The sequence below is a fragment of the Nostoc sp. FACHB-110 genome (assembly GCF_014697425.1).
Lineage (GTDB): Bacteria > Cyanobacteriota > Cyanobacteriia > Cyanobacteriales > Nostocaceae > Nostoc_B.
Genome location: NZ_JACJRU010000009.1, coordinates 114,001 through 171,671 on the forward strand (window position 1 = coordinate 114,001; position 57,671 = coordinate 171,671).

The 57,671-nt window shown below is 39.6% G+C and carries 48 protein-coding genes, 3 pseudogenes and 1 riboswitch (2 of these 52 only partly in view); of the genes and pseudogenes, 25 read left to right on the forward strand and 26 right to left on the reverse strand.

The annotated features are described in order from the left end of the window. Positions 1 to 920, forward strand: partial view of a hybrid sensor histidine kinase/response regulator gene (locus H6G69_RS11510; protein ID WP_190686181.1) — the 3' end only. The gene continues 2,074 nt to the left of window position 1, outside the view; only the last 920 of its 2,994 coding nucleotides appear in the window; the start codon falls outside the window, past its left edge; the stop codon is at positions 918 to 920. Here H6G69_RS11510 and H6G69_RS11515 read toward each other — a convergent pair. Continuing rightward, the gene (locus H6G69_RS11515; RefSeq protein WP_190686184.1) at positions 917 to 1,078 is read right to left on the reverse strand and encodes a hypothetical protein; all 162 of its coding nucleotides are present in this window, start codon (positions 1,076 to 1,078) and stop codon (positions 917 to 919) included. The two genes, H6G69_RS11510 and H6G69_RS11515, sit on opposite strands and share 4 nt — an antisense overlap. A gap of 509 nt (positions 1,079 to 1,587) precedes the next feature. Between H6G69_RS11515 and H6G69_RS11520 the strand changes: the two genes are divergently transcribed. Further along, positions 1,588 to 1,878 carry a hypothetical protein gene (locus H6G69_RS11520; protein ID WP_190686187.1) on the forward strand — a complete coding sequence of 97 codons (291 nt, stop codon included), beginning with the start codon at positions 1,588 to 1,590 and terminating at the stop codon, positions 1,876 to 1,878. 146 nt (positions 1,879 to 2,024) lie between these two features. On the opposite strand, the gene H6G69_RS11525 is transcribed toward H6G69_RS11520, so the two are convergent. Further along, the gene (locus H6G69_RS11525; RefSeq protein ID WP_190686191.1) at positions 2,025 to 2,606 is read right to left on the reverse strand and encodes a thioredoxin family protein; all 582 of its coding nucleotides are present in this window, start codon (positions 2,604 to 2,606) and stop codon (positions 2,025 to 2,027) included. Positions 2,607 to 2,722: 116 nt separating this feature from the next. Next, positions 2,723 to 2,938 carry a chlorophyll a/b-binding protein gene (locus H6G69_RS11530; protein WP_190686194.1) on the reverse strand — a complete coding sequence of 72 codons (216 nt, stop codon included), beginning with the start codon at positions 2,936 to 2,938 and terminating at the stop codon, positions 2,723 to 2,725. Between the two features lie 160 nt (positions 2,939 to 3,098). On the opposite strand from H6G69_RS11530, the pseudogene H6G69_RS34650 reads away from it, so the two are divergent. The 3 pseudogenes from H6G69_RS34650 to thyX form a co-directional block, all read left to right on the forward strand. After that, positions 3,099 to 3,386: pseudogene (locus H6G69_RS34650) on the forward strand (FAD-dependent thymidylate synthase); the annotation flags it as partial. A gap of 30 nt (positions 3,387 to 3,416) precedes the next feature. Further along, positions 3,417 to 4,316: pseudogene (locus H6G69_RS34655) on the forward strand (thymidylate synthase (FAD), intein-containing); the annotation flags it as partial. A gap of 3 nt (positions 4,317 to 4,319) precedes the next feature. Further along, positions 4,320 to 4,754, forward strand: a pseudogene (gene thyX / locus H6G69_RS34660) (FAD-dependent thymidylate synthase); the annotation flags it as partial. 56 nt (positions 4,755 to 4,810) lie between these two features. On the opposite strand, the gene H6G69_RS11540 reads toward thyX, so the two are convergent. From H6G69_RS11540 to lepB, 7 genes are all read right to left on the reverse strand, one after another. Beyond that, on the reverse strand, positions 4,811 to 6,553 hold the full coding sequence (locus H6G69_RS11540; RefSeq protein WP_190686199.1) for a R3H domain-containing nucleic acid-binding protein: 1,743 nt from the start codon (positions 6,551 to 6,553) through the stop codon (positions 4,811 to 4,813). Between the two features lie 51 nt (positions 6,554 to 6,604). Further along, positions 6,605 to 7,723, reverse strand: coding sequence for a circadian clock protein LdpA (ldpA, locus tag H6G69_RS11545; protein WP_190686202.1), 1,119 nt, complete (start codon positions 7,721 to 7,723; stop codon positions 6,605 to 6,607). 211 nt (positions 7,724 to 7,934) lie between these two features. Next, entirely contained in the window at positions 7,935 to 9,245 is a 1,311-nt protein-coding gene (locus H6G69_RS11550) for a response regulator (RefSeq protein ID WP_190686205.1), read from the reverse strand. Positions 9,246 to 9,305: 60 nt separating this feature from the next. Next, positions 9,306 to 11,141 carry a GGDEF domain-containing response regulator gene (locus H6G69_RS11555; RefSeq protein ID WP_190686208.1) on the reverse strand — a complete coding sequence of 612 codons (1,836 nt, stop codon included), beginning with the start codon at positions 11,139 to 11,141 and terminating at the stop codon, positions 9,306 to 9,308. Next, complete coding sequence (locus H6G69_RS11560) at positions 11,138 to 14,284, reverse strand: ATP-binding protein (protein ID WP_190686212.1); 3,147 nt, start codon at positions 14,282 to 14,284, stop codon at positions 11,138 to 11,140. The genes H6G69_RS11555 and H6G69_RS11560 overlap by 4 nt, the downstream gene beginning before the upstream one ends. A gap of 579 nt (positions 14,285 to 14,863) precedes the next feature. Further along, on the reverse strand, positions 14,864 to 15,652 hold the full coding sequence (locus tag H6G69_RS11565) for an MOSC domain-containing protein (protein WP_190686215.1): 789 nt from the start codon (positions 15,650 to 15,652) through the stop codon (positions 14,864 to 14,866). Positions 15,653 to 15,861: 209 nt separating this feature from the next. Then, the gene (gene lepB, locus H6G69_RS11570; RefSeq protein ID WP_190686218.1) at positions 15,862 to 16,503 is read right to left on the reverse strand and encodes a signal peptidase I; all 642 of its coding nucleotides are present in this window, start codon (positions 16,501 to 16,503) and stop codon (positions 15,862 to 15,864) included. 246 nt (positions 16,504 to 16,749) lie between these two features. Here lepB and H6G69_RS11575 point away from each other — a divergent pair, with 246 nt between their 5' ends. From H6G69_RS11575 to H6G69_RS11585, 3 genes are all read left to right on the forward strand, one after another. After that, positions 16,750 to 18,069, forward strand: a complete 1,320-nt coding sequence (locus H6G69_RS11575; RefSeq protein WP_190686221.1) for a dihydroorotase — start codon at positions 16,750 to 16,752, stop codon at positions 18,067 to 18,069. A gap of 302 nt (positions 18,070 to 18,371) precedes the next feature. Beyond that, positions 18,372 to 19,091 carry a DUF4079 domain-containing protein gene (locus H6G69_RS11580; RefSeq protein ID WP_190686225.1) on the forward strand — a complete coding sequence of 240 codons (720 nt, stop codon included), beginning with the start codon at positions 18,372 to 18,374 and terminating at the stop codon, positions 19,089 to 19,091. Further along, positions 19,088 to 20,521 (forward strand): cell wall metabolism sensor histidine kinase WalK, encoded by a 1,434-nt coding sequence (locus H6G69_RS11585; RefSeq protein WP_190686227.1) that lies wholly within the window; start codon positions 19,088 to 19,090, stop codon positions 20,519 to 20,521. The genes H6G69_RS11580 and H6G69_RS11585 overlap by 4 nt, the downstream gene beginning before the upstream one ends. Before the next feature lie 14 nt (positions 20,522 to 20,535). Here H6G69_RS11585 and H6G69_RS11590 read toward each other — a convergent pair whose 3' ends face one another. The 3 genes from H6G69_RS11590 to H6G69_RS11600 form a co-directional block, all read right to left on the reverse strand. Further along, a complete protein-coding gene (locus H6G69_RS11590; protein ID WP_190686229.1) occupies positions 20,536 to 21,738 on the reverse strand; it encodes a HAMP domain-containing sensor histidine kinase in 1,203 nt (400 codons plus the stop codon). 87 nt (positions 21,739 to 21,825) lie between these two features. Continuing rightward, a complete protein-coding gene (locus H6G69_RS11595; RefSeq protein WP_190686233.1) occupies positions 21,826 to 22,290 on the reverse strand; it encodes a response regulator in 465 nt (154 codons plus the stop codon). Positions 22,291 to 22,317: 27 nt separating this feature from the next. Then, a complete protein-coding gene (locus tag H6G69_RS11600) occupies positions 22,318 to 24,552 on the reverse strand; it encodes a PAS domain S-box protein (protein WP_190686236.1) in 2,235 nt (744 codons plus the stop codon). 396 nt (positions 24,553 to 24,948) lie between these two features. Between H6G69_RS11600 and H6G69_RS11605 the strand changes: the two genes are divergently transcribed. After that, positions 24,949 to 25,422, forward strand: coding sequence for a GNAT family N-acetyltransferase (locus tag H6G69_RS11605; RefSeq protein WP_190686239.1), 474 nt, complete (start codon positions 24,949 to 24,951; stop codon positions 25,420 to 25,422). Positions 25,423 to 25,466: 44 nt separating this feature from the next. Here H6G69_RS11605 and H6G69_RS11610 read toward each other — a convergent pair whose 3' ends face one another. Next, positions 25,467 to 26,081 (reverse strand): class I SAM-dependent methyltransferase, encoded by a 615-nt coding sequence (locus H6G69_RS11610; RefSeq protein ID WP_190686242.1) that lies wholly within the window; start codon positions 26,079 to 26,081, stop codon positions 25,467 to 25,469. Between the two features lie 286 nt (positions 26,082 to 26,367). Between H6G69_RS11610 and H6G69_RS11615 the strand changes: the two genes are divergently transcribed. From H6G69_RS11615 to proB, 8 genes are all read left to right on the forward strand, one after another. Next, entirely contained in the window at positions 26,368 to 26,661 is a 294-nt protein-coding gene (locus tag H6G69_RS11615; RefSeq protein ID WP_190686245.1) for a Mo-dependent nitrogenase C-terminal domain-containing protein, read from the forward strand. Positions 26,662 to 26,818: 157 nt separating this feature from the next. Further along, positions 26,819 to 27,493 carry a response regulator transcription factor gene (locus tag H6G69_RS11620; protein ID WP_190686249.1) on the forward strand — a complete coding sequence of 225 codons (675 nt, stop codon included), beginning with the start codon at positions 26,819 to 26,821 and terminating at the stop codon, positions 27,491 to 27,493. A gap of 240 nt (positions 27,494 to 27,733) precedes the next feature. After that, positions 27,734 to 27,940 carry a hypothetical protein gene (locus H6G69_RS11625; protein WP_190686252.1) on the forward strand — a complete coding sequence of 69 codons (207 nt, stop codon included), beginning with the start codon at positions 27,734 to 27,736 and terminating at the stop codon, positions 27,938 to 27,940. A gap of 214 nt (positions 27,941 to 28,154) precedes the next feature. Next, positions 28,155 to 29,393 carry an N-acetyltransferase gene (locus tag H6G69_RS11630; RefSeq protein ID WP_190686255.1) on the forward strand — a complete coding sequence of 413 codons (1,239 nt, stop codon included), beginning with the start codon at positions 28,155 to 28,157 and terminating at the stop codon, positions 29,391 to 29,393. Between the two features lie 129 nt (positions 29,394 to 29,522). Next, entirely contained in the window at positions 29,523 to 29,987 is a 465-nt protein-coding gene (ruvX, locus tag H6G69_RS11635; protein WP_190686258.1) for a Holliday junction resolvase RuvX, read from the forward strand. Between the two features lie 141 nt (positions 29,988 to 30,128). Beyond that, entirely contained in the window at positions 30,129 to 30,701 is a 573-nt protein-coding gene (locus H6G69_RS11640) for a DUF3727 domain-containing protein (protein WP_190686260.1), read from the forward strand. Positions 30,702 to 30,920: 219 nt separating this feature from the next. Further along, on the forward strand, positions 30,921 to 31,460 hold the full coding sequence (locus H6G69_RS11645) for a YqeG family HAD IIIA-type phosphatase (RefSeq protein ID WP_190686263.1): 540 nt from the start codon (positions 30,921 to 30,923) through the stop codon (positions 31,458 to 31,460). A 214-nt stretch (positions 31,461 to 31,674) separates the two neighbouring features. Beyond that, entirely contained in the window at positions 31,675 to 32,784 is a 1,110-nt protein-coding gene (proB, locus tag H6G69_RS11650) for a glutamate 5-kinase (protein ID WP_190686266.1), read from the forward strand. Between the two features lie 355 nt (positions 32,785 to 33,139). Here proB and H6G69_RS11655 read toward each other — a convergent pair whose 3' ends face one another. From H6G69_RS11655 to H6G69_RS11670, 4 genes are all read right to left on the reverse strand, one after another. Continuing rightward, on the reverse strand, positions 33,140 to 34,795 hold the full coding sequence (locus tag H6G69_RS11655) for an ABC transporter ATP-binding protein (protein ID WP_190686269.1): 1,656 nt from the start codon (positions 34,793 to 34,795) through the stop codon (positions 33,140 to 33,142). 100 nt (positions 34,796 to 34,895) lie between these two features. Continuing rightward, positions 34,896 to 35,342 (reverse strand): PIN domain-containing protein, encoded by a 447-nt coding sequence (locus H6G69_RS11660; RefSeq protein WP_190686273.1) that lies wholly within the window; start codon positions 35,340 to 35,342, stop codon positions 34,896 to 34,898. After that, entirely contained in the window at positions 35,339 to 35,623 is a 285-nt protein-coding gene (locus H6G69_RS11665) for a hypothetical protein (RefSeq protein WP_190686276.1), read from the reverse strand. Before H6G69_RS11665 ends, H6G69_RS11660 begins: the two co-directional genes overlap by 4 nt. A gap of 81 nt (positions 35,624 to 35,704) precedes the next feature. Beyond that, a complete protein-coding gene (locus tag H6G69_RS11670; RefSeq protein WP_190686279.1) occupies positions 35,705 to 37,288 on the reverse strand; it encodes a DHA2 family efflux MFS transporter permease subunit in 1,584 nt (527 codons plus the stop codon). Positions 37,289 to 37,536: 248 nt separating this feature from the next. Between H6G69_RS11670 and H6G69_RS11675 the strand changes: the two genes are divergently transcribed. Continuing rightward, the gene (locus H6G69_RS11675; protein ID WP_190686281.1) at positions 37,537 to 38,106 is read left to right on the forward strand and encodes a TetR/AcrR family transcriptional regulator; all 570 of its coding nucleotides are present in this window, start codon (positions 37,537 to 37,539) and stop codon (positions 38,104 to 38,106) included. Positions 38,107 to 38,252: 146 nt separating this feature from the next. Here H6G69_RS11675 and patD read toward each other — a convergent pair whose 3' ends face one another. Continuing rightward, positions 38,253 to 38,612: a heterocyst frequency control protein PatD gene (patD, locus tag H6G69_RS11680; protein WP_190686284.1), complete on the reverse strand. Its 360-nt coding sequence runs from the start codon at positions 38,610 to 38,612 to the stop codon at positions 38,253 to 38,255. Between the two features lie 289 nt (positions 38,613 to 38,901). Here patD and H6G69_RS11685 point away from each other — a divergent pair, with 289 nt between their 5' ends. After that, positions 38,902 to 41,163, forward strand: a complete 2,262-nt coding sequence (locus tag H6G69_RS11685) for a bifunctional (p)ppGpp synthetase/guanosine-3',5'-bis(diphosphate) 3'-pyrophosphohydrolase (protein ID WP_190686287.1) — start codon at positions 38,902 to 38,904, stop codon at positions 41,161 to 41,163. A gap of 18 nt (positions 41,164 to 41,181) precedes the next feature. Here H6G69_RS11685 and H6G69_RS11690 read toward each other — a convergent pair whose 3' ends face one another. From H6G69_RS11690 to H6G69_RS11700, 3 genes are all read right to left on the reverse strand, one after another. Then, positions 41,182 to 43,326, reverse strand: a complete 2,145-nt coding sequence (locus H6G69_RS11690; RefSeq protein WP_242072040.1) for a glycosyl transferase family 1 — start codon at positions 43,324 to 43,326, stop codon at positions 41,182 to 41,184. 104 nt (positions 43,327 to 43,430) lie between these two features. After that, positions 43,431 to 46,118, reverse strand: a complete 2,688-nt coding sequence (locus H6G69_RS34665; protein ID WP_313950674.1) for a glycosyltransferase family 1 protein — start codon at positions 46,116 to 46,118, stop codon at positions 43,431 to 43,433. 80 nt (positions 46,119 to 46,198) lie between these two features. Next, entirely contained in the window at positions 46,199 to 46,600 is a 402-nt protein-coding gene (locus H6G69_RS11700; RefSeq protein WP_190686290.1) for a tetratricopeptide repeat protein, read from the reverse strand. Between the two features lie 649 nt (positions 46,601 to 47,249). Between H6G69_RS11700 and H6G69_RS11705 the strand changes: the two genes are divergently transcribed. Then, complete coding sequence (locus tag H6G69_RS11705; RefSeq protein WP_190686292.1) at positions 47,250 to 47,468, forward strand: DUF4327 family protein; 219 nt, start codon at positions 47,250 to 47,252, stop codon at positions 47,466 to 47,468. Between the two features lie 58 nt (positions 47,469 to 47,526). On the opposite strand, the gene H6G69_RS11710 is transcribed toward H6G69_RS11705, so the two are convergent. From H6G69_RS11710 to H6G69_RS11725, 4 genes are all read right to left on the reverse strand, one after another. After that, complete coding sequence (locus tag H6G69_RS11710) at positions 47,527 to 48,786, reverse strand: protein kinase domain-containing protein (protein WP_190686295.1); 1,260 nt, start codon at positions 48,784 to 48,786, stop codon at positions 47,527 to 47,529. A gap of 68 nt (positions 48,787 to 48,854) precedes the next feature. After that, a complete protein-coding gene (locus H6G69_RS11715; protein ID WP_190686298.1) occupies positions 48,855 to 50,864 on the reverse strand; it encodes a serine/threonine phosphatase in 2,010 nt (669 codons plus the stop codon). A gap of 488 nt (positions 50,865 to 51,352) precedes the next feature. Next, positions 51,353 to 52,717 carry a PAS domain-containing sensor histidine kinase gene (locus H6G69_RS11720; protein WP_190686301.1) on the reverse strand — a complete coding sequence of 455 codons (1,365 nt, stop codon included), beginning with the start codon at positions 52,715 to 52,717 and terminating at the stop codon, positions 51,353 to 51,355. 200 nt (positions 52,718 to 52,917) lie between these two features. Next, the gene (locus H6G69_RS11725; RefSeq protein ID WP_190686304.1) at positions 52,918 to 53,547 is read right to left on the reverse strand and encodes an rRNA large subunit pseudouridine synthase E; all 630 of its coding nucleotides are present in this window, start codon (positions 53,545 to 53,547) and stop codon (positions 52,918 to 52,920) included. A gap of 122 nt (positions 53,548 to 53,669) precedes the next feature. Between H6G69_RS11725 and H6G69_RS11730 the strand changes: the two genes are divergently transcribed. The 5 genes from H6G69_RS11730 to thiC all read left to right on the forward strand — a co-directional run. Then, complete coding sequence (locus H6G69_RS11730; RefSeq protein WP_190686306.1) at positions 53,670 to 54,542, forward strand: phosphodiester glycosidase family protein; 873 nt, start codon at positions 53,670 to 53,672, stop codon at positions 54,540 to 54,542. Positions 54,543 to 54,713: 171 nt separating this feature from the next. Beyond that, complete coding sequence (locus H6G69_RS11735) at positions 54,714 to 55,481, forward strand: Uma2 family endonuclease (protein ID WP_190686309.1); 768 nt, start codon at positions 54,714 to 54,716, stop codon at positions 55,479 to 55,481. A gap of 173 nt (positions 55,482 to 55,654) precedes the next feature. Continuing rightward, the gene (locus H6G69_RS11740) at positions 55,655 to 56,350 is read left to right on the forward strand and encodes a hypothetical protein (protein WP_190686312.1); all 696 of its coding nucleotides are present in this window, start codon (positions 55,655 to 55,657) and stop codon (positions 56,348 to 56,350) included. Positions 56,351 to 56,352: 2 nt separating this feature from the next. Continuing rightward, positions 56,353 to 56,814 carry a DUF2726 domain-containing protein gene (locus H6G69_RS11745; RefSeq protein ID WP_190686315.1) on the forward strand — a complete coding sequence of 154 codons (462 nt, stop codon included), beginning with the start codon at positions 56,353 to 56,355 and terminating at the stop codon, positions 56,812 to 56,814. A gap of 211 nt (positions 56,815 to 57,025) precedes the next feature. Then, a riboswitch (TPP riboswitch) is annotated at positions 57,026 to 57,123 on the forward strand. Positions 57,124 to 57,130: 7 nt separating this feature from the next. After that, positions 57,131 to 57,671 carry the 5' end (the start) of a phosphomethylpyrimidine synthase gene (thiC, locus tag H6G69_RS11750; RefSeq protein WP_190686318.1) on the forward strand. It continues 833 nt past the right edge of the window, so the window shows 541 of its 1,374 coding nt (coding positions 1–541); it begins with the start codon at positions 57,131 to 57,133; its stop codon lies off the right edge, out of view.

A 57,671-nucleotide genomic window follows, 5' to 3' on the forward strand; every position in this document is an offset into this window, starting at 1 on the left:
GGGTGCTGTTAGTCGAAACCAGTAAAATATTGCTGGCATTTCCTACAGATGTGGTCTCAGAAATATTTTTACTCCAGAGCGATCGCATTATCTCAATGGGAGGTGGCGAAGTTCTCAATTGGCAAGGTACAATGCTGCCATTGATTCGCCTGGGTCAATATCTGCAATTTAATTGTCCCCGCTATGACAGTCCCGAACTAGAAACTCCCGCCGCCATTAACGCTAGCAGCGTCTTAATAGTCAAAGGTAACAATCAAACCGTCGCTATCCAAGTAGACCGTTGCTGGGGTGAACAAGAAGTAGCCATCCGTCAAGTCGAAGGTAATATCCCCCTACCAGAAGGCTTTAGTAACTGTACAATTCTCGGTGATGGTCGAGTTGTTGCCTTAGTGAGTGCTAACGAATTACTCTATTGGATTGCTACCAATCAAAATACCCCGAAAAACAATCAATTACCCTCAGTTAGGTTAAAAACACCGTTCCTGTTTGTTGACAGCGAAAAATTAGCAGCCTTACCTCCCAAATCAAAAGGCAAGATTTTAATTATTGATGACTCAATAAATGTTCGCCGTTTTTTAGCACTCACCTTAGAAAAAGGTGGTTATCAAGTAGAACAAGCAAAAGACGGCCAAGATGCCTTAGAAAAATTAGAAACCGGCTTGCAAATCGCTGCCGTAATTTGCGATATTGAAATGCCTCGTCTTGATGGTTACGGATTTTTAGGAAAAGTCAAAAACAGCGTTGATTTAAAAAATATACCCGTAGCAATGTTAACATCGCGCAGTAGCGATAAACACCGACAGATGGCTATGCAGCTAGGCGCGGAAGCATATTTTTCTAAGCCTTACAACGAGCAAGAGTTACTCCACACTCTAGAAGAACTCATTGGTAATGTAGCAGAAACAGCCGCCTCTAATTAAATCGACAACCTACTGTCTTGCCATTTTCCGGCATTGCTGATTAGTGGGATGTTTTTTGTTTCGCGCAAAGGCAAGGCAGCGCGTTGGGCGGCTCTGCCGACTTGAAGCGACTGCCGCGCAAAGGCGCGAAGAATCAATATTTTATTTTTGTTAAACATCTCAATTCATCCCGCATTTATGCAACGCCCCATTTTCCCAGCGGATGGCTGGGAAAACTTATTTATATGAATATCGTTAAGATGCATAATACATTACTAGTAAGCTGTTAGATATACAGCAGAATTCAGGAGTCAGGAGTCAGAATTCCAGGGTAAATACTCTCTATACCTAGCTTGGAGGATTAAATTTTGTACTTCACTTAGTTGAAATATGCTGTGAGTAGAACAGTTTTCACCTATATTTCAACTACGATATTCGGGAAGACAGATCACCATAATTAAATCTCTAGCGTTGTTTTTACTAGAAAAAAGTTATGTTTGTTACATTTTTTGCAAGATAGTTAGTTTAAATTTAATACCAACTTTATTGGTATAATTTTTGCTGCATTCTTCCTTCGTTAACATGGTTTCGTAATCCATGTATCTGTGCTTACTTTGTCTTTAAAGTAGATGTGGTAAAGTGTCTAATCTACTAATTAGTGATAAACTTCTACAAATCTAATCTCAGTATGGCAGAGCAATCAGATTTTTTATCGAATTTATCCGATTTTCTGTATCCACGTAGTTGCTATTATGGTCAGTTTAGACCGGAATATTTAGTTTTTAATGCTAACTTACAAGAGTTCGCTCAACGAGTCAGCTACATCAGTAATCTACAAACAAATGGCAAGCTTTCCCCAGAAGAAGCTTATCAGCAAATTAAGGCTTTATGGAAACAGTTGAAACGTGCTAGAAAACAACTGGAAATTAATCCTTTATTGGATAGAAATAGTTCTGAAGAAATCGATATCAGAGACTAGGAACTAAAGGCTAGGGAATAGAGACGAATATTTCTTAATCTGCGTTTTTCTACTCAGTTATTCACCAGAAAATTTTCCAAATCAACATGAGAAAGTCTCTTCTCTAACCTCTAGTCAATAGTCTTTATTTCAACTCAAGGCTAATCTTATCCCAAATAACTAGGTTCTTTACCAGATGTCCATTTAATATTGCATCCAACACTCGGCTTTTGTTCGTTTGTAATCGATTTACCAGCTAATATCGCCTCAATAGCAGCGCGTAAATCTGCACCTGTTACTGGTTTACCATTACTGGGACGGCTATCATCAAGCTGTCCACGATACACAAGTTTAAGTTCTGCATCAAATAAGAAAAAATCAGGAGTACAAGCTGCTGTATAAGCTTTTGCTGTCTCTTGAGTTTCGTCATAACATAGAGGAAATTGAAAATCTAATTCTGTGGCCATGACTTTTAATGAGTCTGGTGCATCATCAGGATAATTTTTCGCATCGTTGGCACTGATAGCCACAATTCCTAAATTACTATTTGTATAATCTTTGCCTAATTGTGATAATTCTCGTTGGATATGTTTAACAAATGGACAATGCCGACAAATAAACATTACTAACAGTGCTTTTTTATCTGTAAAACTAGCAAGAGAAATTTCCTCACCAGATACTACTTCTGGTAGATGAAAATTTGGTGCTTGAGTGCCTAAAGACAACATTGTTGAAGTAGTTAAAGCCATAATTCACCTACAACTTTTAACCAGAAAAATACCATAAAATTCCTATAAATATAGAGGCAGGAAATTTCCCGCCTCTATGAATGTGTGAAAAAAATTGCGTTTTTAAAATTTAATTGTTACAGGCCGGTTAACAAACCAAAAATGCCATGTCCTGTTAATACTTCTAATACTATGAGCGAGATAAACCCAATCATTGCTAAACGACCATTGAGCAGTTCTGCATAGGCTGTGAATCCAGTGCGATCGCCTTGTTCATCTACATAAACTCTCGGCTCAACTGCAAAGTTATTCATTTTGCCCTGATCATCAACAATAGCACCATTACTACGCATGAAAATTTCCCCACTTGCTTTCGCCTGTTAAGAATTGTAACAGTAAAAATAAACTTTTGTAAAGTATATGAGTCTGCCGAAAGATATATCATGAGGGATTGAGTTTTGAGCCGTGTTCCACAAACAGGCTATAATCCTCATTCCCCATCAGAGAAAGACCATGCAGCGATTCCGAGTAGAGGTTATTGCCAAAACACCAAACCCGCAGCAAGTAATTTATGCTGCAATGCACCAGGACTATACCGACGCGTTTGTGGTTGATGAGCGAGACTCATGGCCCTCGGAATCACAATGCGGCGAAGTCATCGTCAAGCGACTATTAGCAGGCGAACGAGGTCACTACGGGCCGCTAGAACATCCGCAAATTGTGTTTAACTGCGGTTATTTTCCTCACAGCGTTATGCAACAAGCGCGTACACATAGAGTAGGTGTATCTTTTGATGTTCAGTGTTTGTCAGCTAATACTGAAATTACTTTCGTGAACTGTAAAGGCGAAGCTAACCAAAAATTGAAAAAAACTATCGGAGAGTTATACGATCTCTGGACTAACGGGGAAAAAGCAATTCGTCTAAGGTCAATTCGCGGTAGAAATGGAGAATTACCCGGAGAATATCGACGCGACTGTAAAAAACGTCTTCGTAGAATGCACTTACGAGTACTTAATGAAGAAACTGGCTTGTTTGAAGTTGGACATATTCAGGATGTGATGTGCAGTGGAATTCAGCCAGTCTATCGATTAACTTTAGAAGATGGAAAGACTCTAGATTGTACTGTTAATCATCGTTTATTTACCTCAGAAGGCTGGCAGACAATGGGCGATGCTGTTGGCTTAGTTACCAATGATGATGGCAGTGTAGTCAAAATGACTAAACAATGTAATTTGATGTGTAATGGTCTGACAGTTGTAGGTAAAGGGCTTTACACGAGTAGAGAATGGCTGGAAACTCAAATTTCAAAAGGATTATCAACATTAGAAATTGCACAATTATCAGAATGTTCTGTTAACACTGTTAGAAGTTGGGCTGCTAGATATGGATTATCTTTAAATCACAAAGATAGTCAATTTCCTAAAGAACACAAGCCTTGGAACTACAACCCTGATCAGTCACTGGCATACGACTTTAATAATCTAGTGACTGTATGTAAGAATTGCCATGAAGATATTCATCAAAATAATCAAGAAGCTGAATTTGCTCAATCTTATAACCCAGTCATAGACACTGAGAATTGGCAGGCTAAACCAAAATCAGTCGGCAAAAAGTTACGGGCGCATCCTGTTAAAGTTAAGGATTTAGAATACCTGGGACAACAAATGACCTACGACTTAGAAGTTGAAGGTGATTGGCATAATTTTGTCGCTAATGGTGTAGTTGTTCACAATTCATTTAGGTATACTGGCAATCAGTTTATACAAGTATTGGAAGGTAAGAAAGATATAGAAGATGTCTTTTACCTGCGGCCTGTCGGACATTACACAGATAGACAAGGCAAAAAATATTACTACTCTCCTGAGCAACGCGCGGCAGATTTAGAATGGTGTCGGGAAGCAGCGAAGCGATATGCAGATAAATTCCAATCTGGGATGTCTGAGGAACATGCTAGAGGGATAGTGCCGTTTGATTATCGCCAACACTTTGTAGTTAGCTTCAATGTGCGGTCATTTTTACATTTTTGCGACCTGAGAAATAAAAAAGATGCTCAATTAGAAATTCAAAAGCTGTGCGAATTAATGTGGCCACATTTTGCAGAGTGGGCGCCAGCCATCGCCATCTGGTATGAAAAGCAGCGTTTAGGCAAAGCTAGATTAGCACCTTAAAACTAGGGGTGTAGGGGTGTAAGGGGAAGAATTTTACTCCCTTACACCCATCTTAATTACGCCGGATAAATCCTTAAGCGACGATTAGGTTCTTCGCCGAAGCTATGGGATTTGAGGCGATAGTGTTCTACCAACTCATGCTGCATTTTGCGGACTTGGGGAGAACGGGGCAGTAACTCCACGGGCTGTCCTTTGGGAATGACAATTTGCTCGACAGCAAGTCTGGCTTCTTCTAGGGCATCAATTTCGTCATCACTACCACTGTGCAAGAAAAGTTGCAATTCGCGGTCATCAGCGATTTCTGGGTCGTCGATGTTAAGCAAGCGTCTCAAACCACGGGTAATTTGCGGAATGGTGCTAGCTTTAATCATGTGGATAGGTACATGACGGGCTTTGGCCATTTGCCTCAATTTAGCGTGGTTTTTGACGTGCGATCGCAACGCTAAAATTGCATCTGCACTATCAATGTCTTTTGTCAAGACTACAGGCAACGTCAACACATTAATTACCTGTTCTAGTTGGTGACGGCTGACTCCATAAGGGTAAACGTGCAACGGCAAATCTTCACCGTTTGGCCCAGCATTCTTGCTAGCAGCAAAATCAATGGTGTCTGAGTAGTTAAAAGATTCATCCAGCAAGCGTTCAAACTCGCTTTGTCCAACCTTTTCTCGCTCTAAAGTTAATGGTGGCAAAGCTACCATTTGTCCTGATGAGCGCCAACCGCCAGATGTGCGTCCCGAGGAGAAAGAATCTTCCCCACCGCTGGCTAATTGCTGTCCACCGCCACGGCCATTGACCACCGATAGCTGCCGAGTAATAGCGACTTTGCCGTTATCGTCCACAGTGCGCGTTTGTGGGCTTGGTTGTCTGCCGCGCAATAAAGTGTCTACCGTGTCAGCAACACTTTCATGGACTACCCAACGCTGTCGTTCTAACATTTCTACAGCAATCTCGAAGGTGGGAGGTGCTTTGCGTTCTAACACCGTCTTTTGCGAACCGCGCCTTCTTGCCTCATCGTCTCCCAAGGTCACAGCCTGAATCCCCCCAACCAAATCAGACAGGGTAGGGTTTTTAATCAGGTTTTCAATTTGGTTCCCGTGCGCCGTACCTACTAATTGCACACCGCGTTCGGCAATAGTACGAGCTGCTAAGGCTTCCAGTTCTGTGCCAATTTCATCAATAACAATGACTTCTGGCATATGGTTTTCCACTGCCTCAATCATGACTTGATGCTGAAGTTCTGGATGAGCTACTTGCATTCGTCTAGCGCGGCCAATGGCAGGGTGGGCAACATCACCATCCCCAGCGATTTCGTTGGATGTGTCAATAATGACCACTCGCTTATGCAGATCATCCGCTAACACACGGGCGATTTCCCGGAGGGCGGTAGTTTTACCTACACCTGGACGACCCAGCATGAGGATGGATTTACCAGTTTCTACCAAATCACGGATCATCCCAATAGTGCCGAATATGGCACGGCCGACACGACAGGTTAAGCCAATAATTTTGCCATTGCGGTTGCGGATAGCACTGATGCGATGCAAAGTTTGCTCAATTCCTGCTCGATTATCTCCGCCAAAGGTTCCGACTCGCTGAATACAATCATCAATTTGTGCTTGAGTTACGGGTGTTTCGCTCAGATACTCAGCTTGATTAGGAAAGCGAGCTTCTGGGCGACGACCCAAATCCAAGACCACTTCCACTAAACTATCTCGTTGAGGATGACTTTCTAGAACTTGTCGCAAGTCTTGGGGCAAGATGTCTAATAACTTTTGGAGATCGTCTTTAATCGTCATGCTTTCTAATGTGACGTTTTGAGAGATAACGAACGAGCGATTACGCTCCTGCTATGACTTGAGCTGGGAAACGAGAGAATGGGCAAGCTCTACAGCTTCCCAGAGTAAGTCTGGTTGTTCTTCCAGGCGGACAGTCGCTTTGACATTGGTGTTACTCACCTCCTTATTCTCTAACTGCTCGAGAATTGGCGACAGCAATACACGGGCGTAGCTTCCGTAGGCGATTCCAGCGATAGAGTGATGAGAATAAGACTCAGCACTCAGCACTTTCAACTCAGCACTTCTGAGGAGTCCCATTGCTTTTAACTTAGCAACGGTGTAGCTATTAGTGCCACCTGCTAACTGCACATATCCCGGTAACTTTGCTGACAAAACTTTCTGCCCTAATTTGACTGCGGCTAGAGTGGTGCCATCTCCAATATCACCACTCATAGGGCGACCGTCGGTCTGCCAAATTAAGGTATGAGGGCGTGGATTTATCAGTTCATAAATCGCTCGTAAATAGTCAATCAGGCCTTCACCATCAGGACAGCTGATAGCTAGTACCTTGAGTTGTTCAGCCCACGGTGCAATTACTTGCCATAATCTGTGAAATTCTGCCAACCGACCTACTTTTGTGTGAATTTCTACGGCATCGACTCCTGCTGACATCACCATTGGCGCGATCGCCTGTGGTGTTGACATATATGAGCTAGTATAAATTCTATCGTATGGACATAGTGGTATGCAACGACCACAACCGTAACATTTCTGAGATTCAACTCCCGAAAAATTATCTTGGCGGCGATGAAATACTATAGCCTGTGCCGGACAAACCTTTTCACAAGGTCTGGGACAATTTACAGGACACAGTGTCGGGTCAAACTCGGCTTTGCGAAAATGGGGATCTTCGCCATCATTCAAGCTGATCATGAGAAAGGGCAAATTACCTTTGTAGCTAAAGCCTCGTTGTTGAGCTTCCTTAGCTAGGGTTGGGGCTACTTGCAGTGCTGCTTGCGCGGCTGCAATCACAGCGGGATCTGCTGCCACATCTATGCAATCAGCACCAGCCAATGTATAGGCTAATGTTAAACTTCTGACGGCGGGCAGATGTTGGTAGCTGGCTCCACAGATGAGCTTGAACCAGCTAGCTTGTTTCAATGAGTGTAAGGGGACGAACAGATCAGTCACATCTCTATTATGCTTTTATGTAACTGAAAATAGTAGTCTTTAATGAATAAAAATTTTAGTTTCATGAATATTTGTCTTGAGTTCCCAGGCTTACACTTTTGAGAGTGGTTGTCAACCTGCTACTGCAAAAGATTCTCTAATTTCTGTAAAGCGATGGAAAAATTTAATAATCTTGATAATTTTTATTCCTCTGGATGGGTTGTCAAGATGGCTATTGAGTTAACTTGACAGGAATGATAATTGTAAACTCTGTACCTTGCCCTGGTGAAGAAGCACAGCTAATTTTACCTTGATGTTTGTGTACGATAATTTGGTAACTAATAGATAATCCTAGCCCACTACCTTGACCGACAGGTTTTGTGGTAAAAAATGGGTTAAATATCTGTGATTGCAAAGATTGGTCTATGCCAGGGCCGTTATCAGCGATCGCAATCTCAACATTATCAGGATCAATTAGTCTTGTGCGAATGTGAATTTTGGGGGCTGGGAGTGGATATTGTTGCGCTATTTTCCACTCGTGATCAACAACACCAGTATTGATAGCGTCAATGGCGTTATTTAAAAGATGCATCAAAACTTGGTTTAGTTCGCTGACATAACAAGTCACTAAAGGCAAGTCTGCATAATCTTTAATGATAGAAATTTCCGGACGATGATCTGTATATTTGAATCGGTGTTGTAACATGATCAAAGTACTGTCAATACCTTCGTGAATATTCACAGTCTTGATTTGTGCTTCCTCATGTCTGGAAAAATTTTGTAAAGCCACTACAATTTCTCGAATGCGATCTGCACCTCGATACATCGCACTCATCAAATCTTGTAAATCATTCATGACATAGTTTAAATCTACGTCTTTCACCATTTTTTGAATCTTCGCAGGCGGTTCTGGATATTCTTGCTGATAGGTTTCGATGATTTTCTTTAAGTAGTCTACATATTGACTAGCATAGAGAAGATTACCATAAATAAAACTAATGGGATTATTCACTTCATGGGCGATTCCGGCGACTAATTGTCCTAAAGCTAGCATTTTTTCATTTTGGATTTGCTGCATTTGTGCTGCTTTTAATTTATCCAAAGCTTCTTGTAACAACAAATTCTTTTCTTGCAGCGTCACTTGCAGTAAATGTAAATTAATTTGATTTTTAATTCGAGATATGACTTCCGAACCGTGAAACGGTTTTGTAATATAATCTACACCACCAACATCAAAAGCTTTAACTTTATCTAAAACATCATCTAAGGCACTAATAAAAATGACTGGGACTGAACAAGTGCGTTCGTTAGCTTTTAACTGCTGACAAACTTGGTAGCCATCCATATCTGGCATATTAATATCTAGCAAAATTAAATCTGGTAAAAGTGTTAAACAGGCAGTTAAAGCCATTTTGCCGTTTAACGCTTTCCGAACTTCAAAACCTTGCGATGTTAACATAGCCGATAATAACCGTAAGTTATCTGGCGTATCATCGACAACTAAGATATTGCCTTTGTATTTATCTTTTGTATATAAATTCATTGGAAAAATTAAAATAAGTTTTATAAATATAGTTTAAAATAAAAAGATGTTTTAAATTTGCTACCACTGCGGTGCTGTGGCTATTAATTTAAGCACAGCTTGTTGTTCTAAAGGTCTAGAAAAAAGATATCCTTGGGCAAAATTACAGTTGAGTTTTTTGAGTTTTGCTAATTGTTCTTGGGTTTCTACACCTTCAGCAATTACAGTGATATTCATAGATTCAGCAATGCTAATGATAGCTGGTACAAGTCCCATATTTTCTTGATTAAATTGCATTCTACTAATAAAAGATTTATCAATTTTGAGCGAATTTAAGGGGAAGCTATGAAGGTAACTTAAAGAAGAGTATCCAGTCCCGAAATCATCCATAACTAACTTGATTTTACGTTTTTTTATTTGTTCAATGATTGTTCTGACTAAGTGATTATTTTCCATAATGACGCTTTCAGTAATTTCTAATTCTAAGTTAGACGGGTTAACTTTAGTTTCATAAATAATTTGGTCGATTTGGGAAATTAAGTTAGGCTGATTAAACAGCTTGGCACTTAAATTAACGCTGATGGTTAAATCTTCTGGTACAAATGAGTGCGTCTGCCAAGTATTTAGTTGATGACAAGCTGACTGCAATACCCACATATCAATCGCATTAATTAAACCTGTTTCTTCTGCAACTGGCATAAATTCGCTAGGGAGTATTAAGCCCCGAACTGGATGTTGCCAACGCACAAGTGCTTCAAATCCAGAAATTTTTCCTGTACGGAGTGAAACAATTGGTTGATAATATATGATAAATTCTTGTCTTTCGATAGCCCGACGCAGGTCATTTTCTATTTCTAGAAGTTGAATTGCTTCGAGATGCATAATTGGGTCAAAAATGTTATATCGAGCTTTACCTAAAGCTTTAGCTCTATACATAGCTGTGTCAGCATCACGCAATAAATACTCTGGTTTTTCATAGTGTTTATTACCCCAATTAATGCCAATGCTAGCATTCATAAATACTTCGTATCGGGATAATTTAAATGTAATAGAAAATTGTTGCAGAATTTTTTCTGCAATTTGAATAGCTGAACTAATATCTGTGAGATTTTCTACAAGAATGCCAAATTCATCACCGCCTAATCTGGCTAAAGTATCACTGGAATTTAGGCAGGATTGCAGGCGGTGAGAGATGGCGATGAGTAATTCATCACCTACAAGATGTCCTAAAGAATCATTGACAACTTTGAAGCGATCGCAATCTAAATACAGCACAGCAAACTGATAATTAGCATTTTGTTTGGCGAGATTGAGAGCTTTGCCTAATCGTCGAATAAATAAAACTCGATTTGGTAATCCTGTCAAAGAATCATGTAAAACTATATCTAGTAATTTATCTTGCAATTGTTGACGGGAAGCGATTTCTCGTTGGAGTTTTTGCAGGGCGTTTTCTAACTCCCAAGTTCGATGCTTGACTCTTTGTTCTAGTTCACTATTAAGTCTAATTATTTCTAGCTTTGCTGTTCTTAGAGCCAGTTGATTTTGCACCCTAACCACAACTTCTTCAAACTCAAAAGGTTTAGTAATATAATCTACTGCTCCTAATCTAAACGCTTTGACTTTATCAAAAACATCATCTAAAGCACTAATAAAAATTACCGGAATATCTGCTGTTAAATCCCATGCTTTAAAACGTTGACAAACTTCATACCCATCGACTTCCGGCATCATAATATCAAGTAAAATCAGATCCGGTAGGACTGTTTGACAAGCCGTCAAAGCCATTTGCCAATTTAAAGCTTTGCGAACGTTATACCCTTCCCTAGTCAGCAGTGAAGATAAAACTCGCAAATTGTCTGGTCTATCATCAATGATTAAAATATCTTGTTTCTCAAGATTTAACTGCTGGTAGTTCATGATGCCTTCGTTCTAGTCAATTCCATAATTTTCTCAAACTGATAATTAGTTGCTAAATCCCTGAAAACCCAGAAAAGTTGACTTTTGTCTGATGGTAGTTCAGCAAGCAAATCTAAAATCAGATCGTCGCTACAACTGGCTGCGGCATGATAAACTCGCATTTGCCAGTCGTATGGCATCTGGGATATGCACCTCAAAATGTCGGAATTGCTGGCTAAAACTTCTAATTCTTGATTAGCATTTATATTATTGTTATTTGCTAGCTTGTTGATATATCTTATCCCCAAATGTTGACTGAGTTTTTCTAACAGCACTTCTGGAGTGAAAGGTTTACGAATAAAATCATCACAACCATTGGCTAAGATTTGTTGGCGTTCTTCGTCAAAGGCACTGGCGGTAAGTGCAATAATCACGGTATGAGCCACAAAAAAGCGATCGCTCACACTCTCCACAACAGGCTTAGTCATTGTTAACGCTTGAGGCAAAGATGTTACCGTTGGCTTGCTGCCACAGGGAAATAGCGGCACAGAACAAAAAGATTGGTGCTTTTGTAAAGTTACTGCTGCATTTACCTGATTGATAGGCAATACTTTTGTATCGTGAGATAAAACCTCAGTAGTTGCCGATTGTTGTTTACAAGCAGGGACTAAAGTTTCTGGAGATGTCTGTTTTAAATTAGTGACTGATGAAATTGGTTGTGTATTAACAAACACAGGCTTGACATGGAAATTTTTCTCTTTGCGATTCTGGGATCTGAATGCTGAGAGTTCGATTTCTTTGGCTTTGATGATTCTTGTAGCTTCGTAACCATCCATCACAGGCATTCGCATATCCATGAAAATTAAGTGTGGTTGCCATTGTTGCCATAATGCGATCGCCTCATGCCCATTTGTGGCTTCACACACCGCAAAACCCATAGATTTAAGTAATTTCATCAATAATAAACGACTTTCAAAGACATCATCCACCACCAAAATGCGATACTCAGCCTGTCCTGGTGCTAAACCAACAATTTGGCGGGGAATTTTGGGAATAGCAACTTCACTAGCTGAGACTAAAGCAACTTCAATATTGAAGGTAAATTTACTACCTACACCAACACCACTACTAACAGTAATATCGCCCCCCATCAGTTGCACATATTTACGGCTAATTACTAAACCTAGCCCTGTTCCCTGTTGCGATTTCCTACCGATTTCTGTTTGGCGAAAAGCTTGAAACAACAAGCCTAGTTCATGGGATTCAATACCCGCACCTGTATCTTGTACCTCAAAAATCAGGGAGTGAGAACAAGAAACAGGACAAGGGGCTGGGGAAAGAGGGGAAAAAACTTCTGTTTGTTCGCCAATGCTGACACGCAACTTTACACTGCCTGTATTCGTAAATTTAATTGCATTGCCGAGAAGATTAAGTAACACTTGACGGAGTTTACTTTCATCTGTTTGTACATATTGCGGTATGTCTGGTGCATATTCAAAGATTAGTTGTAAGCCTTTAGCGATCGCACGTAAGACTAACATCTCCTGAAGGCTGTCTAACATAGCTATTAAGTCAAAACTACTAACATTTAAAGTAGTTTTTTCTGCTTCGATTTTTGATATTTCTAAAACATCATTGATTAAGTTGAGTAGATGTTCACCAGCACGATTAATAATTGCTAAATTTTGCTGATTTTCGCCAGATAGACTATTGTCATAGTTCATCACTTGGATAAAGCCAAGAATGACATTGAGGGGTGTCCGCAATTCGTGGCTTAAGTTGGACAGAAATTCACTTTTGGCATAGTTAGCTTGTTCGGCTACTTGTTGCTTATTGGCTGATATTTCCTGAGATTGAATTAATGACTCCAAAGATGTTGCCGAGGCTTGCAATTGCTGGGACATGACTTGAAATGACTCGGCTAACTCTTGTAGTTCATCCGAGCTTTGAATTGCTGGAAGTGGCTCATATTCACCAGCAATAATTTTTTTGGCGGCTTGATTGAGTTGACCGATTGGTTGAATTAAGCAACAAGTTGTCACTAGGCTAATTAATGTCAGCAGTACAAAGGTAATTACATATAACAGAATATTTAGTTGAGAGTTGACAGAGGTTTTGATTGGTAAATCTGCTTCGGCAACTGCTGTGACAATTAATAAATCCAGCCCTTGATCATCTTGCCAAGTTCTCACCTGAACAAAATAACGCTCTCCGGCATGAGTAAAATTAAATTTTTGTTGAGATTTGAGTAAATCAAGGCTACCAAAGTGTTGAATTAAATGTTTAGCTGTCAGATGAATTAGTTGATCGCGACTATTTAATGCCAGTTGGCGATTAGCAGAAATATGATGAGTATTAAATACTTGCTGATGATGACAAGCAGCAACAATTAGCCCTGAACGTTCTAAAATAAATGTTCTACTAAATCTTCCTAAAGGCAATTTGCTTAAAAAATCGTTAATTGCTGCTAGAGGTAAGGTAATACTCATAACTCCAACTAATTGATTGTTGCTGCTATAAAGCGGATAGTTGGAAGATATGGATAATACTTCTGGTTTATCTTGCCATTGATAAATTTGACTCCAAAGAGGCTTACCTAATTTGATAGTGTCTGCGTACCATGCTTCTAAGTGAGGATAATAATTTTCAATTTGTGGGAGTTGAGTCCAAGTTTGTTGTTTATTGGCTGTATACACAGATACTTTGCCTAAGCCAGAATTTGTTACACCTTGTTTGAGCAAAAGTGAACCGTCTTCTAAACGTTCTACACCAATAAACTCACCGTTAGGACTGGCAAAATTAATTGAACCTAGAGGAAACATCTGCATTTGTTTCCCAAAGTAGTTGCCGGTAGTTTTTAAGTCAGAAGGATTGAGTAAACCTAGCTGAATCACATCTTGATTGCTTCGATAGATTTGCTGAGGGATTTGGAAGTAATTATTTAGGTATTGCTCTATGCGATCGCCGATTTCATTTTCTAATCTATGCGCCAGCTGTTTAACATCAATTGGTCGATTTTGCAGCGATAAATAACTCACTACCCCCATCGCTACACTCATTTGCAATACAGAATTTGCCACTAAAACTAATTTGAGGGGCAGCTTGCCATAAGTTTGTCTAATTGCATTGTTGAGAGATTTGCCCAGATGAAATGTGAATAACATTGTTGTTTAACTTGTCCCCAACACCAATTTTGAAAAACGTTAGATACTTTTAGATGCAGCTTGATTTTAGGTTTAGGAATACTTACAACATTGAATACAACGCCAAAAATATTGTCTTTGTATCAAAATTTGCTTTATTTCGGTTGCATATACACATATCGCTAGCAGATTTGTTTTCGGCTAAATCCTTCAGCTTTGTTATAACACCTTAATTTAATTCCTTTAATCTAGAAATGTATCAAAATATATTTCCAGCACTGGTTTCCCACAATACAAGAGATTGTGACAAATATCACTTAGCTGGAAATTCTAGCCGATGCCGATCGCTCTGCACCGCAATTGGCTATTGTCAGAAACAGGGAACAAGCTTAACAGCCTGTTAAAATCAATCTTTTAGGATGTTTATTACCTAATTTAATAGCCAGAGCCACAGTTCAATTGTGGAGTTTCTTAGTGAGAGAATTACGAATAGAGAATAAGAAACAAAGACTTCTAAATCGGTTTTTTCTTCCCTCAAAATACGTAAGTATTACTATTAACCCTTTAGGAAATTTTTAGTTTTTATTTAATTAAGTGTAATTATCCTATGTCCAAAATTTTAATTTCGTCACCTACTTTTAAAATTTTTTCAGATGCTGATGTAGCTAATCGAGTATTGACGCTTAAGCGATAGAAATGATTAAAGCGTGATAAATTCACCCATGCTGGCAACGAAGCTTGTCGCTGTTGGACAAATATTTTCTGAAAGTTGGGATCAGCAACGGCTGAGTCCGGATGACGGGTGGGGACAACGCATCGCTGACAGGGATTTACCCCAAAAAACAGCACATCTCCAACAGCAAAAGTAACTACCTGATTGGACTGGGCAAATAATTGATCTTCCCAAAAAGCAGGTACATCAGCAATTTCCAGATTGGCACGCATCCGGCGACGCATTTGTTTTACATCTACATCAACAAACCAAGCTGCTACTTCTATTAAACTTGCCGTACTAATCACCGTTGGCCCAGGGGAGTTGGTATCATCAGGAAACCCCATCTGCCGATTCTGCACTAGTTGGACAGGAAACTCAAAAAAATCACTCAAAGTTACGGCAAGTGCTTGTTGTTCATGATCTAGATGAAAAACTTGCGGTACATCTTGATGAGGAATTTGTAGCGATATAGTTCTGTTGCGCAGGTTGAATTGCGATCGCAATACATGAATTTTGGGATGACGTTTGCCATTGACAAACTTGCCTTGTGCGTCAACAATGGCAAACTCGCGATCGCATTCTAATGCACCACTAGATAAAACTCTAGCTTGCGGAACTTCCACACCATCTAATGACTTAATCGGATAAATGACGATTTTAGCTAGGTGTGGCATGGCGCTATTTCAGTAGATCACAAAGTTATCGGTTAAGGCAGGGTGTAGGGTGTGGGGTGTGGGGTGTAGGGGAATAAAAGTTAATTAGCGTGAGTTCTCATCCTCAAAAAGCTATGATTGACCTAATTAGCCTTTAATCACACCAAAAAACGCGTATTTGTCACCTACACCCTGTTTTCACGAAAAAGTTTTCGGTCTACTGCATTTACTTAAGGATATAAAGGCGATTTATCAATGCCACCAATATGATTTAGCGGCCAAAAACGCATTACAGCCCGACCAATAATATTTTCTTTAGGTACTACACCCCAACAACGGCTATCATAGCTACTGTTGCGGTTATCCCCTAATACCAAGTAAGAATTTGGGGGTATGGTTTGCGGTTTGGATAAAAAAGCTGGCTGCTGCCCAGAAGTACAAACATCAACTACTGTACGTTGGTTGGCACTGAGATAATTTTCTTCTTCGAGAGGTTTGTTATTAATAAAAACTTTGCCATCCCTGAGTTCGACAGTTTCGCCAGGTAAACCAATTACACGTTTAATAAAGGCATCATGATATTGTTCTTTTTGCAGTTCATCGGTAGGTGAAAAGACGACAATATCTCCCCGTTGCGGGTTAGCAAACTTATACTTCAATTTATCAACAATAATCTTGTCTGCCTCCCATTGGTTCTGGGTTCCATGTAGAGTCGGTTCCATAGAGCCAGAAGGAATCCAACGCGCTTCGGCCACAAAAGTACGAATGCCTAAAGCTAGAACGATACTTAATACAACTGTTCTACCTAGCTCGGCGATCCAGGAATTATCGGGTTTTGGACTAGAGTTATTATCAGACACTTGATTTTGCATGAAATTACTGAAGTAAGGAAAAGTGTAATTAATTAACTGGCTCAGGGAAATTCTCTTTCCTAATCTTAACGATAAAATTAGATTTTCCTGATGGATGTCGGCATCTTCTCAGGCAGATTCATAAGTTAAAAATAAACTTTTTTTTAGTAAGCTGCAAAAATTTATCCCAGAGAACGCAACCAAGTTTAACCTAATAATCAGAGTTGTGAGTAATATACAACTCCTTGTTAGAAATTTTTTAACTTCATGTCATCTTCACAAAGTTTATTAATTCGCCAAGCTCACATTGTTTTACCCAATGGGGAGTTGATGGTAGGGGACGTACTTACACGCGATCGCGTCATTGTAGAAATTGCACCGGAGATTGCCTCAGCTACCCCAACCACAGAAATTGACGCACAGGGGTTAACTTTGTTGCCAGGAGTCATCGATCCCCAGGTACATTTTCGAGAACCAGGTCTAGAACACAAAGAAGACTTATTTACAGCGAGTTGTGCTTGTGCCAAAGGCGGAGTCACTTCCTTTTTGGAAATGCCCAATACCCGCCCTTTGACTACTACTCAGGCCGCTTTAGACGACAAATTGCAGCGTGCTGCCAACAAGTGTGTGGTCAATTACGGCTTTTTTATTGGCGCAACAGCAGAGGTATTGCCAGATTTACTTACTGCCCAACCGACCTCAGGCATTAAAATTTTTATGGGGTCGATGCACGGTCAATTACTGGTTGACCAAGATGCTGTATTAGAAGCAATTTTCGCCCAGGGAAATCGCTTAATTGCCGTTCATGCAGAAGACCAAGAGCGCATTAATCAGCGGCGACAAGAATTTGCCGGGATTCACGACCCAGCAATTCACTCGCAAATTCAAGACAATCAAGCCGCTTTATTAGCAACGCAAAAAGCCTTAAAACTTTCGCAAAAATACCAACGTCGGCTACATATTCTGCATATGTCCACTGCCGAAGAAGCAGATTTATTACGTCAACATAAGCCGAGTTGGGTAACGGCCGAAGTTACACCCCAACATTTGTTATTAAATACCAGTGCTTATGCGCAGATTGGCACGTTAGCACAAATGAATCCTCCTTTGCGATCGCCCCACGATAATGAAGTTCTCTGGCAGGCTTTACGCGATGGGGTAATTGACTTTATCGCCACCGACCATGCGCCCCACACCTTAGCCGAAAAAGCCCAAGAATATCCGAATACACCCTCAGGAATGCCAGGGGTAGAAACTTCTTTACCCGTAATGTTAACGGCGGCAAAGCAAGGCAAATGCACTGTGGCACAAGTCGCTAACTGGATGTCTCAGGCTGTCGCTAAGGCTTATGGTATTCCGAATAAAGGAGCGATCGCACCTGGTTACGATGCCGATTTAGTGTTGGTTGATTTGAATAATTACCATCTTGTCAAGCGCGAAGAATTGTTGACCAAATGCGGTTGGAGTCCCTTTGAAGGCTGGAACCTCACAGGCTGGCCTGTAACAACTATTGTTGGTGGACAAATTGTTTATGCTCAAGGAAAAGTCAACACAGATGTGCGCGGTCAAGCCTTAACTTTTGTGTAGGCAACACAAAATCTTCAACCAAGCTAAGTATGGGTCTTTCGTGAATGTCTTAGATGCTCGACTTATTCAATAAGTTGGGCATCTAACATTCAATAATGTTGATATTTAAATATCATCTAATAAATTTAAGTTAAAACTTTTAAACTAATTCTCAGCTTAGATTAATCTGCCTTGGAGCAGACAGCTTTAAATTATTATTATATCAAGAATTTGCTCAGTCTACTAAATTTCCTAATTTAAGTCTGACTTTCATTCTTGCTATTTGACATTTTCCCAATTGCCAATATTAGTGATATTTTCCTATGGAAATAGCAGATTTTTTCGGGCTGATTCATCCAGCGATCGCAGTAATTTTTCTCTTTCCTTTGATTGGCAATACAATCAACTTTGCTTGGCAAACACGTCAACGCCGCTTGCAAAGTGCCACCGAAGGTAAGAGTAAAATTCCGCCGATTGTGGGCAAAGAACATAAACAATTTGGTGATTGGCTAGCCAGTACCGTTGTTGGATTAACTTTAGTAGGTTTAGCTTACCCGATTGGCAAAAATATTATCAAAAAGCACCTATGGAATACAGCTAGTTTTCAGGTAGTTTTTATTGTGTTAATATTTGTGGCTACTGTAGTCACTTTAGTTTTACTGTATCAGGCCAGACAAAAGTTGTGGCGCGGTGTTTTTGCGACGCTAACAGGCACAGGATTAATCATTCTCGGCTGTCAAGATGGTGTATATAGGCGAACTAATGAGTGGTTTTGGTCACATTACTACATCGGTATCACCGCAGCTTTACTGATGATTTTTTCCTTGGCAATTGTCCAAGATATTTATCAAGATAGAACACACAAGTGGCGGCTCATTCACACAGTTTTAAATTGTGTAGCTTTGCTATTATTTATTGGTCAAGGTTTGACAGGAACACGCGATTTATTAGAAATTCCTTTAAGTTGGCAGGAACCATACATTTATCAGTGTGATTATGTTAATAAGACTTGTCCAATGCCTAACACCCAAGCACCGAAGTGAATCAGATTAAACAACTATTGCCAAAAATTGATCCTTTTTCATTACGAGTCCGCTTGACATTAGGAGTGGCTGCAGTTTCCGCTTTCGGTTTAGGCAGCCTCTCTATCTATACAAGCTGGAAAATGCAGCAACTATTAATTAATAGCCATAAAAATAATATTCGCCAAATTGCCACACGTTTACCCCAGGATATAGAACTTTATAACGAACTGATGCCATCAAGCAATGGGGTACAAAAAGTCATAGATAGTTTAACTAACGAGAATATTTTTTTATGGATTAAAGGTTTAGATAATAAAATTGCTGCCAACTCTAGTAACTTAAATAAGTTATCGCCAACCACAGCATCTGAGTTAATTTATTCAACTGAGATGTCCATGAAACCCCAAGTTCAAAAAGTCGGTGAACGTTACTTTGTGTTATGTGGTGGTGCTTTACCGTTAAAAGGTAAAGTTGTTGGCAAATTATTTGTCGTACAGGATGTTACCCGCGAACAAACAATGTTTTTGGTAATTGTGCAGAGTTTAGGAATTGGGAGTATTTTGACAATTATTCTCATTTCTCTAGCGATCGCTATTTATATTAAACGTTCTTTGCAACCGCTACGCCAGTTAAGCCAAATGACAGAAGTGATTTCGATTGCAGACTTAGGGCAAGCCCAACTATATTTAGAAAATGCACCTAGCGAAGTGAGAGAATTAGCTCAAACGTTTAACATGATGTTATCGCGCCTGTCCCAATCTTGGGAACAAGAGCGACAATTTGTTAGTAATGTTTCCCATGAATTACGCACACCCCTGACGATTGTACATGGCTACCTACAAAGTGTTTTACGCAGGCAGAACAATTTAACCGAAATTCAACGAGAAGCCTTAACCACAGCCGCCGCCGAAGCAGAACGCACCATCCGCCTTTTGCAAGACTTACTTGATTTAGCCAGGGCAGATAGTGGTTATTTGCATTTTCGCTTAGAACCTTGTGTAATAAATGACTTAGTGACAGAAATTGTGGCTATGGCCAAAAGTTATAGCGATCGCTCCATTACAATTGATTCAGGAAGTCAACCCATCGAAGTCAAAGCAGATTACAATCGGCTGAAACAAGTTTTGCTCAATTTAATTGATAACGCCGTTAAATATTCTGAACCTCATACTTGTGTGACTGTGAAGCTATATCAACAAGCAGACGCAGCGATTATTCAAGTCAGCGATCAAGGTTATGGTATACCGTTACAACATCAAGCTAGAATTTTTGAGCGGTTTTACCGAGTAGATGAAGCACGTACTAGTTCTACTGGTGGCTGCGGTTTAGGGTTATCCATAGTTAAAACCTTGGTTGAAGGGATGGCTGGAAATGTTACAGTGCGATCGCGTTTAGGTGAAGGAAGTACATTTACAATTACTTTACCTGCTTTAACAACTACCAAATAATTAATTTCCCAAAATTAACTATTATTTTCATTCCCGACGCGATAATTTAATGGCAGTATTACCGTTACAGTAGTACCAACATTTTGCTGACTTTCAAGATAAATTTGACCCCCGTGTAAATCTACACACTTCTGCACCATCGCTAGTCCTAAACCAGTACCTTGAATTCGCCGCACATTGCTAGCTCGATAAAAAGTTTGAAATAAATTATTTTGGTCTTTTTCCGGTATACCTATTCCTTCATCTCGTACTTTAAAAGTTGCCATATTATCTCGACAACTGACATTTAACCAAATATTTTTTAAGGGCGGCGAATATTTAATTGCATTCGACATTAAATTACCTAAAATTCGATGTAATAGTTCTTCATCTAGGTAAGCTGATGTACATTCTCCTGCAAAATTCAAGATAATATTATATTGGTCTCCTACTTGCATTTGAAAACTCTCGGTAATTTCTTCGCAAAAGTTCACTAAATCCAAAAGAGCAGGTTTATATTCTAATTTAGCGGCTTCGCTTCTGCTTAAAAATAAAATTTCATCTAATAGTTGCAGCATATGATTAATCGAATCTTGTACCCGATCAAAATAAAAACTTTTTCTATCTTCCGTTAAACCCGCATTATTTTGTAAAATATCCATTGCTGTACGCACAATCGTCATTGGATTACGAAATTCATGGGAAACCATTGCCACAAAATTTGATTTTAATTCGTTCAGTTGCTGTTCTTTTGCTAGTGCTTTACGGCTTAATTCTTCACTTTCGCGCAGCTTGTTTAAAATTTCTTCTCTTTCAATGGCATAGCGAATTGCACGGACTAAACGTTGCACAGTAATTTGGTCTTTAACTAGATAATCTTGCGCTCCTTCGGCTAATGCTTGCATGGCTAATTCTTCATCATCCATTCCTGTTAACACCACTACAGGAATGTCTGTCACTGCGGCGCGATATTCTTTTAAAGTCTCTAATCCGAGAGAATCAGGTAAACCAAGGTCTAATAATACCAAATCAAATTTTACTAGTGGAGAAGAGTTATCAAAATTATCATTTTCTGTTAGTTGATAGCCTGTTAAACTAGCATTGATCGCTTGTGATAAGCGTTCAACATGCTGCATCTTTAGCTCATATTTATCTGCATGGAGAAATATCTGATGCAAAAGTTTGGCATCGCTAGGGCTATCTTCTACTAAGAGAATATAAATCGTGTTTTTTTGCATAAAAGATATTGAGATAAATTTGGCTGGTAATTATCTACATTTATCCTTAGAGAACCGCACACAACATTAATTTAAAAATCATCAAATCTAAGAATATGGGGGCAACTTGACTGCTAATAACCAAAAATCTTTAATTAACTGGATCACCTGAATAAATTGATAAACATCTAAGGGTTTAGTCACATAGCAGTTAGCATTTAAGTTATAAGAGCGTAAGATATCTTGTTCATCTGTAGAGGTAGTAAGTATCACAACAGGAATTAATTTCAGGCTTGAATCTGATTTAATTTCTGTCAAAACTTCCCGCCCATCCATACCTGGTAAATTGAGGTCAAGTAATACTAAATCAGGGCGAGGTGCATTCACAAATTCTCCTTCCTGATATAAATATTTCATGGCTGTTTCTCCATCTTCCACCCAGTGTAAATTGTTAGCAATTTTGGTATTTACAAAACCTTTGATAGTCAAATTGGCATCACTGGGAGAGTCTTCAACTAGCAAAATTTCAATCCGCTGAAATTCTTGAACGTTATTTGCGTAGCTATTAACCATATATTACGCGTCTATTTCTCTAATTTATCAAGAAATGGAATTTTCATGAAGAGTAAAGTAGAACGTTGTTCCAACTCCTACCTGAGATTCAGCCCAGATGTGACCATTGTGACGTTCTACAATTTTTTTACAGATGGCTAACCCAATACCTGTACCCGGAAATTCTCGACGGGTATGCAAACGACGAAAAACTTCAAAAATTCGCTCAAAATACTGAGTTTTAATGCCAATACCGTTATCTTTGACAGAGAACAGCCAAACAGTTTGGGGAGTAGGAAATTGTGAATAATGGGGGAAATCTTCTGGTATAGTTCGTTGTGCTTCTACTTTTCCTGCTTCGCTGAACCTCACTGCACTAATATGAACTTGTGGCGGTACATCTGGGCGATGAAACTTGATAGCATTGCCGATCAGATTTTGAAATAATTGCACAAGTTGGGTTTTGTCGCCTGCTACGATGGGTAAGGAATCATTGGTAATGCTAGCTTGACTTTGAGCGATCGCTACATATAAATTACTCAAAGCTTCTCTCAAAACCATATTACAATCAGTTAAACTAAATTCTCTTCCACGAGTTCCGACACGCGAATAAGTAAGCAAATCTTGAATTAACTGCTGCATCCGCTTCGCGCCATCGATAATGTAATGTATATATTCCTGCGCAGACTCATCTAGCAGTTGTTGATATTCCTCAACTAATAATTGGCTATAGCCAGTCACAGCCCTCAATGGTTCTTGCAAATCATGAGAAGCTATATAAGCAAACTGCGCTAATTCTTGATTAGAACACTTGAGTTCCTCATTGAGTTTTTGTAATTCGGCGGTGCGTTCTTGAACCTTAATTTCTAATTCGGCTTTCGCCTGATGTAACGCTTCTTCCGCTAATTTACGCTCTGTAATATCAGTATGAGTGCCTATCCATTCCTGAACTTCGTTTTGACTATTTAATATCGGCACTGCACGCACAGCAAAAAATCGATAACTTCCATCAGCTACTTTTACACGATGCTCAAGCTTATAAGGACTCTTCCAGGCTGATGCTTGATTCCATAAAAATTGTGACAACGCCCTGTCATCAGGATGAACCGCATTCAACCATCCCCAACCTTCAACTTCTGCTGGACTTTGCCCTGTTAAAGCACTCCACAATGACACCTCTTTCGGCAACCCATTAGCATCAGCTATCCAAACAGCCTGAGATGTAGCAACTACTAATGAACGATAGCGGGTTTCACTTTGTTCTAAGGCCATTTCCGCCGTTTTGCGGCGAGTAATATCTTGAAAGAAAATTGATAAACCTTCTTGAGTAGGATAAATGCGATTTTCAAACCAGCGATCCCACGGTGGATAATATTCCTCCATCTCAATTACTTGCTGTTCTGCCACAGCTTGATAATAGGCATGATAAAACTTTTGCCCTACACCTTCAGGAAATTCTTCCCAGATATTTTTACCAATCAAATCTTCAGGACGACGATTAAAAAGTTGCCCTGCTCTTTGATTAACGTAGGTGTAACACCAGTTATTATCTAAAGCGACAAAAGCATCTGTCACTGTCTCTAAAATACTTGCCAACTTTGCCTTTGCAGTTTGCTGTTCTAAATTGATCGCTTCTGCTGCTAAAACTTTATTAATGCGGATTTGCTCTTGCAATAATAAATAAACTACTACTATCAAGAAAACACTGAAAATATATCCCAATGACACTACAAAAATCATATTTATAAAACTGTCTTCTGTTGCTAACATCCTTTTTTTTAATAGATTTTTTTCCTCATTTTCCATTGTTTGAAAAATATGATTAAGTTGTTGACTAACTGCTATCAACCTATCATCATTAGGAATTTGAGCAGACTTGTCTACATTTTGCTTTTCGGATATCACTATAGATTGTTGCAATAAGTCAAACTTTTCTTTAACTAAAAGTTCTAACTGGTTAAGTTGACTTTGCTGATAAGAATTATCATTAGTTAAGACTCTGATCGTTTGAATTTGCTGATTAAATTTCTGCCTTTCTTGCCGATACACTTCTTGATAAACTGCTTTACCAGTGAGAAGATAATTACTACTTGCGTTTTTGGCATTAGCGAGAATAAGACGTGCTTTATCTAATGCTTCTCTCACTTGATGAGTATGAATTAACCATTGATCTTCTGCTGTTAATTTCTTGAAATTGAAAAAAGAAATTATCCCAACACCACCAAGTAGTACTAATGCCAATGTAAAACTAGATACAACAAATCTCTCTGAAAGTTTATTCATAGATGCTTCGCAAGAATGCAGCTAATAGTTCAAGCAGATTTAATCTTTATAGCCAGCAAATAACACTTTGAATCAAATGATACATTTATAATGCCTAATTTTCATCAAACTTATGTTTATATTTACATTTATTACTGAATTGCTATTTACATTAAATAGCTTCTACTAGTTAAGGGAAATTAGAATAAAAAAATACTAAAAAAATCTATCTAATGATAGAAGACAAATTAAATTAAAGCTGAGGCATTAAATTAAGCAACAGTGAAGGGAGAATATGAGTAATAGATACTTTGAGGTATTAAATACCTGATCTTGAGCAAGTAGAGATGTTGTATACAAAGTCTCTTCAACATTTATAGAATGCAGATACTTATAAAATTGGTAAAAGTATGCTTTATGAAGCAGCAAGACTTATTATTACCATCTGGATGTATCCTCCGTCCGGCGACCTCTGCTGATCAGTGGTCGATTATATTATTGGTACTGTCAGCTAAACTCGACCCAACCCAATTACGCTGGCAGCAATTCTGGATAATTGAATCTGATAGTAAGTTAATAGCTTGTGGACAACTGCGGAGTTTTTTTGGTGTGCAAGAACTTGGTAGTTTGGTAGTTGCACCCGCTTGGAGAAGCCGTGGTTTAGGCAGCTTGCTCACTCAATATCTCATCAATCAAGCTAAAGAGCCATTGTATCTAGAATGTCTGGGGGAGAAACTAGCTAAATTTTACAGTCGCTTTGGGTTTGTACCAGTTGCTTTTGAAGATTTACCCCAGTCTCTCAAACAAAAATTTAGAGTTTCACACTTGGCTAAAAGACTAGTGAAAGTGCCTGTAGTGTTTATGCAATACAGAAAAAAGTATGAAGTATGAAGTATGAAGTATGAAGTATGAAGTATGAAGTATGAAGTATGTGACTATTGACCTTTCTCAAAAATAGTCAGCAAAACAGGCCCTAATAAATAATGATGATTCACACACAACATTCCGGCAGCAGAACCTAAAGCTTCCCGTTGTTGAGGGCTGTAAAAGCGAACTCCTAAAGGAGAAATTGGTATTTTGGGCAAGTTTATTTCTTTTATAAGAGTAAAATCTACTAAATAAAAGCGTCCACCAGGGGTTAGCACTCGTGATACTTCACGCATCACCTGTTGTGGCTCTAAATAATGCAAGAAGCTGATGGTGTTAAACACAGCATCAAACTGACCTTCTCCAAACGGAAGTGACTCGGCTTTGCCTTCGATATAAATTAAGCGTGGATGGTGACGGTTGCTGAGTCTAGCCATACGCAACATGTTGGGCGATAGGTCTAAACCTGTACCACGCAAGTCAGGAAATTTGATTGCCAAGCGGTCTAACAAGCGGCCAGTACCACAACCTAAATCAAGGATGTTAGCTGGCTGTGGTACATCAACATATTCTAATAATCGCTGATGAATGGCGCGATAAAATACCGAAGGCAAAATCCAGTCGTAGCTGCCTGCCCAGATATCAAATAGTAGTTTTTTGTTATTGAGAAAGTTATTGGTCATTGGTCAATTGTCAATTGTGAAAGGGCAGGAAGCATCAACCAGAATTTAATTTTACAGCCCATACTTCAGCCCGTTTGTCTAGTGTGCAGCCAAAAAATTTTGGGAACTAAGTTACTGATTCTGAAATCACAGAAATATATGTTGTAGTTTAATCTGTGACCACACAGAGAAGCTCACTTCTCAATGTAGCAGCCCCAAGCGATCGCTGCATAAGACCAAACAAGCCCGACGTATATATGAATAGAGGTTATCACCTCATTAAACTAATATTATTAAGGTAAAAATTATGTCATCTACATCTATTACGCTGAAACTTCTCCCCAAAGACCTTTTACACCCAGTGCGTGAATGGTTAGAAAGCATAGAAATTCACAACACAAAATTAGCTCATTTCTTGTGTAGAGCTATACCTGCTCAATGCCCCTTTGAACGAGATGTATTTTTATTCAATCGTAAATTGTTTCACATTCCCCCAATGTGTAAGCTTAATCCTCTATACGAGCAATTCGTAAGTCTGCGTTTTAAATCTCTGTGCTATCTTGCTGATGAATGCGGTGAAGATGTGACTGTTTATTGTTAAATAGGAATGCTACTATAAACAGCAGCGATCGGTAATTACAGACATACGCTTGTGATTTGGATTAGCCTGTACTAAGCTATTTAAAACTCTATTTCGATATACATTTAATGAGTTTTAAGTTGCCTATCAATTACTGCCCCTCTCTGCTGAAATCAATATGACGCACATCTTACTGGTAGAAGATGAGGTCAAACTGGCGCGATTTATCGAATTAGAACTAAATTACGAAGGTTATCAAGTCAGTGTCGCCTACGATGGATTAACAGCACTTACAGCTGCAAGAGAGTTAAATCTTGATTTAATTATTTTAGATTGGATGCTACCTGGGTTATCGGGTTTAGAAATTTGCCGTCGCCTGCGTAGCACTGGTGATAAAGTCCCAGTCATATTATTAACCGCTAAAGATGAAGTGAGCGATCGCGTTGCCGGGTTAGATGCAGGTGCTGATGATTATGTAGTTAAACCTTTTAGTGTCGAAGAATTATTAGCCAGAGTCCGCGCCCACCTTCGCCGCAATCAAGAAGCAGACACAGCAGACATCTTAGAATTTGAAGACCTCAGATTAAATCGACGCACGCGAGAAGTTTATCGGGGTAGTAGATTAATAGAATTAACTGCCAAAGAATTTGATTTACTCGATTATTTACTCGCCCATCCCAGACAAGTTATTACCCGCGATCGCATTTTAGAAGAAGTTTGGGGTTACGACTTCATGGGCGACTCCAACATCATCGAAGTTTACGTCCGCTACTTGCGCCTCAAACTCGAAACCAACAACGAAAAGCGTCTCATTCAAACCGTGCGCGGCGTTGGTTACGTGCTGCGAGAATGAAGTGTGAAGTATGAAGTGTGAAGTATGAAGTGTGAAGTGTGAAGTGTGAAATTTTATGTGGTAGGCAATCACATAAGGTATACTCTCACTTCTGACTTGTAACCTCTTAACCAATCACCTCATTGCAAACAACCGTTAAACTTCATTGCAAAATAAAAAGCTTTTCCAACCAACATGATAAGTTTTGATGATGTGAAGCAACGGCACTCATAGAATAGTAAAGGAGAACACACAGTGGCAATGGAGTCAAATTTACTAACGGGCAAAGCAGTACAAAACGAAGACTTTAGCGAATACGTTGCCCATTTACAGCTACACATGACTCTGCAAGCTCGCAATCTGGTTCCAACTTTGAAGCATACTGTGGAAGATAGTCGGCAGGAATTACTTCATCAAACTCAAGCCAACTTTGAAAAGTTAATTTCCCGGCAAGGGTCACAAATCTAGAAAATTTAACTAAAAGTCAAATAAAATAAAAGCAGGCCTTTTGAAGTTAACGCTCTTAGCACCCTCATCAGACCTGCTTTTTTTAATTTTTTCAAAATATAATCAACAAAATCAATCTTTTGGAGCAAGAGCAAGCAACGGAAAGCCGTTAAAATTATTGCAGCAGTTCCTACCCAGAGCAGTTAGTTAAAGCAACATGGCGGCTTGAATTAAAATGACTTCATTACTTCCTCGAAATCTCAGCGTTGTCATTCGACCAGTCCATTATCGGGACTTGGATAGCATTGAGCGATTAACTCAAGAGTCATTCATGGCAACGACTCCCACAGGAGTTAGTCATGCTAACCGTCAGATGCAATGGCTACGTCGCTGGTACGGATTACTAAAATTCTTGAGTTGGTTCCCAAATCCGCTACAATACCGTTTTTGTGCCTACGTAGCCGAACAGGGGCGGATGCTCTTAGGAATGATTCAAGTGTCACCATTCAACCGCACTCGTAGTACTTGGCGAATTGATCGGGTGATGCTAGAAAGGGCTGCGGATAAACTAGGAATCGGCTCACAATTGTTGCGCTATTGCTTTGAATCAATTTTAGAAGCTAGAACTTGGGTATTAGAAGTCAATATCAATGATGTCGAGGCACTAGCACTTTATCGGCAAAACGGATTTCAACGTTTAGCTGAAATTACCCACTGGGAAATTGAACCTGCACTAGTGGCTGAATTGGCACAATCAGAGCCAGACTTACCCAATTTGTTGCCAGTCAGTAACGCCGATGCTCAATTACTCTATCAATTAGATACAGCATCAATGCCGCCTTTGGTGCGTCAGGTATTTGACCGCAACCTCCGCGATTTTAAAACTAGCTTGTTTGGTGCTTTAACCGATGCCGTAAAGCAGTGGTTAACCAAAACCGAAGTCGTCAGTGGTTATGTGTTTGAACCACAACGCAAAGCCGCAATTGGCTATTTTCAAGTACAGCTAGAACGTCAAGGGGAATCTCCCCATGTTGCTACGCTGACAGTCCACCCTGCCTATACTTGGCTATATCCAGAGTTGCTTTCGCAATTAGCACGAATTGCTCAAGACTTCCCCCAACAAGGTCTGCGACTGGCTTCTTTAGATTACCAGCCAGAACGTGAAGAATATTTAGAAAGAATTGGGGCCAAACGAATTGAGCATACACTGATTATGTCTCGTTCAGTCTGGCATAAACTCCGAGAATCAAAATTTGTTTCCCTAGAAGGCATTCAGTGGACTGATGTACTGCAAGGTTTACAGCCAGCCCGTAAACCAATTCCTGGCGGGATGTCATGGGCAAAAACTGTACAGCAACCCATATCTGATATTCCAGCACCAACTAAATCAGAACCTGTTAACTTTAAGTGCAGTAACTGTAACATGGAAGCATCTTGCTTAAATGAGTCAGTAGATACACAGCAAGAAAAGTAGAGAAAAGAACACAGTCCCGATGAAACAAGTTTCATAGCTAAGTTATGAAAGTGGGACTGGCATTCTTACTCAGCCCTCAGCACTCAAGACTCAGCACTGATCATAGGAGGTATAGAGCAGAAAGCCATAATGACAACAAAGCAGTATATTTCAGCACTCGGATTAGATGTCGGTCGTAAGCGAATTGGTGTAGCGGGATGCGATCGCACTGGCTTAATTGCCACTGGGATAACAACCATTGAACGCTCATCTTTTAACTACGATGTTGAGCAATTTCAAAATATAGTCAATGAGCGTCAGGTGGAAATCTTAGTAATTGGCTTGCCATATTCAATGGATGGCTCCTTGGGTTTTCAGGCGCGTCAGGTGCAGAAATATGCTACCAGACTGGCTCAGGCTCTCAATTTACCCATAGAATACGTAGATGAGCGATTAACATCTTTTCAAGCTGAACAGATGCTGATTGCCGAAAATCGTTCACCATCACGTAACAAAGGTTTAATTGACCGCAAAGCAGCATCTCTAATTTTGCAACAATGGCTAGATGCTAGAAGAGTTAGCACTCACAGTCAGGCTGCGGCTGTAGAGTATTGATAGCTTTTGACATGATATTCTTAAAAGCAATTACTTAGCAATTGTGGTTTAGTCTAAAACTATTTGTTTGATGTTAAATATCATTCAACAGTCTGACCAATGTCACAGTTGTAAGTATAGATAAAGTTTAAATAACTGGCTATGTTTTCCTCACCATTTTCTGAAGACAACGATCGCGATCGTACAGTTTCTATCACCTTGACTGATGACACAGGGCGAACTCTCGACTGTTATATAGAACATTCGCTCTCTGTAGACGGACAAGATTACGTCTTACTTCTGCCTGTGGACTCACCCATAGAAGTTTTTGCTTGGGAAGGTGAAGATGAGGATGAAGAAGCCGTTTTAGTAGAAGATGATGAAACTCTTGACGAAATTTTTGGTACAGCCCAAGCTGTCTTGGCTGAACAAAATTTAGTTCTCAAAAATACAGCCTACGCTTTGACAGTTGCAGGTGATTTACCAGCTGTAGAAGAGTCGGAACTTTTCACTTTAGAAATCGAAGACGACGAAACAGATTTAGAACCAGAGCAATTACAGCTACTTGCTAGCTTCTATCACCAAGAGCAAGAGTACTCAATTTATACACCCCTTGACCCCTTGCTATTTTTTGCTAGAATTACCAAAAACGGTCAGCCAGAATTGCTCTCCCCTGAAGAATTTCGCAAAGTCCAACCACTTTTAGAAGAGCAACTTTTTAACGAAGTGGAATAAAATGAGAAATTCAAAATTGAAAATCAAAATCTGTCATTGTGAGATTTTCAATGCCGAATTTTTGCATTAGCAAGATTGAGAATTTTTGGTAATTCTTGTGCAATTGCCAATCCAGAATCCAAAATCCACGCATTAGTTGATTCTAGGATTTTGATTCGTAATTTTTAAAAAACGCTCTGCATAAAGGGCGTTTTTATTTGTAGTCCTGAATGATGATCTATGACCTGGAACAATCTCTTACAGCCTGACTTGATTTTAGAAGGTTCAGTTTTGCAATTAACAACAGACATTATTCAACAATATGGGCTGAAGGGTCTGGTATTAGATGTCGATGAAACTTTAGTTCCGTTTACAGTGGGTACTGCTTCTTTAGAACTCCAGCAATGGGTAGACCAAATCCGCACCGATGTTGATTTGTGGTTAGTGAGTAATAACTTAAGTGAAGTTCGTATCGGTAGCATTGCTCGTTCTTTAAACTTGCCTTATTACTTGGGTGCAGCCAAGCCCTCACGCCGCAAAATTAGAGCCGCACTCCAAGCAATGGATTTACCAGCCGCTCAAGTGGGTATGGTAGGCGATCGCTTGTTTACCGATGTTTTGGCAGGTAATCGTCTAGGAATGTTTACAATTCTTGTAGAACCAATTGTCCATCCTGATGCTGCTTTGCGTTCTCATCCCATCAGGAACTTTGAAGTGTGGTTTTCGGAAATCTTAGGAGCCTCCATTACACCTAAAAAATCCAAAATTCACAAAACTTAAAAAATCGTCAGGAAAGTAAATCTAAAGAAATAATTAAAAATTTTTGGTATACAAAAAAAACCTGTGATTATAAGTATTAATAACATGGGGTCAGCTAAAAAGACCCTAGTAGATAGTAAATAAATATAAGCTGGTAGAGCGTCATCCTTCACCATATAGAAGGAGTGGCGCTTTGCTTTTTCGTCCTTTGTCATTTGTGAATGACCACTGACCAATGACCAAAACGATTGTCGTCAAAATCGGTACTTCTAGCCTCACCCAACCAGAAACAGGGCAATTAGCACTTTCTACCATTGCAACCTTAGCGGAAACCCTTTGCGATTTAAGGCGACAAGGCAATCGCGTCATCTTAGTTTCCTCCGGTGCGGTGGGAGTAGGTTGTGCCAGATTAGGGTTAAGCGAACGTCCCAAAGCGATCGCACTTAAACAAGCAGTAGCCGCAGTTGGTCAAGGAAGGTTAATGCGCGTATATGACGATTTATTTACGACCTTGCAACAACCAATAGCCCAAGTTTTGCTAACGCGTAGCGACTTGGTACAGCGTAGCCGTTACCTCAACGTTTACAACACCTTTAAAGAACTGCTGGGACTAGGGGTAATTCCAGTAGTTAATGAAAATGATACCGTCGCCATTGATGAACTAAAATTTGGCGACAATGACACGCTTTCGGCATTAGTAGCGAGTTTAGTAGAAGCAGACTGGCTATTTTTACTTACTGATGTAGACAGACTTTATTCTGCCGATCCCCGTTCTGTTCCCGATGCTAAACCGATTTCCTTGGTAAGTAACATCAAAGAATTAGCTCAGTTACAGGTGCAAACAGGTACTCAAGGTTCTCAGTGGGGTACAGGGGGAATGGTGACGAAAATATCGGCGGCGAGAATTGCCATTGCTGCGGGTGTGCGCACTGTGATTACCCAAGGGCGATTTCCCCGCAATCTAGAAAAAATTTTGCAAGGCGAACTTTTGGGAACGCATTTTGAGCCACAACCAGAACCGACATCAGCTAGAAAACGTTGGATAGCTTATGGGCTTGTCCCATCGGGAAAATTGTATTTAGATCAAGGTGCGATCGCAGCGATATCCCAAGCCGGAAAATCATTATTAGCAGCAGGTATCAAAACAGTCGAAGGCGAATTTGACACGCAAGATGCTGTGCAATTGTGCGATACCAATGGTAATGAAATTGCTAGAGGGCTGGTAAACTATACCAGTTTTGAACTACAAAAAATTTGCGGTCGCCACTCTCGGGAAATTCCTGAGATATTGGGTTATGTCGGTGTAGATACCGTAGTACATCGAGATAACTTAGTTTTGACTTAGGGATTTTCAAGAAATAAGTTATTCATCTTGTGGGTGGGCCGGACAGCCTGCCCTCAGGACTGGACGGGTGAGGACACCCATCCCACAATAAAATTTTGGATATTTTTTTTACGTGGAAGTCCCTTAAAGAAAAAAACCCCTTCAAAGTATAAATAGGGGTTAATATCTACTACATTAGCCGCACTATTTTTTATCGGGCAGTTGTACCACTAATTAAGCTAGGTGTACTTGTAGAATAGGAAAAAAGAGAAAAAGCCTATTCTGAAACTATAATTAGCCCTAATTAACGATTTCACAATATTGTGGCGAAGATATGACACTCAAATGACATTGATGTGAATTTATCTTGGAGCTTTTAAGCTCTTGCTAACAAAGGTGCGGCAGCTAATAAAGTTTTAGTATATGGATGTTGGGGATTGGCAAAAATTTGTTTTGTCGGGCCGAGTTCAACAATTTTACCGCCATTCATGACGGCAATGCGATCGCACAAAAATCGCGCTAACCACAAATCATGCGTGATAAACAAATAAGTTAGCTCAAATTCGTCTTTTAATTGCAACATCAAATCCAAAACCTGCGATTGTACACTAGCATCTAACATACTTACAGGTTCGTCGCAAATTAAGAGTTTGGGACGCGTAATCAAAGCACGGGCGATGGCTACTCTTTGCTGTTGTCCTCCAGATAAATCTGAGGGGTAACGTTGATAATAAATTTCTGGCGGTGTTAACCCGACTTTTTGCAGCATCCATATAACTTCCTCTTTGGCTTTAGCTGCGTCAGCCAAATTGTGGATTAATAAAGGATCACCGATACTTTGCCCTACCGTCATCGCCGGATTTAAACAAGCATGGGGGTCTTGAAACACCATTTGCATTTGTCGCCGGGAAGAGCGAATTTCTTGACGCGATAGTTTAGTTAAATCTTTGCCTAAAAATTCTACCTTGCCATCAGTTGGGCGAATTAATTGCAAAATAGTCCGTGATAGTGTGCTTTTACCGCAGCCTGACTCACCAACTAAGCCTAAAATTTCCCCTTGATAAAGTTCGAGGTTAATGCCATCAACCGCTTTAATTGTCTGACTTTGGGCTTTAAATAACCTTTCAATAAAGTTAGGTTCTATGGTGTAGTGTTGCTTAAGTTCTGTGACACGCAAAATAGGCAATTCGGAAATGTGTTCTTCATTACCTAGTCCCCAATCTTCAGTTACTTCATCCACAGTTTGAATGTGCAAAGCAGCTTGTAAAAGCGATCGGGTATATTCATGTTGAGGGTTGCCAAACACAGATGAAGTCGGCCCCATTTCTACCATTTTGCCGTTGTACATCACGCCAATGCGATCGCAATATTCTGCCACCATTGCTAAATCGTGAGAAATCAACAGCAAAGCCATGTTTTCTTCAGCACACAGACGCGTTAATTCTTGTAAAATCTGCGCTGAGACAGTCACATCTAAACTAGTGGTGGGTTCATCGGCGACAATTAACTTGGGGTTGAGAAGTAAAGCGAGTGCGATCGCTACCCTTTGGCGCATTCCACCGCTAAACTCATGAGGGTACTGATTCCAACGACTCGCAGGAATTTTCACTTTTTCTAAAGTCGCCAGTGCTTTTTCTTTCGCTTCCTTAGCTGATAACTGGGGTGAATGTGCTTGCAGAGTTTCTATACAATGCTTCCCAATCGTCATCAAAGGATCAAGGCGCGTCATCGGGTCTTGGAAAATTAATGCTACAGCTTCACCCCGAAATTTTCGCAATTGAGGTATTGTTAAATCAAATACTGATTGCCCCTGAAAAGTCACTCGTCCGTCAACCCGACTAGAAGGAGGTAACAACCGCATCGCCGCCCTTCCCAAGGTAGATTTTCCACAACCAGATTCCCCTACCAAACCCATACGTTCGCCTGGTTGGAGAGTAAAAGATACATCATCAACTGCCCATTTAAGTTCTTCGTTACCCCGTTGAGGATAGGCTACGCGTAAATTTTCTATACAAAATAAGGCATTGCTCATACTTAGCGATCGGCCCTGAGCTATCAGCTTCTATAAATTTCAAATTTAAGATAGTCTATCAGATCCGCCAAAGTAGCTGTTTCAAAATACTAAATTAAATTTAGGCGATATTTTGCCACAACTCAGCAGGAGCAAATCTAGATAAATGACCAATATTGGTTGTAGCAATGACAAAATTGGGAACACCCAGAGTTACCGCTTGGGCTACTAAAATCATGTCAGCGTCAATAGTTTTATCATTTGCTGTCGGTTGCCCTTGTTGACGAGCTTGCGCCCAAAATCTTGCAGCTTGGCGCATGGCATCTGTTGTAATAGGTAGATATTCTAATAATTGAACTAACTCATCTAAACGAGTAATTCCCTTTGTTTTATTTGCTCGTAAAAGTTCTCGACGTACTTCATAATCAGCAATTTCAGGAATGATAATTCGACTCTGTGATGCAATCAGCATTTGTAACCATTGAGTACACGCAAGGCTTATTGAAGAGTGCTTTGGATTAGTGACTAAACCAATAGGCCCTGCATCTAAAAGAATCACTCGACTCACCAAGTTACACCCTTTAATTCGACAGGAAATAACTGACGATTAGATAATCTATCTTCATCTAAAGCTTGAATTAAATACTCTCCTGTATTTTGTTGTTCTTCTGCTTCACCCTCATCAATCCAAGATTGAAGCACATTTAATGTTTGAGATTGTTTTTCTTTTAGCAGAATATGTTCACTTAAAATCTGTAAAGTATATGCCTCAATTGAAATTCCTTGCTGTCTGGCGGCCTCTGTAAGATACTGTTCTAATTTTGGTGATAAGTTTAGGTTTAACGTCATAAGTCTGTTTTAATTAACTCCATATAATATTAAACCTACCAAACTGGAAAGATTTTCAAACTGAGAGCATCAATCATCAAACTAATGCCCGACTGGGGCTTTTGCCGCTGCACCGCCTTTACCTAAGAATAACAACAGGGGTAATGAGCAAAGAAAAGCTACTCCCACAACTCGAAATATATCTGCAAAAGATAAAACCGCCGCTTGGGTATTCACGGTTTGCTGCAGTAATGCTAGGGCTTGTTGCTGGGCGGTGGTTGCATCCATTCCTTGGCTTTGCATTGCGCCAGTCAGCATATCGAGGCGTTGATTAGTTTCAAAGTCATAAACACTGAGGTTGGTTGATAAAATTGCGCGGTGAAAAGCTTCACGTTTATCTAATAAAGTAGTGAGGAAAGCAATACCAACGCTACCACCTAGTTGTCGGGTGAGGTTGTAAAAGCCGGAACCAGCAGAAACATCTTGTTTGGGTAAGGGGCCTAAAGTTGCCAAACTCAAGGGTAGAAACATTAATACCGTAAAAGCTCCCCGCCATACTAAAGGCCAAAATAAATCATCAGTGCCAGTTTGCACAGTCAATTTTGACAAGTCAAACATAACCAAGGCTGTACCAACCCCACCGATCGCAATTAATAATCGGGCATCGATTTTAGTGGATAATTTACCCAGCATAATCATCACAATTGCCGAGGCTAAAGCACCAGGAGCCAGTAATAATCCTGTTTGTGTGGCGGTAAAGTGTAGAATACTTTGAGCGAAAATCGGCACAGCAAACAGCGCACCGTACAATCCCATCCCTACAATTGCTGATAAAAAACTCCCCGCCGCTAAAGAACGGTGGCGCAAAACTCTCAATGCAACGGCGGGATGGGGAGTTTTCAGTTCCCACCAAATAAATAACACCAATCCCAATACACTAGCTACAGCCAAACTGGTGATAAAGCCAGAGGAAAACCAGTCTTCTTTTTCGCCTTCCTCTAATACCGTTTGCATACAGCCAATAGCCACAACTAAAAGCCCAATTCCTAACCAGTCAACGCCTTGATTTTTCGCTTTGTTTTTGTTGTCTTTGGGCAGAAACATCCCAGACATGACTACTGCTAAAATCCCGAAGGGAATGTTAATAAAGAAAATCCACCGCCAGCCTAAAGCATCAGTGAGATAACCGCCCAATGTCGGGCCAATGGCTGGGCCAGAAATCACTCCTACGCCAAACACTGCTTGCGCCAAACCTTGCTCGGCGGGTGGAAAGGTTTCAAATAAAATAGCTTGGGCTTTGGCTAATAATCCCCCACCGAATAAACCTTGGGCGATGCGGGAAGCAATCAACATGGGTAAATTGATTGATAACCCACACACAACTGAGGCAATGGTGAAGCCAATTAAGGAAAATATAAAGTATGTTTTTTTACCAAAATAATCTCCCAGCCAAGCAGATAAAGGAATTAACACGACGTTAGCGATCGCATATCCTGTTACTACCCAGCCAATTTCGCTCACGGTTGCTCCTAAACTTGCCTGCATGGATGTCAGAGCAACGTTGACAATACTAGTATCAATTACTTCGAGAATAGCACCTAGCGAGGCAGAAAAAGCGATCGCCCACTTCAACGGCCCCTGCACATAGCCAGCTTGATTCAAACTGGAACTATTACTAATAGCCATTTTTTTAAACAGAATTATATTTAAAGTGACAAATTGTCGGAGAATGCCCTAAAAGCTTAGGGCATGATCATACTTACCAATCCATTACGCTACGGTAGCGTATCATATTAAGAAAGGTCAAGGGGGAATTTGCTAACACTGCGAAAATACTTTCTGAGGACTTACGCATAAAGATTGTCGGTTAAGCGTGGTTGTAAAGATTTGTACACCCCTACACCCCTACACCCTTCCCCTACTCCCCACTCCCTATGAACAGACCACGTAGCACCCACGTAGACCAAGCAATTATTGAAGCGACTCTAGACTTACTAGCAGAAATTGGCTACCAAAGTATGAGCATAGAAGCGATCGCCTCCCGTGCTGGTGTAGGTAAAACGACAATTTATCGGCGTTATACTTCTAAAGAAGAATTAGTCGCAGATGCGATTGAAAGTCTGCGAGAAGATGTCTCGATACCCGATAGTGGCAGTTTTTGGGGAGATATGGATATCGTCATTGAGAATGCAGCAAAAATAATCCAGAGTCCCCTAGGCAGACAAACACTGGCTTTAATTATCAGTACAGCATCAAGTAATCCGCAGTTTGCCCAAGTCTATTGGAAAAAATATACCCAACCGCGACGTGATGCTTTTGCCAAAGTCATGGAACGTGCCAAAGCTAGAGGCGAAATTCAAGCGGATGCTGATATTGACTTAATTATTGACCTAGTGAGTGGGTCGCTTTATTATGCACTCGTCTTTAAACCGTCACCACAACCATTAACAATCTATATGCGACAGACTCTAGAACTGATAATTAAAGGTGTGGGTACTGATTAACTATACTGATATTTCAGGCTCTACTTACGTATTGATGCAAATCTGCAAGCGACTTAGTATTAAATCTTTATAATTTTAAAGGAACTATGTTGATAGCAAGATTGCTTTGATCCTGATGAATTTAGCGACAAAACTGCAACAACGCACTAATCTTTAATTTCTCCTGGTGTCTCTTGTTGCAGTATGGCATGGCAATATTGAAGTAATGTAGTGAGGCGATCGCCAATGTTCTTCAGTCTCACTTGTGCCGTAGCAGCTTGCCGCGACCCCTGAAAAAACATAACATCAATTTCTAACAAACGCAGCTGTTTGCTAATTTCTGTCCGGTAAGATTGCTCTTTTGAGTCTTGGACTGCTAAAGGCACAATATCTCTTTGAAACAACGGCTGCAATTGGGCAACACGCTGCTTCAACAAGGCTGTGTCAGTTTCAGTCGCAGTCACATCAGAACGTAACTGTACTAGTAAATCTACTAGTGCTTGATATTTCTCAGAATTTAAAGACATCGAGTGCCATTTAAGATAGTATTAATGACAAGAAATTTTTCTTCTACAATATATCTTCTTAAACTATTATCACTTCGCAAGCTTCAAAGCAGGATTTGAGGCTTAGTTTTTCATCTTTTGATTTTCCAGTTTATTATCCGAGAAAATCAAAGACGAAGAAATAACTTAGGCAATTTAACAATTATCCTGACATTGCATTTAACGCCCCATCAGGGCCACAGCATCATTCCCAGGAAATGCTGTAAATTTTGTCCATAGTTTACTTACCTACTTAGCGACCATCTCTTGTATGAGCGGCACAGCGACTAGTACTACAATTGACGTTACACTCCCAGAATGGCTCAACAAATGTTTAAGAGAGTCATCACCTAGGAGTGAAACAGAAGATGACCGAAGGCAAAATGATGCCTCGTTAATCTGTCGAGCATTTGAATTTGCCTATCAACTGCATCAGGGACAATCTCGCAAATCGGGAGAACCGTATATTTGTCATCCCGTAGCTGTAGCTGGTTTGCTACGCGACTTAGGGGGTAGTCCTGCTATGATAGCAGCTGGATTTCTTCATGATGTAGTTGAAGATACAGATGTCACAATTGAAGAAATCGAAGAGCGATTTGGTGCAGAAGTACGCTGTTTAGTTGAAGGTGTCACAAAACTTTCTAAATTTAATTTTAAAAGCAAAACCGAAAGCCAAGCTGAAAATTTCCGGCGAATGTTTTTGGCAATGGCGCAAGATATCAGGGTAATTGTGGTGAAATTAGCAGACCGCTTACATAATATGCGAACCCTGCAATATATGTCAGAAGACAGCCGTCGCCGCAGCGCCCAAGAAACACGCGATATTTTTGCACCTTTAGCTAATCGTTTAGGAATTTGGCGAATTAAGTGGGAATTAGAAGATTTAGCGTTTAAGTATTTAGAACCTGACGCTTTCCGCGAAATGCAGCAGCACGTTTCGGAAAAACGCACGGCGCGAGAAGAGAAATTAGCTAAAGCTACAGAGATTTTAAGAGAACGGTTACAACAAACAGGAATTCAGTGCTTAGAAATTAGTGGTCGCCCTAAGCATCTTTATAGTATTTATCAGAAAATGCAGCGACAGCAAAAAGAATTCCATGAAATTTATGATTTGGCAGCGTTGCGAATTATTGTCCAGACTAATGAGGAATGTTATCGTGCCTTAGCTGTCGTACATGATGCTTTTCGCCCAATTCCCGGGAGATTCAAAGATTATATCGGACTACCTAAACCTAACCGCTACCAATCTTTGCATACTGGGGTGATTGGTTTAACTGGTCGTCCTTTAGAAATCCAAATTCGTACTCTAGAAATGCATCATATCGCTGAGTATGGAATTGCTGCCCATTGGAAGTATAAAGAAACAGGTGGTTCTAATACTCCTTTGACTGCTACTGATGAAAAGTTTACTTGGTTACGCCAGTTGTTGGAATGGCAAAGTGACCTGAAAGACGCGCAAGAATATTTAGATAGCGTCAAAGATAATTTATTTGAAGATGATGTTTATGTCTTTACGCCCAAGGGTGATGTAGTTTCGCTCAATCCTGGCTCTACTAGTATAGATTTTGCCTATCGCATTCATACAGAAGTTGGCAACCATTGTGCCGGGACGAAGGTAAATGGACGGATGGTTCCTTTATCTACAAGACTGCAAAATGGCGATATTGTCGAAATTCTGACCCAAAAGAATAGCCATCCGAGTTTAGATTGGTTGAACTTTGTCAGGACTTCGACGGCAAAATATCGGATTAAACAATGGTACAAGCGATCGCGCCGCGAAGAAAATGTCACCCGTGGGCGAGAATTGTTAGAGAAAGAATTGGGTAAAACTGGTTTTGAGAACTTGCTCAAGTCAGATGCAATGCACACTGTGGCAGAAAAATGCAATTATCACAGTGTGGAAGACTTGCTAGCAGGTTTGGGTTACGGTGAAGTCACTCTCAACTTAGTACTTAATCGTTGGCGTGAAGTAGTTAAGTCCCAGCAACCTGTAACTGTTACACCACCAGTATTACCAAAAGAATCAGCGACAACCAAATCCTTACGAGATTTACCCTCCAGTTCCCGCGCCAGTGATTCTCCAATTGTGGGGGTAGAAGGGTTAGTTTATCATCTAGCCGGGTGTTGTACGCCCATTCCCGGAGAATCAATTATTGGGGTAGTGACACGCGGTAGAGGAATTTCAATTCATCGCCAAGGATGCCACAATTTGGATAATGTCGAAGGCGAGCGCCTAGTCCCTGTCAAATGGAACTCAGCCGCAGAACATAGCAACCGTCCCCACACTTACCCAGTAAATATTCAAATTGAAGCCCTTGATCGCGTAGGTGTGCTAAAAGATATTTTATCGCGTCTAAGCGACCAAGGCATCAATGTCCGTCATGCCCAAGTGAAAACTGCTAGCGGACAACCAGCATTGATGGACTTAGGAATAGATATACGCGATCGCCCCCAACTAGAACAAGTTTTTGTGCAAATTAAAAAAATGAGCGACATTATCAATATCCGTCGTGTCGGTCAGGCTGAGGAGTGATATGAGAGGGAAAAGTCTTTATCTCTCCGTGTCCTCTGTGGTTAGTTTCTCCACAACTTGTTGATAAAAAGCCTCTAAACCTGTAACACAGGCTTGGTCATCAAATAACAGGTGATGACGCTGACTCATTTGTTCGGCTATATTTTTGCGCCAAGTTGGGTTAAGTCCTAATTTGACAGCAATATCAATATACTCCGCCTCATCTTTGGCGATGGTATCTGTCACTCCTAGCAATTTCAAGAAGCTGTCAGAGTGTCGACCACGCATAAATTCTCCTGGACAGGTAACAATGGGGAGATTACAAGCGATCGCTTCTAAGCTAGTATTACCACCAGACCATGTAAAAGTATCCAAATAAACATCTGAAAGTAAATTAATCATCAAATAGTCTAAGCGTTCTGGAATACTTAAAAATACACAGTAATCTTCACTATTTAATCCAACAGCAGCAAAAGCACGTTGAAGACGTTCTTGAAGTAAAGTACCACGCAAAAATACAAATTTAGCTTGGGGAACACGACGAGCAATTTCCGCCAAAATAAAATCATATTGTGGTAAATATTTAAACGGTGCTTGGCAACATAAATAAATTACATCTTCCTCTGCAAGCTGAAAATCTGAGCGACTTTTAATAACTGGGGGAATATAAGGTTTAGGGTAAGATACACCAATATTAGGTAATAAAATTAACTTTTCCGAATAATGTTCTTGAGCATTTTCCGGTTCCATTAATTCGCCAGATAAAAAATAATCAATAGTAGGTAAACCAGTCGTTACCGGATGTCCCCAAGCTACACATTGCACAGGCGCAAGTCGCAGTCCTGCTAATTGCATTGTTTGTGGGTTCATGCCAATTTCTGGAAATACCAAAATATGCAAATTATCAGCAATTATTTGTTCACAAATTGCTGGCAAGTTATAAGGAATATGGTGAAAAACATCACTATATTCTTGAAATTGCTGTGTAACCGCATCTGGATCATTGCCTGTATAGTAACAGTAAATTTCAAAGTTTTGATGATGACAATAACGTAGCCAACCAGTTAACCATAATGTGCCGCTATAAGAATGTAAGAAATGAGAAACATAACCAATGCGAATTTTTTGTTGTGGCTGAAGACTAGGCCTAGATAAAGGCGCAACCCATTGGGGATAGTTAGCAGCCATAATTTCATGCACTAACTGTCCGTACTGGCTTTGTAAATCTTTATCGTTTTGCGCTTGATAAGATAGATAGAAATTAGTCAGCCTGCCTATACCAGCGAAAGCATTGATTTTTTCCTCGGGAGTATTAAGATAAGTTTCTTGAATTAAATTTTTTAACCCTTGTGTGTAGCGATGACGATAAAACGCAATTTCATCTTCATTATCATAAATACTAGGAACTGTTAAATATTTGAGGATTTTAAAAGTATAATCATCAGGCATTAACTCACAAGCTTTTTCAGCACCATTAATTGCCTCTTGAATACGTCCATGACGACGTAAATCAATAATTAAGGAAAAATGTAAAGCACCATCTATTGGATATAATTCAATAGCTTGATATAGGGTCTGAAAATATTCATCTAGCAAGTTTAAATGGCGATGACAGTGAATTAATTGCCAATAAATTTGTAAATCAGATAATTGTAATTCTAATAGGTTTTTATATTTGGCGATCGCAGCTAGCCATTGTTTTTTTTGGTATAATCTATTACCCAAATCCCAAATAAGTTGCACTGCTGAGATATTACTAAATTCATCTATTGTATAAGCTGGAATATTATCAGCTTGTAAATAAGTTAAAGATTCCTGATTTTCATAGCTTAAAATAATTCGCGCATGAATTTGCGCACTCATCATTTCCCACTGATAAGCGTCTAAATTATCCAGCAGCGAAATCTCACATCCTGCACTAATATCAGAATCATCTGACATGAGCAGATTCATCAATATACCGGATAAAATTAAATTAGCTGTATCTTCAGAAATATTACTACTATCTATAATTAGTGTTATCTGGTTGCTATAGGGATGATTATTTACTACCTGAATTACTCTTTCTAAATCTAAGCAAATAGTTTCTTCTGATTGTGACCAGTCAGGTAAAATAATTACATTGATATTATTTACATTTCCATAATCAGCATTAGATATTAATTCTTCTGTTGTTGTAATCAATGTATCTACTCCTCTTGATAATTGACTGGATAAATTACAGTGAGTGCTTCGCAATTAAAGCACTCACAATAAATTTAAAATTATTCAGTTCGTTAACTAATACTCTATAAAACACAGAGCCTATTAACAAATTTTTCTAGTTCACAAGCTGGTAGTGCTTCTATTTGGAGTTCTGATAAAGTAGATTTATCTTCGTGTTCTAAAATAATTCTGCTACTAATTCGAGGTAACAAAGCTTGCCATTGACTATTTTTTAAACTATCAACTAAAGAAATTTGTAGTCCCTCACTGATATCCAAATCTTCTTCCATCAACAAATTCATTGTTACACCAGATAATAACAGTTCGGCATCCTCAATGTTGATATGACTAATGTCAATTAATAGTGTAGTTTTATCACTATCTGGATAAGTTGCGATCGCTTTAATTACAGCTTCCAATTCTAAACCAATTGTCTCTTCAGACTGCGACCAATCAGGAAAAACAATAACATTAATTTCCTTGAGATTGTAAGCTAATAAAGTAGCATTAATTAAAGCCGAACTGACCGTATCCGCCATCTTTGACCAAGAAAACTTTCGCGCTTGTGCTAAACCAGCCTCGATTAATTCTTGCCGAACACTAGGCTTTTGAATATCACATAATGCAGTAGCCATCGCATCTACATCATTATCCTTAACATATATTGCTGCTTCACCTGCCACTTCGGGAATTGAAGCATTCAAAGAAGTAATTACCGGACAACCACAAGCCATTGCTTCTACAATTGGCATTCCAAAACCTTCATATTTTGAAGGATAAACTAAGGCCACAGCACCAGAATAAGCTATTGCTAACTCTTCATCACTAAGCTGCAACATATAAACGGTACTACCCGATGTGCAAGCTCTAAATTCAGGTGCTAATATCCCACCACTGCCTGTACAAATAATATCAAAACCAGAGCTAGTAGCAAGTTGAGCAAAAGCCTTAAAGAATAAAATACTATTCTTATAACCATTACCAGCACCAACTAAAATAAAGTAAGGTTTGCTAATACCGTACTTAGCTTTAAAGGCATTAACCTCTGCTGGTTTTGCAGGCAAAAAGGTGTTGCTAACTCCACAATGAGCAACAGTAATAGACTCTAGAGAAATTTCTGGAAAATATTTTGCTAAGTCATAGGCTGTATGTTTGGAAATGGCTATATAAGCCGATGCGTGTTTAATACCTTGATGTTTTACTTGCCACATGGGATTATCCATGTTCCATTTCATGACTTCAGGAATCATGTCATAAGCAATGAACACTGAAGGCGTTGTTAATGGAGTTGTGTAATAAGAAGAGATAAATAAATCTGCGCCTACATCATCACAAATGTGCTGAAGCATCTGTTGATCAGCCTCTGTTTTGTTATAGTCGTAGGCACGAATTGAAAGATAACGAATACCGTTAATTTTAGGTGTAGTATTAGCTCTATCTAAGACTAAAATTCGATTAGCAAAATCTGTATTTGCCCATTGTTCTAGAAGACTTCTCCAAACCCTAGCAATTCCTGTTTGATAGAGTTGAAAAAAGACTCCATCAATTAAAATATTCCGAGGAGGTAAAATTTTTGCTTTCTCTTTAGCTAGCCCATAAATTTTGATGGTTTCTTGGACAAATTTATCCCAACTGAATTTTTGAGCCTGTTGAATACATTTGTTAGCTAGACTTTCTCTATATTTAGGTTCATAATATAACTTAAGTATGGCATTATTCAGCCCAGCTTGATCATTAGGGTTAAGCATAATACCTGCATCTTCCACAACTTCAGGTAACGAAGAAGTATTAGAAGTAATAACAGGAGTTCCACATTGCATAGCCTCTAATGGTGGTAAGCCAAAACCTTCATATAAAGATAAATATATAAAGGCCAATGCACCTGAATATAGAGGAGATAAATCTTCATCAGGAACATAACCAGTAAGAATAATTCTATGTTCTAATTCTTTTGATTTATCTAGTTCCGCAAAAATTTCGTCATATTGCCATCCTTTTGTACCTATCAATACTAAGTTCAAATTATCAATCTGATGATTTTGAATTAAGCTCAAAAAAGACCGGATGACATGAATGAGATTCTTTCTTGGCTCTAGAGTTGATACGGCCAATAAATAAGGCTGGTTTGGTATTTTATATTTTTGTTTGGTTTGATTAATTAACTCTTGATGTTCACAAGGATAAAATTTTTCTTTGTCAGCCGCTAGATGGGTAACAAATACTTGCTCAGGCAGAATATTTTTCTCAGTTTTATACTGGCAAATATCTTGTTTTGTTGATTCGGAAATACAGCAAATAAAATCTTTTTTTTCTATCTGATCGATAGTGTCTTTAATTATATTATCTGTCTTAATTGTTTCCGGATCAAAATATTCCGGATACAGAATAGTTATCAAATCATAAACTGTAATAATCCTTTGAGCGAAGTAAATTTCATGGGGCAAAGGATAATAAGAGGAATGATAAATATCGATATCTAAATATTTGAGTTCTGATAATTGAAATAGCCGAAATTTCTCTGTTTCTAAATTTTGTTGTATATAAGTTTGACAGCTATCAAAAAATTCTGGACTACTAGAACATAAATATAAACAACACCGAGGTGAATTGATTAATCCCTTTAAAAGATGTTCGGTAACTCGAAAAATTCCAGTCCTAGCAGTTTCTAATAAAGTGCCTAGCCCTAATACAGAAATATCTAAGGCTATTTTTATTTGCGGTTGTTGTCTTAAATTATCTGAATAGTTCTGTACAGGAGAAATAAATGTCATTTTAACAACTTAGTTTTGAATCAAAGTAGTCATTGAAGTTAATGAATTCAGTATGCTATGGCTGATAATTTAGCCAACCACTATTTATCTACTGCGCTATTACCTTGTTGCTTTTTAACCTGTTCTAAAACAGTTTTGTAATCTTGGCGTTCTGGGTGTTGTTGCACTAACTTTTCCATCAGCGCGATCGCACCTTTGGTATCCTTTAAATGCAGCCTAGCTATAGATAGTTTTTCTAAAGCAACTTGGTTATTGGGTTCCCGTTGCAAAACTAGTTCATAACCCTGTGCTTGTTGCTTTAATTTTTCCTCAACGGATAAATTTCTTGGTTGAGATTGTTGAGATGGTTGTTGTATTAAATTTACTACGCCAAATACAGTAGAACCTAAAAATGATGCCACACCCACTACTGTTAAAATTCTTTTTTTCCGTTCAATTTGCTTTTGACGGGAAATAAAATAATCATCTCCAGAACTAGACATATCTTAATAGTTGCTGTTAAGAATACTGGAATCTCAGCAAGCCTCCAGTTATGAGAGTACCCAGCACTCTGGTTAAACTATCATCTAGAGAGTAAAGTTTTTCTAATTGAGACGGTGACGAAGGTAAATCCCTGGCTTAGTGGCTGTTCATCACCAGTATAAGTGCTGCTTAATTTCTACATAAAAAATTAATTATTTATGAATTTTTGTAATAAATATCTCTATCATTGGATGTTTGCGATATCGTAAATAACGTTTGAATATATGCAGTAACCGCTCCTTAACATCTGCTTAAAAACCAAAACTAGTCCAAAATTATTGTTGTGAAACAATCAATTAAAGGCTAATGGCTGAATCTCATAGAACTTTGCCCATTCGTCGTTACTTGTGTTAATTGTTAAACCACAAGACGGCTAGTCTTTCTGAGAGCATACGCAATGGTTACTGAGTAAAATTTTTAGTTTTGTGGTGGTAATTACCGTACAAAACCGAATTTATCAGCAAATAAGTAGAGATTGTTATGGTATAGTAAAAAAGTTAAGACTAGCTTTACCAGACCAAAAGCTCTACGCATCGATAACAATTGCCAAGCGGAAAGCAGTTTTGATTAAGCATTTACCCAAACAAAAATCTGAATTGAATTTAGGTTATGACTCAGCAAGTGATTCACCCTATGGTGAAATTGCAGCGTAACGTGCAATCACTAGTAGAATCCAATATCATTAAACCCACTGATAGCATTTGGAAAATTGCCTTGCTCTACGGCAATGACTGGCAGCACTGGAAACAAGAACTGCTAGACTTTGGTTTTACGACGCAAGACCCAATTAGCGAATTGCTAGCAGTTGAAGCATGGGATGAAGAATAAAGTATGAAATATGAAGTATGAAGTATGAAATTTTATACTTCATTCTTCCTCATATCTTCTAAGCTTTGCAACCTGCTAATGCAGTGGCTAATTCCTGAGCAGTTTGATAGCGATCGCGTGGTAATGGCTCTGTCACACGTTCTATTACCTCTCTTAATTGGGGGGTAATTGTGGGAGAATTAGCCACATCAAACCGGAAATTACGCCCTTTTTGGCGGAAAAACTTAAAAGGATTTTCCCCAGTCAGAAGAAAAATTAGCGTCGGCCCAATGGCATATAAATCGGATTGAATCAGCGGTTGTCCCCGTTCTTGTTCGGGGGCGCAATAGCCTTCTGCACCAATTCGAGTACCTGGTGTTGTGCCAATTTCTTTCACAGCACCAAAATCTAGCACCACTATGTGATTATTGGCATTCCGCACCATCAGGTTAGCAGGTTTAATGTCACGGTGAATTAGTGGTGGTTCTTGGCTATGTAAATAGTCTAAGATATCGCAGGTTTGAATCATCCAGGCGATCGCTTGGCTGGGTGTGACAGGCCCGGTCAACTGTACGCGTTTTTCTAGATCCTGCCCGTGTACTAATTCCATAGCCAAGTATTTTTTCCCATTTTCCACAAAAAAGTCGTAATACTTGGGAATTCCCGGATGATTTAAAGATTTGAGCGTATGAGCTTCGCGCTCAAATAACTCTTGGGCTTTGGCGATTTTTGCCATATCCGCATTCATTTGCTTTAACACCAAAAGTTGAGGATTACCACTCATCCAACCTTTTGTGTCCCAAGCTAAATAAGTAGTCCCCATCCCTCCTTGTCCCAAAGTCCGCAGCACTTGATATTGGCGAATTGTTTGCTGTACAGACAGAGGTTGACCACAATGGATACAAAACAAGTTGTTGGGCGAATTACCTTCGTGAGTACAAGTATTGCTTGCTCTTAGTGGGTCTTGGCTAAAAGATGCTGATGCTGATGATTCTTCAATTTGAGGACTAATCTCTGGTGCAACTTCCTGGATTTGAAATTGCAGGATGGGGCCTCCTTGTGCTAACTGCAACAGAGCATTATTCGGTAGCGAACTTTGAATAACTAAAACGCCATTTAAGAAAGTTCCATTTGTACCTTGACTGTATACCTGCCAAGCTTCATCACTACTAGCCGTACTAACTTGTCTAAGTTCTAAATGATGTCGGGAGACCAAACTATCGGATAAAACCACATGATTATCCGCCGCTCGCCCAATGCGAATTACAGCGGAGTTCTCAAAACACCATTGTTTCAGTGGTGTTTTTTGTTGCGGTTCTAACAGTGTCAGAATAACCACAATAAAACCTGCATAAAAAATAGGGAGTAGAGAATCGGAATGAGAAAAATTTCAGCTAGCTTTAATCTCTAGCCGGCTGAACTATCCATGTTTGGGCGCACTTTAGCCCGTACAAGTATTGCCGTAATGTTATCATGACCATTTTCTTGGTTTGCCAAATCAATTAAATCATTGACACCTCGTTCTAGGTTAGCCCCAGAACTCAGCAAAGGAAGTAAGTGAGTCTTCCAATGGCTTTCTAGTAAGTCATTATCTGATAAACCATCGGAGGCGAGGATGAACAGGCTATCCTCGTTAATGTCAAAAAACTCCACATCAGGGTTGATAGCACTTTCATCGCGGGGGCCTAAGGCTTGAGTCAACTGATAAGCATCAGGACGACCATAGGCGATGCTCGGTTCAACACCGCGAGCAATTTCGCGCTGTCCAACTTCATGGTCTACTGTCATTTGCTCTAAGCCGCGTTTGCGGGTCAAGCGGTAGAGCCGACTATCGCCGACATGAGCAACTGCGGCTTGTGTGTCTTGAATTAATAGAATCACCAAGGTAGTACCCATACGCCCAACTCCCGAACGGGCATCTTGTTGATTTAGCTGATAAATTGCTTGATTAGCTAAATAAACTGCCTCACGCATATTTTCTTCTGTCGGACGTTGGTCGTTGTGCCAGTTTTTTTGAAAGTATTGCCGCACGGTGTTAACTGCCAATTCACTGGCTATTTCACCGCCTGCATGACCACCCATCCCATCACAGAGAATATATAACCCACAGGCTTTGAGGGCGCGGTTTCTGGGTAACTCTAGCTTGTCAATTTTAGTTTCTACGCCAAAGTAGTCTTCGTTATGCTGACGTTGACGACCTACGTCTGTACGTCCGGCATCTTCTAAACTACTTAACTGCATCGAGAGGACGATAGTCGGTAAGTCATCTGCTCTAGCAGAAATATCGTCTGAATCATCGTCTAACTGTATGAGCGTTGGTGCGGTTGGATATTGGTTGGCTGTGGGCGAGAAACTGGGAATTGAGGAAATTTCTAGTTCTGCGGCGATCGCTTCGAGGCGCGATCGCAATTGTGCAACCGTCTGGATTCTACCTACTTCTAAATCTTCTAAAATCTGCAACACAGAACCAAACTGCGTGCGTTGGGACTGTCTAAATAATTCCTGCCAAACATTACCCAAAGCCTTGACAGTCAGAGGCTGCTGTGTTAAAGCCAATGTTTCTGCTTCGTCTTCTGCTTCTGTTGCTAATGCGATCGATAAATCCTGACTCAGAGGTTCCAGATATAATCTAGCTAGTGCCAGTGTTTGGTCTTCATCTAGTCGCAGATTCGATAACTCCAAGATACTTTGACGACATTTTAATGGTTCTAAAACCGCCCACAGTTGGGTCATTTGATAAAACCAATGCAAAATTTGTAAAGAACTTGTCGTCTCTTCCTTCCACAAATCCAATAACAGTGGCCAATCCGAACGGTCTTCAATTAGTACAACCTGTGTGTTCTGTTGCTGCCAAGCATCATGAATCACTGGTGTTCCTGGCAGATTTTTTGTTTGTAATTCTACATAAGTTTTAGCCAACCAAGGGATTCTATTTTCCTGTTCGGTTGGCAATAATAAGCCTTGACGCTGATTTTCTAAGATTACTTCTAACGGTGATATTTGATACGGATAGACATCTAAAACTCGAACACAAGTTTCTGCCTGAATTGTGTTGGCATCTAAAACTGGCAACGGTTCTAGTAATTGATAGCGTTGGTCTTTGTCGATGTAAGAGCCTATTTTTAACTCAGGTCGCTCGGCAGACGATAAAGAATATTCAGAGGAAAGAGGTAAGGTTGGTAAATCGTCCTCATCATCTTGCCAACTGCCTAATTCCCAGCCCCCGCTTCCTTCTTTAGTAATAATTGCCCACCAAACTTTCCCACATTCTGCACCGCAGTTATAACAACTTTGGCTATTTAGTGGTACTTCTGTACCACATTCATCACAAATGTGATGAGTTAGGGAGGTGCCACAGTTCTGACAAAATTTGTTAGCGTTGGGGTTTTCAAATTTACACTGAGGGCAAATCAGCATAGCGGAAGTTCCTCTATTCCCGTTCCAAGGTGCTTCTAGCCACTAATATCCTCCACAGTGCCACAACTTAGTTGCCCCTGCCTACAGTAGACCTACAAGAGATTGTGGTTTCACCAGTGAATTTTGGTGGCAGTATTAATTGTGACGCATATTAGCTAAATATTGCAGATGACGGCAAGTTAATTTTTCCTGAAATAGGGAAGAACGCTTATGTTTACTTTGCTCAGTTAAAAGTCAAAAATCACGAATCTTTACATTACTATGACCATACTGAGATTTAGCCATCGGCAAAATTAATATGTAAGAATTCAGCACTCAAGAGTCAGAATTTATAGAAGGTTTGATATTACAAGTAGATTCATGATTAAAATTGGCTTCTAATTCTTTCATTATTCTGATTCCTGAATTCAGGCGGATGTATTCTTGCATTAATATTTCCTTTTTTTCTGACTCTGTACTATTCAGGATTGATTTTGAGTTTGACGTTTTTAATTTTTACTTACGTGACTATGCAATGGTAATTCAATCATAAAACAGGTAAGATTTGACTTACTTTCTACCGCTACTGTTCCGCCTAATTGCTTAATTATTTTGTCAACTAATGCTAGTCCTAATCCTGCGCCACCTTGCTTCCACGGATCATTACTGGGAATCCGATAAAATTTTTCAAAGATATGGGTTAATTCTGAACCGGGAATTTCCACACCAGAATTAATCACTTGAAATTGCATATTTTTGAGCTTTACCTGAGCAGAAATAGTGATTTCAGCATTTAGTGGGCTAAATTTACAAGCATTAGTCAATAATTCTATCAATACGCGTTCGAGACTGAAAGGATCACAAATTATTAGAGGCAAATTAGACGCGATATTTAAACTAATTTTTTGTTTACAGATACTGTGATGACGTGCTTGAAATTGCTCTACTACTTGCCGCAGCCATTTTGGAACTTGAATAGTTTCTAATACCCAAGGTTGAGCTTTGGTATCTAGTCTTTGTAAATCAAGAAAATTGTTGATGAGGTTAATTTCCCGTTCGCACTCGTTATTTAAAATTTCAAAATAGCGGGATATCTTTGAGCTTTCTGCGGGTGGTTGGGTAACTTCGCCTAAAGATTCTTGTGCTTGTAACATGGCAATTCCTAACATTTGAATCGCCATTTTCATATTTGTTAGTGGGGTGCGGAGTTCGTGAGAAACTGTACTGAGAAATTCTTCTTTAAGACGGCTGAGGTTTTCTATTTCTGCTAATTTGGAAGGTTGTAAAGATGGACTTTCCTGAATATTTTTATCGCTTTGAGCAAGATATTCTGCTTGCTTATACGCGGTAATATCCTCACACACCATCAAAATAACGGGACTGTTTGGGTATAGTTTATTTTCCAATTTTAAGCCTTCTTTGTCATCAGGCAAAACTTTGAGGATGACTCTTACCCAGACAATTTTACTGTCAGGGCAATCTAAACGATATTCATCATTCAAAGTACTGGTCTCAGAAGTCTGGCAAAGCTCAATTAAAGCATCACATAGCCTTTGCTTCTCTGAGAAGTCAAATAAATTAAAAATAGAAGTTTGAAGTAATTGTTCTGGCTGATAACCAAGAGAGTTTGCACCGAAATGATTCACAGACAAAATTATCCCAGTGATATCCAAACTCAAGTGGATAGACGGTGTATGGTTGTAGAGCCTTCGATACCATTGGAGTTCTTCTTGAGTACGTTGCAGCATTTGTGCTGTGTACATATCTAAATCGGAGGTGCGTTCTGGCACAACTTCTAAGCAAACAGGAGTTGCTGGCAAGGTATCTTGTGGTTGTTGAGTTTGATGCCAGAGCGATCGCTGATTGAAGCTCATAAGACTTAAAGTTGTACCAAGGGCTAATTTCTCGGAATCAAGCAGAAAAAAGGTTATTATACTGCTTTTGAATCAATTTGTGCTAAAAATAGCTCAAAGTTTTATTTTTTGATGGCTATTAATTGATTTCTACTGATAGCTCTCACTTACAGGCTTTTGATACGGTTTGTTGACATTTCGTTAAACATTGTTGCGAAAAACTAAGTTCGTTTTGCTAATTTCTGAATTCGAGATTGGGAGTTCTGTTTCAGAAATTGGTGCAGCAATTGTAGTTCAGAGGTATCAAGGTCACGCCATTGGCCTAGTGGTAGGCTATCTAAACGAATCTGACCTATACTTACCCTGATCAGTCGTAATGTCGGAAACCCCACAGCCGCCGTCATACGTCGCACCTGACGATTTTTGCCTTCTGTCAAAGTCAATTCTAACCATGCAGTTGGCACATTCTTGCGAAATCGAATCGGGGGATGGCGATCGCATACTGGTGGATCTGCGGATAATAGCCTCACTTGTGCTGGTCGAGTGCAGTAATTTTGGATTTCGACACCCGTTTGCAATTTGGTTATAGCATCTGCATCGGGAATTCGCTCTACTTGTACCCAGTAAGTTCGCTGATGGCCAAAACGCGGATCAGACAGCCGATGTTGCAATTTTCCATCATTTGTCAACAGTAATAACCCTTCACTATCCCAGTCTAAACGCCCCACAGGATAGACATCAGGCACATCAATATAATCTTTGAGTGTGCTTTGGTTCGGTGTTTCCTGCGTAAATTGACTGAGAACACCGTAAGGTTTGTGAAAAATCAGATACCTAAAATTATGCGCCATGCAAAATTATCTATTTTTGATATACCCCTCTACTCTCAATTGAAACTTAACAGTTGTTCTTGAGTAGAATTATGCAAAAATTTGGGAATTTTAATAAAAACGACATAAATCTTGAGTTAATTATGCTGAATTATAAGATTTGCCGACGTTCTTTCTTGTTCCTAGGAGGTGCTTCCGTAGTGCAAGGATTAACATTGGCCCTTCCCGCCACTGCACAAACAGTCCAAATTAAAAAAGCCAAAGTTAATCGCGTTTCTTTTTACCAGACAATTATTGACCTGACTGACCCCCAAACTTTCATGACTATTGGTTTAGCCAACAATGCCACCTTTGCTAATACACAACAGAAAAGCAGTGGGGATGAAGAGTTTAGCAAAATGGTATCTCGTTACCGGGCTGCGGTAATTGCCAACGGGACTTTTTTCGCCAAAAATGCCCAAAAAACAGTGATGGGTAACATGGTAGCAGCAGGTAGATTTCTCAAATACAGCCAGTGGGAAAATTTCGGCACTACCTTGGGTTTAAGAGTTGGCAACCAGCCAGAAATGATTACAGCTAGAGTTGATGGTAAACCAGAATGGCATCAACATTGGTTTTCTTTAACCTGCGGCCCTCGATTGTTAAGGCAGGGAAAAATTTGGCTCAACCCAGGACTAGAAGGATTTAAAGATCCTCATGTTTTAGGTCAAGGCGCACGCACAGCCATTGGCTTTCCTGCTGATGGCAAAAAGTTATTTTTGGTGAATTTCGACAGTAGCCTCACTTTGCAGCAAACAGCACAAGCTATGAAAGCAATCGGCTGTTACGAAGCCATGAATTTAGATGGTGGTGCTTCCAAAGCTTTAGCAGCAAATAATAAAATTTTAGTCCCAGCTGGCAGACCCATAACCAATGTGATTGTTGTCTATGATGCTAAAAATCCGGCTCCAGCAGCTTTAAAACAAGCTTGGGCGAGATTTCAACAAGGCGATCGCCCGAAAATATCTGATGTATAGGGGCAAAGTGCGATCGCTTTCAGCATCCACATAGATTAAGTTTCCCAAGACTGCAAGTCATTGGGATTCCACATTTTTCTTTATTTTTCTTTGCGCCTTTGCGCGAGATAAAATAATTACGTTAGCGAGTCCACCAGTTTCATTATTTCAACTCAACTACGCCAAAGTTCTATGACCCTTGCTAAATCTTCTGAACTAGGCATTACCCATCTCCCCGACCATACTGAATTACCAGAGTCAGACGGAACCTTTGTGAAAAACTTTCAAGAACATCCTCAAAGTCTCCTACTCACCGACTCTATCACAGATGTATTACAGCAACTACATCCTGATCATCAGTTTGCTATTGGCCAAGATTGCGGTATTTATTGGCGTTTGACCGAACCACCAGAAAAAGGCGCAGAAGCACCAGATTGGTTTTATGTGCCTAATGTACCACCAATGTTAAACGGTAAATTTCGCCGTTCTTATGTGTTGTGGCAAGAATACGTCGCACCGTTAATTGTTTTAGAATTTGTCTCTGGTGATGGTTCAGAAGAACGGGACAAAACACCCCTGACTGGTAAATTTTGGGTGTATGAGCAGGCAATTAGAGTGCCATTCTACGGCATTTATGAGTTTAGTAAAGCGTCAGTAGAAGTTTATCACTTAGTAGATGGCAAGTATCAATTATTGCCAGCAAATGAAAGAGGTCACTACTCTATTCCGCCGATGGGTGTGGAATTAGGGATTTGGCAAGGACAATATAAAAACATGACAGCACCTTGGTTGCGCTGGTGGGATACACAGGGAAATTTGTTGCTGAGTAGTGATGAAAAATCCCAACAATTAACATCTCAGTTAGAAGAAGTATCATCACAATTAGAACAAGAACAGGAAAAAGCCGAACGCTTGGCAGAAAAGTTGCGTCAAATGGGGATTGACCCTGATCAATTGTAGAAGGCGATCGCTCTCAGCATCCATATAGATTGAGTTTCCCAAGGCTACAAGCCATTGGGAAAATGAGCGTTTCACAACAAAATCTAAAAATCTTATCTAAGACGCTTGGAAATTTTATAAATTAGCGTTACAGTATTTCTATAAACCTTAGCCAAGGTTTTTGAAAATTAACCATGTCAAAAATAATATACGATGTCATCCAACGTTTTGAGGTAGAAAATGGTGTTCCTCGTTTAGTTTCAACGAATATACAAGTTATTGAAGGCGGGGAAGATTTGCTGTCTTTGGCTACCAATCTGTTGGCTCAACTAGGTTTCTATGACAAGTTTGAGGAAAATCGAACATCTCAGTATATAGGATATCGGCTGAAAAATCCTGGGAAAGGAGCTAAACGTTATCAACTGGTTTTAGCCCCACGTAAAGAGGGTTTATGTATCTCTATTTCTAAAGATGTTTTAATTCCAAATATCCTATGTTTACAATACTCCAATGTATGGAATGAAGAGCCTAGTACTGACTTAGGTAAATTTTGGATATTGCCAAGTAAAGAAGATAGGTTTTGGGAATCGATGCAATTTCATTATCCAAATCTACTAACACTTGGACAAACAACTGGTAGTTTTGCACTCAATAAACGTGAGGAGCTTGAATATTATTCAAATGAATTTTCTAACTTTAATATAAACGACTATCGGAATTTCATTAATTCACCAGAAGAATTCGATATTAAAAGCTTGGGAAGTAGCGATTATTATCTTGTTATTAACGATGACAAACTTTTTCCTTATACTTGGCAGATTTGTATTAGTTCAAAGGAAGTATTAGAAGAATTTCTTAGTTACTTTGCAAAAATTATAATGGAGCAATAATAATGTCTCTAAAACTCAAAAGACTTGTCAACCCTTATGAAGAAAGAATGCTAGAGTTTTTACAAACTTGCATTGAAGATAATTATAAAATTCATACACAGGTAAGCCTGTGTTCATTTTGTGAACTAGAGAATAACATTGACTGGAAGCTGAGAAATTTTTTCTTTAGCTCCAATGTAGACGCTCTAATTACCAATAAAGAGTATAAACCGTGTTTAGTTGTAGAATTTCAGTCTTCATATCATGATTCTCCAGAAGCAAGAGAACGTGATGCTAAAAAAGCTAATTTACTTACTCTTGCTGGTATTCCATTTTTGTATTCACGGGTTAGAAATTTTGGATTATTGCAAATTTACTCTCAAACTGAAGAAGTAGTCTTTAACTTATTTACAGGAGAAGGTCGTGAGAATGCTAGAACCCTAATTAGAAAGTATTGCACACCATCTATTTTTGTTAATGTCTAGACATCTTTCGCGCTCTTCTTTGCGTCTCTGCGCCTCTGCGTGAGATAAAAAATATTGTTTGGCAACAAAACCTCTAACTGTGAGTTACACCGCCTCAATCACACCACAGCAGATTCATAAAGTAATAACAGAAATAGCGATCGCACCTGACCCACACCTCATAAATTGTTAACCCCCTTGCCCCCAACCCTAAACAAGGTGGTACAATCTACATCCATGCTAGGGGTGCCTACATCATCAAGGCTGAGATCACACCCTTAACACCTGAGTCTGGGTAATACCAGCGGAGGGAAGCTGTTTATCGAGGAATTTCAATATGCGGAAAGAATGGGTTGCCAAGCGGCGTGGGCAGAGCAATGTAACTCAAATGCACTACGCACGTCAAGGTGTTATCACCGAAGAAATGCACTACGTTGCTCAACGAGAAAATCTTCCTGCTGACTTAATTCGTGAAGAAGTAGCCCGGGGACGGATGATTATCCCAGCTAACATTAATCACACCAACCTAGAGCCGATGGCTATTGGTATCGCTTCTAAATGTAAGGTAAATGCCAATATTGGTGCTTCACCCAACTCTTCTAACCTTCAAGAAGAAGTAGATAAATTGAAGCTAGCGGTGAAGTATGGTGCTGACACAGTGATGGACTTGTCCACAGGTGGCGGTAACTTAGATGAAATCCGCACCGCAATTATTAACGCTTCACCCGTTCCCATCGGAACAGTGCCAGTTTACCAAGCATTAGAAAGTGTCCACGGCACAATTGAAAACCTCACCGCCGATGACTTTCTCCACATCATTGAAAAACATGCCCAGCAAGGAGTAGACTATCAAACCATCCACGCTGGCATTTTGATGG

Excerpts from the sequence above, each read along its gene's own strand:
- H6G69_RS11625 (WP_190686252.1), top strand. The coding sequence starts at position 27,734 with ATGGAGTCAAATTTACTAACGGGCAAAGCAGTACAAAACGAAGACTTT.
- H6G69_RS11715 (WP_190686298.1), bottom strand. The coding sequence starts at position 50,864 with ATGCTGATTTGCCCTCAGTGTAAATTTGAAAACCCCAACGCTAACAAA.
- H6G69_RS11610 (WP_190686242.1), bottom strand. The coding sequence starts at position 26,081 with ATGACCAATAACTTTCTCAATAACAAAAAACTACTATTTGATATCTGG.
- H6G69_RS11640 (WP_190686260.1), top strand. The coding sequence starts at position 30,129 with ATGTTTTCCTCACCATTTTCTGAAGACAACGATCGCGATCGTACAGTT.
- H6G69_RS11725 (WP_190686304.1), bottom strand. The coding sequence starts at position 53,547 with ATGGCGCATAATTTTAGGTATCTGATTTTTCACAAACCTTACGGTGTT.
- H6G69_RS11580 (WP_190686225.1), top strand. The coding sequence starts at position 18,372 with ATGGAAATAGCAGATTTTTTCGGGCTGATTCATCCAGCGATCGCAGTA.
- H6G69_RS11575 (WP_190686221.1), top strand. The coding sequence starts at position 16,750 with ATGTCATCTTCACAAAGTTTATTAATTCGCCAAGCTCACATTGTTTTA.
- H6G69_RS11730 (WP_190686306.1), top strand. The coding sequence starts at position 53,670 with ATGCTGAATTATAAGATTTGCCGACGTTCTTTCTTGTTCCTAGGAGGT.
- H6G69_RS11600 (WP_190686236.1), bottom strand. The coding sequence starts at position 24,552 with ATGAATAAACTTTCAGAGAGATTTGTTGTATCTAGTTTTACATTGGCA.
- H6G69_RS11675 (WP_190686281.1), top strand. The coding sequence starts at position 37,537 with ATGAACAGACCACGTAGCACCCACGTAGACCAAGCAATTATTGAAGCG.
- H6G69_RS11550 (WP_190686205.1), bottom strand. The coding sequence starts at position 9,245 with ATGAATTTATATACAAAAGATAAATACAAAGGCAATATCTTAGTTGTC.
- H6G69_RS11665 (WP_190686276.1), bottom strand. The coding sequence starts at position 35,623 with ATGACGTTAAACCTAAACTTATCACCAAAATTAGAACAGTATCTTACA.
- H6G69_RS11620 (WP_190686249.1), top strand. The coding sequence starts at position 26,819 with ATGACGCACATCTTACTGGTAGAAGATGAGGTCAAACTGGCGCGATTT.
- H6G69_RS11520 (WP_190686187.1), top strand. The coding sequence starts at position 1,588 with ATGGCAGAGCAATCAGATTTTTTATCGAATTTATCCGATTTTCTGTAT.
- H6G69_RS11590 (WP_190686229.1), bottom strand. The coding sequence starts at position 21,738 with ATGCAAAAAAACACGATTTATATTCTCTTAGTAGAAGATAGCCCTAGC.
- H6G69_RS11645 (WP_190686263.1), top strand. The coding sequence starts at position 30,921 with ATGACCTGGAACAATCTCTTACAGCCTGACTTGATTTTAGAAGGTTCA.
- patD (WP_190686284.1), bottom strand. The coding sequence starts at position 38,612 with ATGTCTTTAAATTCTGAGAAATATCAAGCACTAGTAGATTTACTAGTA.
- H6G69_RS11605 (WP_190686239.1), top strand. The coding sequence starts at position 24,949 with ATGAAGCAGCAAGACTTATTATTACCATCTGGATGTATCCTCCGTCCG.
- H6G69_RS11630 (WP_190686255.1), top strand. The coding sequence starts at position 28,155 with ATGACTTCATTACTTCCTCGAAATCTCAGCGTTGTCATTCGACCAGTC.
- H6G69_RS34665 (WP_313950674.1), bottom strand. The coding sequence starts at position 46,118 with ATGACATTTATTTCTCCTGTACAGAACTATTCAGATAATTTAAGACAA.
- H6G69_RS11540 (WP_190686199.1), bottom strand. The coding sequence starts at position 6,553 with ATGACGATTAAAGACGATCTCCAAAAGTTATTAGACATCTTGCCCCAA.
- H6G69_RS11555 (WP_190686208.1), bottom strand. The coding sequence starts at position 11,141 with ATGAACTACCAGCAGTTAAATCTTGAGAAACAAGATATTTTAATCATT.
- H6G69_RS11565 (WP_190686215.1), bottom strand. The coding sequence starts at position 15,652 with ATGCCACACCTAGCTAAAATCGTCATTTATCCGATTAAGTCATTAGAT.
- H6G69_RS11655 (WP_190686269.1), bottom strand. The coding sequence starts at position 34,795 with ATGAGCAATGCCTTATTTTGTATAGAAAATTTACGCGTAGCCTATCCT.
- H6G69_RS11560 (WP_190686212.1), bottom strand. The coding sequence starts at position 14,284 with ATGTTATTCACATTTCATCTGGGCAAATCTCTCAACAATGCAATTAGA.
- H6G69_RS11595 (WP_190686233.1), bottom strand. The coding sequence starts at position 22,290 with ATGGTTAATAGCTACGCAAATAACGTTCAAGAATTTCAGCGGATTGAA.
- H6G69_RS11670 (WP_190686279.1), bottom strand. The coding sequence starts at position 37,288 with ATGGCTATTAGTAATAGTTCCAGTTTGAATCAAGCTGGCTATGTGCAG.
- H6G69_RS11740 (WP_190686312.1), top strand. The coding sequence starts at position 55,655 with ATGTCAAAAATAATATACGATGTCATCCAACGTTTTGAGGTAGAAAAT.
- ruvX (WP_190686258.1), top strand. The coding sequence starts at position 29,523 with ATGACAACAAAGCAGTATATTTCAGCACTCGGATTAGATGTCGGTCGT.
- H6G69_RS11700 (WP_190686290.1), bottom strand. The coding sequence starts at position 46,600 with ATGTCTAGTTCTGGAGATGATTATTTTATTTCCCGTCAAAAGCAAATT.
- H6G69_RS11530 (WP_190686194.1), bottom strand. The coding sequence starts at position 2,938 with ATGCGTAGTAATGGTGCTATTGTTGATGATCAGGGCAAAATGAATAAC.
- H6G69_RS11720 (WP_190686301.1), bottom strand. The coding sequence starts at position 52,717 with ATGAGCTTCAATCAGCGATCGCTCTGGCATCAAACTCAACAACCACAA.
- H6G69_RS11515 (WP_190686184.1), bottom strand. The coding sequence starts at position 1,078 with ATGTTTAACAAAAATAAAATATTGATTCTTCGCGCCTTTGCGCGGCAG.
- H6G69_RS11685 (WP_190686287.1), top strand. The coding sequence starts at position 38,902 with ATGAGCGGCACAGCGACTAGTACTACAATTGACGTTACACTCCCAGAA.
- H6G69_RS11745 (WP_190686315.1), top strand. The coding sequence starts at position 56,353 with ATGTCTCTAAAACTCAAAAGACTTGTCAACCCTTATGAAGAAAGAATG.
- H6G69_RS11735 (WP_190686309.1), top strand. The coding sequence starts at position 54,714 with ATGACCCTTGCTAAATCTTCTGAACTAGGCATTACCCATCTCCCCGAC.
- lepB (WP_190686218.1), bottom strand. The coding sequence starts at position 16,503 with ATGCAAAATCAAGTGTCTGATAATAACTCTAGTCCAAAACCCGATAAT.
- H6G69_RS11705 (WP_190686292.1), top strand. The coding sequence starts at position 47,250 with ATGACTCAGCAAGTGATTCACCCTATGGTGAAATTGCAGCGTAACGTG.
- H6G69_RS11525 (WP_190686191.1), bottom strand. The coding sequence starts at position 2,606 with ATGGCTTTAACTACTTCAACAATGTTGTCTTTAGGCACTCAAGCACCA.
- proB (WP_190686266.1), top strand. The coding sequence starts at position 31,675 with ATGACCAAAACGATTGTCGTCAAAATCGGTACTTCTAGCCTCACCCAA.
- H6G69_RS11615 (WP_190686245.1), top strand. The coding sequence starts at position 26,368 with ATGTCATCTACATCTATTACGCTGAAACTTCTCCCCAAAGACCTTTTA.